Below are 56,831 nucleotides of genomic sequence, written 5' to 3'. Positions count from 1 at the left end.
GTATGGCGGCACCTGTGTCATCCGCGGGTGCGTTCCCAAAAAGCTGATGGTGTTTGCAAGTGAATACCGCGAAAGCTTTGCAGATGCGCGCAACTATGGTTGGGATGTGCAGGACGGCGCTTTTGATTGGCATCCGTTTCGAAAGCGGATGCACGCAGAATTGGACCGGCTGGAAGGCATTTATCGCAACTTGCTGAAAAATTCGGGTGTGACCAGCTTTGATGCGCGGGCGACATTGAAGGATCGCAACACAGTTGAGCTGAGCACAGGCGAAACAGTAACGGCCAAAACCATCTTGCTGGCCATGGGTGGGCGACCCGTCAAACCCGATTTGCCAAACGCGCATCTGGGCATCACCAGCAACGAGATTTTCTTGCTTGATGAATTGCCCAAGTCGATCCTGATCGTGGGCGGTGGCTATATCGCCTGTGAATTTGCGGGCATCCTGAATGGCCTTGGTGTTGAGGTCACGCAGTATTATCGCGGGGCCCAAATTCTACGCGGCTTCGATGACGAGGCCCGCGGCATGGTGGCCGAGCAAATGCGCGAAAAGGGCATCAACCTGCGTCTTGGCATCAACATCCACCAAATGTCGCTTGCGGCTGATCATGATCCGGACATGACGGGGCCTGTTGGTGACGACGGCACAACGCCGCTGTCCGAAGCCGGCAAGGGCGGCCCGATTTACGTGAAATCCACCCAAGGGGACGAGGCTGAATTTGATCAGGTAATGTTCGCGACAGGCCGTGTGCCCAACGCAGATAACATGGGGTTGGAAGAGATCGGCATTGAAATCGGCCGACGCGGAGAGATCGTTGTGGATGAGTATTCCAAAACGACTGTCGATAACATTTACGCGATCGGCGATGTGACAAACCGCGTACAGCTGACCCCCGTTGCGATCCGCGAAGGCATGGCCTTTGTCGAAACCGTGTTCAAGGACAATCCCACCCCTGTTGATCACGACCTTATCCCGTCGGCGATTTTCACCCAACCCGAGATGGGAACAGTTGGGCTGTCCGAAGAGGAAGCCCGCGATCAAGAGCCGATTGATGTCTATTGCACCAGCTTCCGGCCCATGCAGACGGCCTTTGCAGACAGGCCCGATCGCGTTTTGATGAAACTGGTTGTCAGTCAAAAGACCCGCGTAGTTCTGGGGTGTCACATTGTGGCGCCGCATGCGGGGGAAATGATTCAACTGGCAGGCATTGCGATCAAAATGGGGGCGACCAAAGAGCAGTTTGATCAGACCTGCGCGGTCCACCCGACAATGTCCGAAGAATTGGTGACAATGAAAACCCCTATGCGCTCGGCCTAAGGGGCGTGTTTCGGTCGACTTCGACTTGAAATCCGCAGAAAAGAGCGCAGTTTAAGCGTCAATATCCTCAGCAATCAGAGAGTAACCGAATACATGGCTGGAAATAACGGCGGCCCTTGGGGCGGCGGCGGTGGCAACCGCGGCAATGACGACCGAGGCAACAATGGCAACAACGGCGGCGGGCGTGGCCCGAACCGCCCGGGGCAGGGGCCTGATGGCCCCCAGATTCCTGAAATCGACGAGCTGATGAAGAAAGGCCAAGAACAGTTGCGCGTCCTGATGGGCGGCAAAGGTGGTGGCAACGGGTCCAACGGATCGGGCGGCGGCGCTGGCGGCGGTGGCCCGCTTTTGACACGTGGCACCGTTGGTATTGCGGCCGTGATCGCTGTTGTCGCTTGGGGGTTGTCGAGCTTTTACACGGTGCGTCCAGAACAACAGTCTGTTGAGCTTTTCCTGGGTGAATTTCACGACGTGGGCACAGAAGGTCTGAACTTTGCACCCTGGCCCTTCGTGACCGCAGAAGTGTTCAACGTCACCACCAACCGCACAGAAGACATCGGCGCTGGCCGGTCGGGCAGCGATGATGGCTTGATGCTGACAACGGATGAAAACATCGTCGACATTGATTTCCAAGTAGTGTGGAACATCAAAAACGCGCGCAACTTCCTGTTCGCCTTGCAGCAGCCACAAGAGACGGTTCGGTCCGTATCGGAAGCTGCGATGCGCGAGATTATCGCGCAATCCGAATTGGCACCGATCCTCAACCGTGACCGTGCAGCCATTGAAGCTGAAGTGCGCACACGAATTCAGAGCACGTTGGATGCGCGTGAAACAGGGATCAACATTATCCGTGTCAACTTTAACAAGGTTGACCCGCCAAGCCAACAAGTCGCCATTACGGATGAGGCGGGCAACACCCGTCAGGTTAGCGTCATTGACGCGTTCCGCGATGTGCAAGCGGCCGAACAGGAACGTGACCGTGTTGAACGCCAGGCTGACGCTTACGCAAACGCGCGTCTTGCGGATGCACGTGGTCAATCCGCACGGATCCTTGAAGAAGCAGAGGCCTACCGCGCGCAGCAAGTAAACGGCGCGATTGGTGAGGCCAGCCGTTTCAGCTCGGTTCTGGATGAGTATTTGCAGGCGCCCGAAGTGACACGCAAACGTCTCTATCTTGAAACAATGGAAAAGGTCTTGGGCGATGTTGATAAAATCATCCTCGAAGATCAGGCAGGTGGCGGCGGCCAAGGTGTTGTCCCCTATCTGCCCCTAAATGAATTGCGCCGTGGAGGAACAAACTAATGCGGAAATCAAGCTTCCTTCTGCCCGTGATTGTGTTGGCGATTGCCGCCGCGCTTTCATCCATCTTTATCGTCGACGAGCGTGAAAAAGCGCTTGTGCTGCGGTTTGGTCAGATCATTCAGGTGCGTGAAGAGCCCGGCTTGGGCTTTAAAGTGCCCGTTCTGGACGAAGTGGTGCGTTATGAGGACCGTATCCTGTCGCTCGAAACGCCTACGATTGAGGTGACACCAGCCGATGACCGCCGTCTCGAAGTTGACGCCTTTGTGCTTTATCGCATCACGGATGTGGTTCAGTTCCGTCAGGCGGTTTCGTTTGGTGGATTGCGCGAAGCCGAAGCGCAGCTGGCCAATATCCTTGACGGTCAGATCCGTGCAGTTCTGGGGAGCGAGGGTGTCACATCAAACACCATCCTGTCGCCCGAACGTGGGCGCCTTATGGAAGACATCCGCGTTCAGGCCGATGCCCGTGCCGCGGCACTTGGCCTTGATGTGGTCGAGGTCCGCTTGCGCCAGACAAACCTGCCTGCGCAGAACTTCGATGCGACCTTGCAGCGGATGATTGCAGAACGTGACCGTGAAGCGACAGACGAACGCGCCCGTGGCCGCGAGGCTGCCAGCCGTGTAACTGCGCTTGCCGACCGGACATTTGATGAAATCATCGCCGAAGCAACCCGTGACGCACGCATCATCGAAGGTGAGGCAGACGCCGAACGCAACCGCATCTTTGCCGAAGCTTACACACGCGACGCCGAATTCTTTGAATTCTACCGCTCGCTTGAGGCCTATGAGCAGGCGTTGCAGGGCCAAAACTCGACCATGGTGATGTCGCCCGATAGCGAGTTCTTCAACTATCTGAAGAGCGACCAAGGCGCGAACGCGCAGTAATGGCGGATCTCTCGCTGGTCCAGTTCGCGCTGGTCGGCTTTGGATTGGTATTGATTGTAGAGGGGCTGGTCTATGCACTGGCCCCTCATCTTGTTGAGGACCTGTTGCGCGCCCTGCGCGACTTGCCCCTTGAAGCACGGCGGCTGATTGGTCTGACAGCGATGGTCATCGGCGTCATTTTGCTGTGGATTGCTTTGTAGTTTCGAAAGATCCTGCGACACTTCTGCATCGCGCCTTTTCTTCGGCGCACCGTGTCCTATGTGGTCTTTCAAAGCAGCAGCAGGACAGCCCAATGATGACGCATCAACCAGATCTGGAACAATCAAACGCATTGCAAGCGCTTGTTGTAGCGTTGCTTGGCGTCATGATCCTGGGATGTGTGCTGGCCGTTGCAACGGCGACCGATGTGGACACGCGGGCCATTTTTCAAACCGGCGCGATTGAACCCTTGCTGCGTGCTGTAGCCTTTACGTCATAGGTTAAACGGCGCACGCCGTATTTGCGAAAAACCTTTCACACACGCGTGACTTGAGGCTGCGCCCCTTGGCGTAAGGACCATTCGGCCCTACCTTGTAACCACCAGCGGAAAGATGTGCGCCAATTTTGGTCTTTCGCACGCCGCTTTCAATTACGAGGAGTTTACGTTGAAACCCAACGCACAACGAAACCAGTCTCGCGCAATTGCTGTGGCACGGTCACAGAGCGCTTCTTCCAATTCTTTCTGGCTTGCGACTTTGATGGCAGTGCTTACGGCCCTTGCGGTGATCGTTATGACTGCAACGCCTTCCAAGGCGCGCCCGGACAGCTTTGCTGATCTGGCAGAGCAGATCAGCCCGTCGGTTGTAAACATTACCACGTCCACAGTTGTTGCAGGTCGCACAGGACCGCAAGGCATCGTGCCAGAAGGAAGCCCGTTTGAGGATTTCTTCCGCAACGCCCCCGGCAATGAAGGTCCGCGCCGGTCATCGGCCTTGGGATCGGGCTTCGTGATTTCCGAGGACGGGTTTATCGTCACCAACAACCACGTGATTGAAGGTGCCGATGAAATCCAGATCGAGTTTTTCCCCGGTGACGGTCAGCCAACAGAACTGCTGACAGCAACGATCGTGGGAACGGACCCGAACACTGATATCGCTTTGCTGAAAGTCGAAGCCGATGGTCCACTGAAATTCGTTAACTTCGGGGATAGCTCGGTTGCACGCGTGGGCGATTGGGTCATGGCGATGGGGAACCCGCTTGGTCAGGGCTTTTCGGTATCGGCGGGGATTATCTCGGCGCGCAATCGCGCTCTGCAGGGCACATATGACGACTACATCCAAACTGACGCGGCCATTAACCGTGGTAACTCGGGCGGACCGCTGTTCAATATGGACGGGGATGTTATTGGCGTGAACACTGCGATCTTGTCGCCAAACGGCGGGTCAATCGGTATCGGCTTTGCGATGTCATCTGCCGTCGTCACCCGCGTGATTGATCAATTGCAGGAATTTGGCGAAACACGCCGCGGTTGGCTTGGCGTGCGCATCCAAGATATCGAGCCTGACATGGTGGAAGGTATCGAAGGGCTTGAAAGCGTCAACGGTGCCTTGATCACCGACGTGCCTGACGGCCCTGCCAAAAACGCAGGTCTGTTGGCGGGTGATGTGATCCTGAGCTTTGATGGTTTTGATGTCGAAGACACACGTGGACTTGTCCGCCGCGTTGGTAACACAGATGTCGACAAGACAGTGCGCGTTGTGGTGCTGCGTCAAGGCAAGACCGAGACACTTGCGGTCACTCTGGGGCGTCGTGAAACAGCAGAAGCCACCGCCGTTCCTGCGGCCGCCACACCAGAAGAGCCACAAGAACTGGAAATGCTTGGCCTGTCGCTGTCGGAACTGACAGATGACATGCGCAGTGAATTGGGGATTGGCGAAGGCGTGAACGGCCTTGTCGTCACCAACATTGATCAATCATCAGAAGCTTATGAAAAAGGTCTGCGTTCAGGTGACGTGATTACCGAAGCCGGCCAACAGGCTTTGTCCAGCTTGTCGGACTTTGACGATCGCGTGGAAGAAGCCAAAGAAGCGGGCCGTACATCGCTTCTGCTTTTGATCCGCCGTGATGGTCAGCCCCGTTTCGTGGCGCTTTCGATCGAAGACTGATCTTTTACAGAGAGAACCCAAAGCGCCCCGCCTGAGTGTGGGGCGCTTTTTTTATGGCGCATCGTCGGTAGGGGCAGGATAGCTGCCATCGGCATCATGCACCTCATCACCTTCCAGCGCAGGCAGGAAAACAGCGATCAGCCGCATGGTTTCATGACAGAGCACGCGGTGTTTTTTGTGATCGTCAGGGCAGTAAAGCGTCCCCGGTCGCAGGGTGTGGGTGCGTCCCGTCTCAAGCTCTGTCACCTCGCCGTGTCCTTCCAAGATATAGCAGGCCTCAACGTGATGTTTGTAGTGAAGCACCAGTTCTGCACCGGCATGGATGGTTGTTTCATTGACGGAAAATCCCATGCCATCCGAACGCACCAAAAGCCGTAGGCTGTCCCATCCGTTCCCCTTGGCATCGCGGCGTGTGCCGACAAACTGGTCGCGGTCAACAACGTGCATGGGGCGGCTCCTTTGGAATTGAACGGGTCAGCTTGGTTTTGGCGCTCTGACAAGACCCAAACGCTGTGCGGCGGCAAGTGACAGAATTCCGCTGTCCAGACCTTCGGGGCGTTGATAGGCGCGGATGGCCGCACGTGTTCTGCCGTCCATCTGCGATGTAATGGGCCCTGAATAGTGCCCCCGTGCTTTTAGCGCACGCTGCAAGCTGGCGACAAACTGTGGCGTTAGATCCTTGGCGCAGGGCGTTTCGAACCACAGTTCCTTGCGCTCATCCACAATCCGCTGCAGCGTTTCTGTGCGGTACACCGCAGGAGAGCGCACGTTGCCCGCCACATCGACTTGCGCAGGTTGCACCAGCACTTGGTTGGTCACCGTTTCGATGGTTGCAGGGCTGACATCGCGGCCCCAACAGCTACCGTCTTGGGCCACAGGTGGACCGATCCCAACCTGACGTGTCACCTCAGGCTCGGTCGCGGGCACACATCCCGCCAATGCCGCGCATACGGCGATAAAAACTGTCATGTCACGCATCTGCTCACGTGCCTTAGGTGCGGGATCTTTGCCCCTTCTTGCTTGCAACCTACCGCAATAATCGGCCATGGAATAGCCCCCTGCATCAGACATCGGCGAACCATTGCGAAATAGTGACTGGTCAAACCCCATCTGCCCGCCTAAATCTTGGCGCAGACCAGAACAAAGGGACCAACGATGGCCAAAATTACATACATCGAATTCGGCGGAAAAGAACACGTGGTTGATGTGCCAAACGGATTGACCGTCATGGAAGGCGCACGCGACAACAATATCCCCGGCATCGAAGCCGATTGCGGTGGCGCTTGCGCATGTTCCACATGCCACGTCTATGTCGACGAAGCGTGGGCCGATAAGGTGCCTGCGATGGACAGCATGGAAGAAGACATGCTCGATTTTGCCTATGAGCCGAAGCCAGGTCAGTCACGTTTGACCTGTCAGCTGAAAGTCACCGATGATTTGGACGGCTTGATCGTTCGGATGCCAGAAAAGCAGATCTGATGCGCGGTTTGGTTGCGGTTTTGGGTCTGTCCTTGATTGCAGGGGCAGGCCATGCGCAAACCGTAACATCGGCCGCGTTCGCGGACGAAACCACCCGCTATGGTCATGCCATTCTGGGCGATGCCGTCGAATACGGCACGCTTGTCATCACCTCTCAGACACAGGCTGGCGCGACCATCACTCACCGTGTTGTTCTGCCCCAAGACCATGTGTTCGAAGACATCGCCCCCCGTTTGTGGGATGTCACAGGTGACGGTGCGCCCGAAGTTATGGTGATCGAAACGGATGTAAATGCGGGGGCTGCACTGGCCATTTACGGGCCGCGCGGCAAGATCGCAGAAACCCCGCACATCGGACAGCGCAATCGCTGGCTTTCGCCGATCGGTGCTGCCGATTTGGACCGCGATGGCCATATCGAGATCGCATATATCGACCGTCCCCATCTGGCCAAAGTTTTGCGCGTGTGGCGTTGGACGAATGATAAGCTGACCGAAGTTGCCAGCATTTCGGGGTTAACCACACATAAAATCGGCCAAGACTTCTTGCAGGGCGCGGTTTTGGACTGTGGTGGCCGAATGGCGGTCCTGACTGCAGATGCCAACTGGCAACGCAAGATAGCAACGACTTTTGATGGCGCAACACTCAAAAGCGAAGATATGGGCCCTTACACAGGTCCAGACAGCCTGAGCCGCTGCTAAGGGTTTACAAAGCCCGCCAGCCGATATCACGGCGGCAAAAACCCTCTGCCCAATCGATCTGATCAACCATATCATAGGCCGCTTTTTGCGCCGCTTCCAAATGGGGCCCACGGGCTGTCACGTTCAAAACCCGTCCACCTGTTACCACCAGATCGGTGCCCTTCATGGCCGTTCCTGCATGAAAACACATCTGGGTGCTGGTTTGGGGCAAGGCGTCTACACCTTTGATAACGGTCCCTTTTTCATAAGACCCGGGATAGCCATTGGCCGCCATCACAACCGTCATGGCATGGTCGTCGGCCCAGTTGACTTGCGCATCTGACAGCCGTTTTTCTGCGCAGGCTTGCATCAGGTCCAGTGCCTGTGCGCCCAAGCGCATCATCAAAACCTGACATTCCGGATCGCCAAAACGGACGTTGTATTCCACCAAACGGGGTGCTCCGTCTTTGATCATCAGCCCTGCATAAAGCACACCTTCATAGGGTGTGCCGCGACGGGCCATTTCGGCCACACAGGGTTTGATGATCTCTTCCATCGCCCGTGCTTCGACTTCGGCTGACAAAACAGGTGCTGGCGAATAGGCCCCCATGCCACCTGTATTGGGGCCGGTGTCGCCTTCGCCGACGCGCTTGTGGTCTTGCGCGGTGCCAATGGGCAGAACATCCGTGCCATCGCACAAAACAAACAAAGACCCTTCTTCGCCGTCCATGAATTCTTCTATGACAACTTCTGCACCGGCGCCGCCAAAGGCCCCGCCGAACATGTCATCCACGGCATCCAGCGCGTCTTTTTCGGTCATTGCGACGACAACGCCTTTGCCTGCCGCCAAGCCATCGGCTTTCACAACAATCGGCGCGCCTTCTTTGCGAATATAGGCCTTTGCAGCCTCAGCATCGGTAAAATGCCCATAGCCCGCTGTGGGCGCAGCGCAGGCATCACAGATGGCTTTGGTGAAATGCTTGGACGCTTCCAATTCGGCGGCGGCTTTGGATGGGCCAAAGACCAGAATACCCGCCGCGCGTAAATCATCTGCCACACCCGCGGCCAAAGGGGCCTCTGGCCCGATGATTACAAAATCAACGGCGTTTTCTTCTGCAAACACACAGACCGCGCCGCCATCGTTGATGTTGATGTCTGCACATTCGGCCAGTTCGGCCATGCCTGCATTGCCGGGGGCCACGATCAAACGGTCGCATTTGGGGTTTTGCTTGACCGCCCATGCCAGCGCGTGTTCACGCCCGCCACTGCCTAAAATCAGGATGTTCATGCGCGTGTCCTCTCGTGCTTGGCCTTTTGTTGCCAGCCTTCTAAAGTGGCGTCAGTCCAATCACAAGCGAGCAGGCCTATGGATTTGATCGACGAACCGCGTCAGGGCGAAAACGCCCCCGAATTCAGCGTGTCCGAGATTTCCGGCGCGGTAAAACGCACCATTGAGGGCGAGTTTGCCCATGTGCGTGTCAAAGGCGAGGTGGGTCGCGTGATGCATGCGCGGTCTGGACACCTGTATTTCGACATCAAAGACGACCGTGCCGTTTTAGGATGCACCACTTGGAAGGCGCAGGTAGCGAAATTGGCGGTCATCCCTGAAGAGGGGATGGAGATTGTGGCGACAGGCCGACTGACCACTTTTCCCGGTCAGTCAAAATATCAAATGAATGTGCAAGACGTGGCTGTGGCGGGCGAAGGCGCGCTGATGGCGATGCTGGAAAAGCGTAAAAAGAAACTGGCCGCCGAAGGGTTGTTTGATCCGGCCCGCAAGAAACCTCTGCCCTATTTGCCCGAAATCATCGGTGTGGTCACATCGCCAACCGGTGCTGTGATCCGCGACATTCTGCACCGGTTGCGCGACCGTTTTCCACGCAAGGTTCTGGTCTGGCCCGTTGCCGTGCAAGGCGCCAATAGCGCGGCAGAAGTCGCACGCGCGATTGAGGGCTTTAACGCCATGACACCGGGGGGCGCGTTGCCGCGACCCGATTTGCTGATCGTGGCGCGAGGCGGCGGCAGCATCGAAGACCTTTGGGGCTTTAATGAAGAGGTGGTGGCGCGGGCCGCGGCCGCCAGTGCCATCCCCTTGATCTCGGCGGTGGGGCACGAAACCGATACGACCTTGATTGATTTTGTCTCAGATCAACGCGCACCGACGCCCACGGCTGCTGCCGAACTGGCTGTTCCTGTGAGGCTAGAGCTTTTGGCATGGACGAGCGAGCAGGGGGGGCGGTTGAACCGCGCACTGGCCGCGGGCGTCGCACAGCGCCAGCAACGGCTGCGTGATCTGACCCGCGCCCTTCCACGCGTGGACCGTCTGACCGAGACCGCATCGCAACGGCTGGATCAGGCCAGCGCCCGGCTGGACGGGGGGCTCAACGCGTTTGTTGCGCAAAAACAGATCGTGTTGGGTCGCATCGCGGGCGGGCTTCGTCCGTCGGCGCTGCGCGGGCTGCTTGATCGCAACGGCCAGCGTCTGGGATCGGTCGAACACCGTTTGCCATCTGGCCTTGCACGCCAGACCGATCAGGCCCGAGCGCGGCTAGAGGCTGCAATCTCGCGGTTACGCGTTGATGCGATGACGCGTGAGATTGAAGCGCAACGCCAGAGTGTGTCCCAGTTGGCAACACGGCTTGACCGCTGTCAGCTGGTGCAAGCCGCAAACCGCAGGCAACGTCTGGCGGCGCTGGATAAACTGCATGAAACTTTGGGATATAAAGAAACGTTGAAACGTGGATACGCGGTCGTCCGTCAGGGCAAGGACGGGGATGTCATCACCAGTAAATCAGTTGCGCAAAACACCGCTGATCTTGCAATCGAATTTGCCGATGGTGTTTTGCCGCTCGGCGCCGCGACACGCAAAGCGCCCGCAAAGCCCAAGCAATCGCCACCTGAACAAGGCAGTTTGCTCTAAAGGTTTGCGTTAAACGCCCACATCTGGACCCAAACACATCAAACGGTCTGTGCTATTGGTGATTTCGTAAAGCGGGGATGTTTCTTCGTCACCGATTGTGGCGACCAAACCACCGCCTCGCGTTTCGAACGTCCAGCAGTGCGTTGTTGGATCATCTTCATAAACAAAGCAGATCTGCTCGTCTTGTTGATAGTACTCACCCTCAAGACAGCGCCCGTCCAGAAACGACCAGCGCACACGACGGTTTGGCAGATATTGCTCTGCGCCATAGGGGTCTTCGCCTTCAGCGCCGTAGAACAGGGTTTTTCCCAAAACATAGGCTTCAAATTCCTCCACGCTCAGGGTTTGTGCGCTTGCGGCATGGGGCAGCATCAGGCAACCCGCGAGAATAATCAGCTGTTTCATACTGCCTTTGTGCCAAATAACGAATGCTGTTGCCAGCCTGTCGGCGAAGTACGGCGCTACTCCGCCGCGATTTTTGATGTTTGATGTGTTTGTGCCGACCACGCGCGCGCGCGGTCGTCCATGACCTTGCGCCAGAATGCAGGATAGAGGGCAAGGCATGCCATGACAGGAAGGCTGCGTGGCAAAATCGGGGCCTCGGTCTGGGATGGCATATGAAGTTCGCTATACGGTTTTGCAGGATGCGCGTGGTGGTCTGAATGTCGTGGTGCATTGAGCATGAGCGCGCTGGAAAACCAGTGTGGCGCGTTCCACGAATGATGCGCGGCGATCGGTTCAAGCTTGCCCGAGGGCAGGTAGGCCCGCGTCAAACCGTAATGCTGGACATAGTCAGACAGCATCAACTGGACCTGCGCGTTCAAAGCAAACGCGATCATGATCAACGGCCCCGTTGCCCCGCCAATCACGGCCGAAACACCAAGCAATACAGCTGCGCCAATGATGTAGTCATAATACGGATTTCGATATGTCTTGCGCGGGGGACTGGCCATTTTGGTGATGGCTTGCTCCAATCGCCAGCCTTTTACGAAACTCTGGCGCCATGCCCGCCAGAAAAACACGTAAAACGATTCGCCCAAACGCGCGGTATTCGGGTCTTCTTTTGTGCCGACAAACCGATGATGCAGATGTCTGTGCGCGCTTGTGTGATGGCCGAAAAGGAGGCTGATATAAATCCATTTGCCCAAGCTGAACAAAGGACGTTTGGAACGGTGGATTAACTCATGTGCGTTAGAATTTGACACCTGACCGAAAAACAATCCGAACGCGACAAAGACCTCAATCTTTTCGAGTGTCGATAACCCGGTCGCACCAGATATTGCGGCAATCCCTAAACCGAGCAGCATAAAATGTGCCAATCCTAGGATCACAGACAGCAGGTCGTGATGGGGGAATTCCGCGCCCTTTGGCGCATCGGTCGCGGCAAAATCGATGAATTCATCCATCACGAAGGTCACCAGCGTCATGTAAGCGGCGGCGCCCAATATCCAAAGCCCGCCCCAAAGCGCACCTGCCGCCAAAAGCGCGACAATGGTTAATGTCACTGCGGAAAACAGGACCATAGGTGAAGGGGCGCGGCGCGGTAGCATCTGAACCTTTCGTTTTTTCGACGACGATATTAGCACATGTCCGCCATTGGCCTGCGGTGAATTTGTGCTTTTATAGCGCGATAAGGCTTAACAAACTGTTTCCGATACGCACGGTTTGCGATGTAACGGCTCGGACAAAGAGCCGTGATGCGCCTCGGAATGTCGTTTTTACACCTAGGGCCGCCAGCGTGTTTGGCTAAACTGACACAAAGCCAAATCAGGGAAGCGCGACATGGCATTTGATCACGAAGACCAAAGCAAAGGTGTTTGGAAATCGGGCAAAGGAAAAGGCAGACGGCATACAAAAGGACGTCAGCTTGATGATGTTGCTTTGGCCGAGGTACGCGAACTGTTAGGCGATCAAGCGCGGGATCGAGACCTGCTCATCGAATTTCTGCACCTGATCCAAGACAGGTTTGGGCATCTTTCTGCAGCCCATTTGCGCGCATTGGCAGAAGAAATGCGGCTTTCGATGGCCGAAGTTTACGAAGTTGCAACCTTTTACGCGCATTTTGATGTGGTGAAGGAGGGAGAAACCCCGCCGCCCGCACTGACCATTCGGGTGTGTGATAGCCTATCGTGCGAGTTGGCTGGAGCGCAGCAGCTGAAAGCCGCACTGGAAGACGGTTTGGACGCATCACAGGTGCGGGTGTTGCGCGCACCCTGCATGGGGCGGTGCGATACGGCCCCGACATTGGAACTGGGGCATAATCACATCGATCACGCGACAGTCGAGAAAGTGAAGGACGCGATTGCAGGCAACCAGATCCATGCGACCGTGCCGGAATATGAAACTTTTGATCGCTACCGCGACGGTGGCGGGTATGAAATACTGGCCAAGCTGCGAAAGGCGGGTGATTGGGAAAAGGTTCAAGAGGATATTCTGTCTAGCGGTCTGCGCGGTTTGGGTGGCGCTGGTTTCCCATCTGGCAAGAAATGGAGCTTTGTGCGCGCCAATGCAGGCCCCCGCTATTTGGCGGTGAATGGTGACGAAGGAGAGCCCGGCACATTCAAAGACCGATACCACCTTGAACGAACGCCGCATTTGTTTTTGGAAGGTATGCTGATTGCCGCATGGGCGGTCGAGGCGGAAAAAACCTATATCTATATGCGCGATGAATATCCTGCTGTATTGAAAATTCTTGCCATGGAAATCGCAGCTTTGGAACATGCAGGTATTGTTGACCAAGGGTTCATCGAACTGCGCCGCGGCGCGGGTGCATATATCTGCGGTGAAGAATCCGCGATGATCGAAAGCATAGAAGGCAAGCGGGGCATGCCGCGCCACCGCCCTCCCTATGTTGCGCAAGTGGGTCTTTTTGGCCAACCTACGTTGGTCCATAATGTCGAAACACTTCATTGGGTTGCGAGGATCTGCCGCGAGGGTCCTGAAATTCTGTCCAGTGTACAGAAAAACGGACGCATCGGCCTGCGCAGCTATTCCGTTTCAGGCCGCGTGGCCAAGCCGGGGGTGTATCTGCTGCCATCGGGCTCCACCATCCGCGATATTATCGCGGCGGCGGGCGGAATGGCGCAAGGCCATGACTTTAAAGCCTATCAACCCGGTGGCCCTTCATCGGGTCTTTTGCCAGCTTCGATTGATGATGTGCCTTTGGATTTTGATACGCTTCAACCGCATGACACTTTCATCGGTTCTGCTGCTGTTGTTGTGTTGTCGGACAAAGATCGCGCGCGCGATGCGGCGTTGAACATGCTGCGGTTTTTCGAGGACGAAAGCTGTGGTCAATGCACGCCGTGCCGCGTGGGCTGTGAAAAAGCGGTTAAGTTGATGCAGGCCGACACGTGGGATCAGGAATTGTTGGAAGATGTGAGCCAAGCGATGGTAGACGCATCAATCTGCGGTCTGGGACAGGCGGCACCCAACCCCATACGCCTGACGATCAAGCACTTTGCGGACGAGATATGATCGCAGCGGCTTGGTTAAGGCCACAGGCTAATTGCGATACACGCGGCAGGTGCAGCCAGCGCGCGCCAGTTTTCGGCAAAGCGCATCAGCGCCACTGCGACTGTTGCGGCTGATACGCGCCATGTAGTAGCCTTTGCGCCCGTTGCCGCCTGCGCGTTTGTACACCAAATCCAGTTGTTCCGATGCGACCGTGCTGCGGCAGCGCGCTGTTTTGCGTTTGTAACTGGCGCGCGCCACGGATTTGTTGGGCCCGAAGGCCAGCTGAACACCCCAAGGGCGAAGGGAGGGTTTCGGCGGGGCCAGCTTGGTGTAGGCACGCCCCTTGGCCATGTCCAAGCACGCGGGCAAAAACGCTTTGTCCTTTGACAGTCTCAGGTCGATCGTTTTGGGCTGGCCATCGCGCCAGGCTTCGGCAGGCAACCCTGTGATGATTGGCACATAGTTTACGGTTTCGGGCGCAAGGCCTTTGCCGTCCAAAAACCCTTCTGCACGTGCCTCGCCGCCATTGTATCCGATCGCGGCCATCCCTTCGTTGCCGTATTTGGCCACCATTTCAGCAAGATACTGCGCGGAATGATCCAAGGCATCGGCAGGATTGTAGGGGTTTTGCAAACCGCGCAAATGCGCCGTCGAGGGGATGAATTGCGCAATGCCACGTGCGTTGGCGTGGCTCAGAGCGTTAGGATTAAAGCGGCTTTCCTGCCAAATCAGACGCGCGAAAAAATCACGGTTCAACCCATGGCGTTGCGCCAGATGATCGATCGCAGAGCAGGTATCATATGCAAAATGCGCATTACGGATACAAATTTTGTGCCCCCATTTTTGGGTAGTGCAGGCACGATCTGGCGGTTCCGCCAGAAGCGGGGAGGACAAAAAAAACATCAAGGCAACAAACCAGCGCATCTTTCTTGGGTGCTGCAAGGTGGCGGACAAGTCAATCACGCATCTTTCAAACCCTGTGCCAAAAGGTTAGATGATGGATCAAGACATGTCGGAGAACCTCTTTGTCCTTTTTCAAAAAACTAAAAACCAAGCTGTTCAAGTCATCCTCAAAACTTGAGGAAGGATTGGATGCAATCGTTGAAGACGGCGGAGAAGTGGACGAAGGCGGCGAGCCGCCCTTGCAAGAGCAAACCGCTGTGCAAGATGCTCTTCCAGAGCCAGAGCCAGAGCCAGAGCCAGAGCCAGAGCCAGAGCCAGAGCCAGAGCCAGAGCCAGAGCCAGAGCCAGAGCCAGAGCCAGAGCCAGAGCCGATTGTTGCGGATGTGGTGGATGAGATCGTCGAGTTTGGCGAGGCGGAAGATGTGGTCCAAGCGGTTCAGGATGCGGTTGACGCTGATATAAATGTCGCGCAGCCGCTTCCCGAACCCGAACCCGAACCCGAACCCGAACCCGAACCCGAACCCGAACCCGAACCCGAACCCGAACCCGAACCCGAACCCGAACCCGAACCCGAACCCGCCGTGCAAGAGGCTCCGAAGGTCGGACTTTTGGGGCGCATGTTCGGTCGCGGTTCTGCGTCGGGTGAAGACAAGCCAACCGAGCCAGCCAAGACAGTCGTGCGCCGCGTCCTTGACGACGACATGCTTGAGCAGCTTGAAGAGCTTCTGATCGCCTCGGATATGGGGGTCGATACAGCGTTGCGGGTCACTGCGAACATGGCCGAAGGACGATTTGGCAAAAAGCTGTCGACCGCCGAAATCAAATCCATCCTGTCACAAGAGGTGGCACGCATTATGGAGCCCGTGGCCAAACCCATGCCGATTTATGCTAAAACACCGCAAGTGGTGCTGGTTGTGGGCGTCAACGGATCGGGCAAAACCACAACGATCGGCAAGCTTGCGCTGCAGTTTCAAAACGCGGGCAAGAAGGTCGTGATTGCCGCAGGCGATACCTTCCGCGCGGCCGCGGTTGAGCAGTTGCAGGTCTGGGGGGACCGGGCGGGCGTTCCGGTTCTGACCGCGCCCGAAGGGTCTGATCCGGCCTCATTGGCCTTTGATGCGATGACCAAAGCCGAGGCCGATGGCGCGGATCTTTTGATGATAGATACAGCAGGCCGTCTGCAAAACCGTGCGGATCTGATGGAAGAGCTGTCAAAAATTGTGCGTGTCATTCGCAAGAAAGACCCCGACGCGCCGCATAATACCCTTTTGGTGCTGGATGCGACCACGGGCCAAAACGCACTTAGTCAGGTCGAGACTTTCCAAAAACTGGCAGATGTGTCTGGCCTTGTGATGACAAAACTTGATGGCACGGCCAAGGGCGGTGTTCTGGTTGCTTTGGCCGATAAATTCGGGCTGCCCATTCACGCCATTGGCGTGGGTGAACAGATCGATGATTTGGCGCCATTTGATCCCGAAGACTTTGCGCAGGCGCTGACTGGGTCCAATGGCTAGCACCTCGTCACCAAAGCGGGGTGCGGCGCAGGTATGAGCGAGTGGCTCATCTCTTTGGAGGGCACGGCAGAGGGTCACCGTGTTGCGCTCATTCTGGCGATCAGTGCTGCGTTTCTGCATGCGGTTTTCGGGGCGTTGCAAAAAGGACGGCATGATCCGTGGCTGTCGCGCGGCGCGATTGATGCCAGTTACGGGTTGATGGCCGCGCCTTTCGCATTGTTCGTGGTGCCTTGGCCCGAGCCGCATATGTGGCTGATCTTTGCAGGCGTCTTGTTGATCCACACACCTTACAAATTCTTGCAGGCCTGGGCCTATACCAAAGGGGCCTATACGGTGGTCTACCCTGTGGTCCGCGGCACGGGGCCGCTTTTTGCTGTGATCGGCGCCTATCTGATTTTTGATGAGGTCTTTACCCTAACCCAATGGGCTGGCGTGGCTGTTTTGTTGATGGGGATTTTCGGGCTTGCCGCCTATAACCTTTGGAAGATCGAGGTGGATCGCGACACGCTTGTCCCCGCGTTGGGACTGGCTGTTTTCACAGGGTTCTTTGTGGCACTTTACACGACCTATGACGCCTTTGGCATTCGCGCCACGGCCGACCCTTTCACGTTTCTGGCATGGTTTTTCATGATTGACGGCATCGTCATGCCTGTCTTTGCCACGTGGCACTATCTTCGTCTGGTTGATAAACCTGTTTTGCCGCCCCTTGCGTTGCGCGGTGTCATCGGCGGGATCATTGCTTTTGCCAGTTTCGGTTCGATCATGTTGGCCACACGGCTCGACAAAGTGGGCGAAGCGGCTGTGCTGCGCGAAACCTCGACCGTTTTTGCAGCTTTCATTGGCTGGCTGGTGTTGAAAGAAACGGTTGGCCCGCGGCGCATTGCGCTTATGGCCCTGATTGCGTTAGGGGCAGTCATCGTCGAGGTGGGAGGTTAGGCCATGGCAGAAAAACAGATCAATCCCGTGTTGAAACAGGTTCTGGAACTGGGACCGACCTTGGCGTTCTTTCTGATCTATCTTCGGATCAAAGACGACACCTTCACGATCGCAGGCACAGACTACACGGGCTTTATCGTTGCGGCGTTGGTCTTTATCCCCATTCTGCTGATCGCAATGGGCGTTCTATGGGCGTTGACGGGAAAACTGTCGCGGATGCAGGTCTTTACCGCGTTTATGGTAATCTTCTTTGGCGGGCTGACTGCCTGGTTCAACGACGAGACGTTTTTCAAAATGAAGACAACTATTGTCTACGGTGTTTTTGCTGTCATCCTTGGGATTGGCCTGCTTCAAGGGCGCAGCTATCTGGCCTACGTCTTGTCAGACGCGTTGCCAATGGCGGATGAAGGATGGATGATCCTGACCAAACGTCTGACGCTTGCGTTTGCGGTCCTTGCCATCGCCAATGAGGTTGTCTGGCGCACCATGTCGACAGACGCATGGGTCAAGATTGAAACCTTCGCATTCCCCGCAGCCTTATTTGTTTTCCTTTGGGTGCAGATCATCGCGCTCCAGAAATATATGGAGACAGAGGAGAAGTAAGCTGGATTGCGATCCACCTTACGTTTTGGGTTTCGGCGGTTCCTTCCTGAGATCAGCAAGAACGGCCCGACCGCGCTGAACGGCAGGGCGCGCCGCCATCAGATCAAGCCAGCGTGCCATATTGGGCTTGTCGTCTAAGGTCTGTTGCTGGCCTTCCCAAAGCGACGCCCATCCCCAAATCGCCATGTCTGCGATGGAATAAAAGTCACCCGCGACAAATTCGTTTTCCGCAAGCTGCCGATCCAGAACACCGTAAAGCCGCGCAGTCTCGGATCTGTAACGGTCTTTTGCGTAAGGAATATCTTGGGGCGGATCCATCACTGGGGCGTATTTCAAAAAGTGATGGGCCTGTCCTGCCATGGGCCCGAGCCCGCCCATTTGCCACATCAACCACTGATCCACGGCAATGCGCTGTCGTTCTGTGCCCCCGCAAAACTGCCCTGTTTTACGTGCCAGATATTGCAAGATCGCGCCGCTTTCAAAAATGCTGACAGGCGCGCCATCTGGCCCGTCGGGATCGGTAATGGCAGGCATGCGGTTGTTTGGTGAAATCGCAAGAAACGCGGGTTTGTGTTGGTCACCTGCACCGATATCAACTTTGTGGACGGTGTAGGGCAGCCCCATTTCCTCAAGTGCGACAGTGATCTTCCAGCCGTTTGGCGTGGGCCAAAAGTACAGATCGATAGGATTGGTCATTGCGCACTCCGTTGGCATTTTGCGCCAGTCTGACGCGCTTGACCCTGATGGGCAACGGGCGTATTGCAAGGATGTGGCGATTTGTTACCGGATTGCGGGCCACGTTAAACATGCCGCTAAAGAGGGGAGGGTCGCTTTGCAGCCCCGCCTTGACCGGTGGGGCTTTATTTTTGGGTTTTGACCCGACAAGGACGATACACAGATGACCGATCACCACCCCCGCACGAAAGCCGTTCATGCAGGCACGCGCCGTAGCCAATATGGCGAATTGTCAGAGGCGATTTTTCTGACGCAGGGTTTCGCCTATTCCACTGCCGAAGATGCCGAAGCGCGTTTCATCAAAGCGGGCGAGGATGAATTTATCTACGCCCGCTATGGCAACCCGACCGTGCGGATGTTCGAAGAGCGCATCTCTGCAATCGAAGGGGCAGAGGACGGGTTTGCCACCGCCAGTGGCATGGCGGCTGTCAATGGAGCGCTTGTTTCGATCCTCAAAGCAGGGGACCACGTTGTTGCCAGTCGCGCTTTGTTCGGCTCATGCCTTTATATTCTTGAGGAAATCCTACCGCGCTACGGGGTCGAGGTCACTTTGGTGGATGGCACCGATCTGGCCGCCTGGAGGGCCGCAATCCGCCCCGACACATCCGTGGTTTTCTTTGAAACGATCAGCAATCCCACGCTGGAAGTGATTAATGTAAAGGCCGTTTGCGATCTGGCCCATGCGGTTGATGCCATTGTCGTGGCCGACAATGTGTTTGCCACCCCAGTCTATTCCAAAGCAATCGAACAAGGCGTTGATGTGGTCATCTATTCGGCCACCAAACATATCGACGGGCAGGGCCGCGTTTTGGGTGGCGTGATCCTTGGCACAAAGGACTTCATCCGCAAAACGGTAGAACCTTATCTGAAACATACGGGCGGTGCGATGTCGCCCTTTACGGCGTGGACATTGCTTAAAGGGCTGGAAACGCTTGATCTGCGTGTGCGCGCGCAGACACAGACGGCGATGAAGCTGGCCAAAGCCCTTGAAGGGCATGAAAAACTGGCAAAAGTGATCTACCCCGCGCTGGAAAGCCACCCGCAGCACAAGGTCTGTATGGATCAAATGGGCGCTGGCGGCACCATTTTGGCCATTGATGTCAGCGGCGGGCGTGATGCGTCGTTCAAAATGCTAAATGCGTTGGAAATATTTAGTATTTCCAATAACTTGGGTGATGCAAAGTCGATTGCGACACCGCCCGCATTCACCACCCATCAACGGCTCCCCCAAGACCAGAAGGATGTGCTTGGCATTACCGATGGCTTGATCAGGCTCAGCATCGGGTTAGAGGATGCCGACGACCTTCTGGCTGATCTGTCGGGTGCACTTAACGCCATTTAAGTGTGATCCAATGTCGGCTCCCTGCCGTATATGTCGTATATTAAGTGGTAAAACTTGGCAGAGCGCCTATATGTGATCTGTTCGCGTTGCCCGACGACCGATGAAGGGAGGGACTTTAGATGAACATTCATTCCACCGATCTTAGCCGTGAGCCTAGCCGCCGCGAGGCTGAAGAGGCACTTGCCGTCTTGCGCCAATGGGCGGGGCAGGCAACAGAAGTTGAGGTTGCGGACCTTGATCCCTTGGTCGCCCGTCTGATCCCGGGCCGCGAGGTCAGCAATTACCCCGCTTTGGCCCGCGCCTACCCAGAGGATTTCGAGGTGGACGCAGGATATAAGGCGTCCATGCCGGACCTGCAAAACGGTCCCTCCAGCCTGATCCGCGGCGCAAAGCAGCAGATCCAACATGTTGGCATCAGCAACTTCCGCCTACCGATCCGCTTTCACACACGTGACAACGGCGATCTGACGCTGGAAACATCGATCACCGGCACAGTCAGTCTTGAGGCGGAAAAGAAGGGCATCAACATGTCGCGCATCATGCGCACCTTCTACAAACACGCCGAAGAGACGTTCAGCTTTGACGTGATTGAACGTGCATTGGATGCCTATAAAACCGATCTTGAGAGCTTTGACGCCCGTATCCAAATGCGCTTCAGCTTCCCGATGAAGGTGGACAGCCTGCGTTCGGGGCTTTCGGGCTATCAGTATTATGACATCGCGCTTGAGCTGGTCGAACAGAACGGCGTGCGCAAAAAGATCATCCACTTGGATTATGTCTATTCGTCCACATGCCCGTGTTCTTTGGAGCTGTCAGAGCACGCGCGCCAATTCCGTGGCCAGCTTGCCACGCCGCACTCGCAGCGTTCAGTCGCGCGTCTGTCTTTGGTGATTGACCCGCAAGCGCCCAAAATGTGGTTCGAGGATTTGGTTGATCTGGCCCGCGCCGCTGTGCCAACCGAAACCCAAGTGATGGTGAAACGCGAGGACGAACAAGCCTTTGCAGAGCTGAACGCGGCCAACCCGATTTTTGTGGAAGATGCAGCACGTTCGTTCTGTGAACAATTGCAGCTTGATCCGCGTGTTGGCGATTTCCGTGTGATCGCCAGTCATCAGGAAAGCCTGCATAGCCATGATGCGGTCTCGGTGCTGACAGAAGGGGATACCTTCGCGTCTGACAGTCTTGATCCCAAGCTCTTCAACACTCTGTTCCACGTCGGGTAGAGATGTAGATATGCTCTGAACAAAAGGCGTGCCTTGGGGCGCGCCTTTTTTTGTGTCACATCTGCATGTATGCAACATCCCACCCCCCCATCTTGGCGCGAACTGTGGCAGGTCTTTGGTAAGATCGGTCTTTTATCGTTTGGCGGTCCCGCGGCGCAAATCGCGTTGATGCACCGCGAGATTGTGGAGCGCAAAGGCTGGCTATCGGAAACTGCGTTTCTAAACGGGCTTGGATTTTGCACACTCCTCCCGGGACCAGAAGCCATGCAGCTGGCAACCTACACAGGCTGGAAGCTCAAAGGCACGTGGGCGGGCTTGCTGGCAGGGTGTCTGTTTGTATTGCCTGGGGCGATTGTCGTTCTTTTTCTGAGCCTTCTCTACGTTTCGTTCGGATCGGTCCCGCTGGTGCAGTCCCTGTTTTTGGGCATCAAAGCGGCGGTTCTGGCGATTGTTGTGCAAGCGTTGATCAAAATTTCACGCAAAGCGTTGACAGCAACAAGCGCGTGGGTTCTTGCGGGACTGTCCTTTGCGGCGCTGTTCTTTTTCGGCGTGCCCTTTCCTTTGATTGTGGGCGTGGCCGCGATCTATGGCGCAACCCTGCGCATGGGATCAGCGTCGCCGCATGTGGCATCAACCACCGCTGTGGCATGGAGAACAACTCTGCGCACAACTGCTATTTGGCTCTTTCTTTGGTGGGCGCCACTTTTGCTGATCATCGGTGTCATGCCCGACGGTATTTTGTCGGACATGGCTCTGTTTTTCTCAAACCTTGCGGTCGTCAGCTTTGGGGGCGCCTATGCGCTTCTGGCCTACATGGGGCAGGTCGCCGTTGAAACGCAGGGCTGGCTTGACGCGTCACAAATGATCGACGGTTTGGGGCTTGCCGAAACAACGCCCGGCCCGTTGATCCTTGTGACGCAATTCGTAGGCTTCATGGGTGGGTTCAACTCAGGCGGGGTCGCGATGGCCTTGGCCGCGGTTGGCGTCACGCTTTGGGCCACGTTTGTCCCGTGTTTTTTATGGATATTTGCAGGTGCGCCGTATGTGGACGCCATCAGTGCCAATCCGCGCTTGCGCGGTGCGCTGTCAGGGATCACCGCCGCGGTGGTTGGTGTGATTGCAAACCTTGCCCTATGGTTTGCCCTGCATGTGGTGTTTGCAGGTCTTGAGCAAAAAAGCCTTGGCCCGTTGCGCCTGTGGTCGGCCGATTGGACCAGTGCATCCCCCCAAGTCTTGGCGCTGATTGCCATGTCTGCGCTTTTGCTCTTTGTGTTCAAGCAGGGGATTGGCGTGACTTTGGTCATCTGTGCGGTGGCGGCCTTGGGGATGCAAAACCTTCTGCTCGCTTGACACCGCAGGTGGCGCAGGCCAAGCCTTACCCCATGTTTGACATGCGCCCAGTGGGATATGTAATCGGCCTTTTGGTGGCCGCCTTGGGGGCGATGATGATCATCCCGATGGCGGCGGATTTCATGCAGGGTGATCCCCACTGGATGATCTTTCTGGAAGCGGCAATCATTACCGTTTTCACGGGCGGGCTTGTTTCATTGGCCTGTTCAAACAGCGGCGGCAAAGGCCTCACGATCCAACAGACCTTTATCCTGACCACAGGTGTTTGGGTGGCGCTGCCGATCTTTGGTGCGTTGCCGTTCATGCTTGGCGCGACAGAGGCCAGTTTCACAGACGCGTTTTTCGAAGCGATGTCAGGTTTGACCACAACAGGGGCAACCGTGTTTTCAGGCCTCGACGGGTTGCCGCAAGGGATAAATCTGTGGCGTGCGATCCTGCAGTGGCTTGGCGGCGTGGGGATTATCGTCGTGGCGATGGTATTCTTGCCGGAATTGAAGGTCGGGGGCATGCAGATTTTCCGCTCCGAAGGCTTTGACACTTTCGGTAAAATCCTGCCGCGCGCAACCGAGATTTCGCGAAGTATCTCAACCATCTACATCGGGATCACAGCGGCTGCGATTGTGGCCTATCTTGCCTCTGGTTTGCGCACCTATGATGCGGTGATCCACGCCATGACAACGGTTTCAACCGGGGGCTTTTCCAATCATGACGCCTCTTTCGGGGCGCTGCCACCTGCTGCGGAATATGTGGCCGTCATCTTTATGTTGGCCGCGGCCCTGCCATTTGTGCGCTATGTGCAGATCGTGGCGGGCGACAACAGCGCCTTGCTGCGCGACAGCCAAGTGCGCTCGTTTCTAATGACGCTATGTGTGATTGCGGCCGCGATGGTCGTTTGGCTTTGGGTGCGCGATGGCCTGTCAGAACAGGCGTTTCGCCAAGCCATTTTCAACACCACATCAATTCTGACGGGCACGGGCTATGCCAGCACCGATTATATGGAATGGGGCAGTTTTGCGATTTCGCTGTTTTTTCTGATGGGCCTTATTGGCGGATGTGCGGGGTCGACCACCTGTTCGATCAAGATATTCCGCTTTCAGCTGCTCTTTGCCTCGGTGCGCGCGCAGATCAACCAGATCCATTCGCCTCACGGTGTTTTCACCCCGCGCTATGAAGGGCGCAGTATCAGCGAAGAGGTCGTCAATTCTGTGATGGCATTTTTCATGCTGTTCATCGTGACACTTGGGATCATCGCAGTTCTTTTGGGGATGACGGGGCTGGATTTTGTGACTTCCGTTTCAGGCGCCGCCGCGACACTTGCAAATATTGGGCCGGGTTTGGGCGATGTGATTGGACCGGCTGGAAACTACGCAACCGTGAATGATACGGCCAAATGGGTGATGACCTTCGCGATGTTGATCGGACGGCTGGAATTGGTGGTGGTCTTTGTGCTTTTGACCATCCGTTTTTGGAGAGAGTAGGCATGGCCAAACGTCCGCTTGGTGCGCAAATTTCACATATGCTGGCCGCGCGCGGGGTCGATACGATTTTCGGAATTCCCGGTGTGCATAATCAGGAAATGTATCGCGGGATTAACGAAGCAGGCATAACGCATGTTTTGGCCCGTCATGAGCAAGGCGCGGGTTTTATGGCCGATGGGTATGCGCGGGCAACAGGCCGGGTCGGGGTTGCCTATGTCATTACGGGGCCGGGTCTGTGCAACATCATGACCCCGATGGGGCAGGCCTATTCAGATAGCGTTCCGATGCTGGTGATCTCCAGTTGCTTGGACGAAACCGCAGCAACCAAAGGTCAGTTGCACCAGATGAAGGATCAGGAAGGTGCGGCCAGCACGGTTTGTGACTGGTCGGTTACAGCAAGACATGCGGATGCCGCCTACGCATTGATTGACCGCGCATTCGCCGAGTTTGAAGCAGGACGCGCGCGGCCCAAACATATCACGGTGCCGATCTCGGTTTTGCAGGCTGATGCGCCGTCACCACCAGCCCCGAATGCGCATGTAGCGCACAGCGTGCATACGGTGCGCGATAGTGTGATCCATGACCTTGCCAACCAAATCAAAGCAGCCGCCAAGCCGCTGTTCGTTTTTGGTGGGGGCTGTATTCCTGCGAAAAACGGTATTCGCCTTGAAGACCCTGTGCGCGCGCTTTTGCGACGCAGCGGTGCGGCTGCCTTCACCACTTACGCCGGTCGCGGGCTGTTGGCTTGTGATGATCCTATGGCATTTGGCGCATATCTGGCCCGACCAAGCAGCGCAGAGGTTTTTGCCAAAGCCGATCTTGTTGTGGTGTTTGGATCAGAGCTTTCGGAGTGCGATTTATGGCGCCCCGATTTGGGCCATGATTGCCCGCTTGTGCGCGTGGATATTGATCCCGGGGTGCTTGCGCAAAAAATAGGCACAACAACACAGCTGCAGGCCGATGCCACGCAGGTGGTGATGGCGCTTGGTGCTGCCCTGCCACAGATAACGCCGCCCAAATGGGCCGCGGGCGAGATCGCTCAAACGCGGCAACGGTGGCGCAGCGAGGTGGATGCGGAACGCAGTGGCATTGTGCCGATCTGCGATGCGCTACGGGCAGCTGTGCCCAAAGATACGATGATTTATTCCGATATGACCCAATTTGCCTATGTCGCCAAAGAGGTGTGGGACATGGAGCAGTCAGGTCACTGGCATCACCCCACGGGTTTTGGCACACTTGGCTATGCCACACCTGCCGCAATCGGCGGTTCTGTGGCGCGTGGGGGCAAACCCACCTTGACGATCATCGGTGACTACGGGTTTCAATACACAGTGCAAGAACTGGGAACAGCCGTTGAACTTGGCCTGAACCTGCCGATCATCCTTTGGGACAATGACAAGCTGCAAGAGATCGAAGACAGCATGACCCGGGCGCAAATCGCCCCGCATGCCGTGCAGGCGCATAACCCCGATTTTTGCAAATTGGCACAGGCGTATGGTGCAAACGCAGCCAAACCCACATCGCTTTTGGCTTTAGTGGATGCAGTTCAAACGGCCTTCGAGGCCGACAAACCCACGTTGATCCACGTGACGCCAGCCATCCTAGACGATTAGTCCCAACACTGAACCAGCACAGTAAATGCGCGTGTCCGCAGCGTGAGGTCTTCGGCCAAGATGCGCGTGCCAGAGGGTTGGGTCTGGGTTGTTACACCAGCCTTGTCCAATGCGGTCTGCAGGCTGGCGCTGTCCAGCGTGAATTGCACTTCGGGCGGGAAGGCCTGTGCCCCGATGACAGGCGGTGGGATCAACATGCCAAGCACAGCCCCGTCACGCCCCACAACGGGGCCTCCGACATCGCCTTCGGCGCTGGTCAGATCCAGACGGTCCAACTCTTCTTCGCCTTGCAAGCCCCGTAAATCCGCAAGCCTGCCAAACGTCAGCGTCGGCGCGCGCAAAACACCGCCATAGGGATAGCCTGCGACCGCAATTTCGCTGCCCAGTTGAGCAGGCTCAACCGCGAAGCGGGCAAAGCTGTCGGGGGCCAATGTGTCTTTGGGGCGCAGCACCGCAATGCCCGCATCCAGATCAAGGTTCAGAACTTCGGCATCATGCAAGCCGTCAATCGTCAAGCGCGTACATTGCGCCACGGTCTCTGCATGGGTGACGACAGTGCCCGCGCCATCCACAAAAAATCCTGATCTGCTGCGTTTGGGTTTGCGCAGTTCAAGACCGGACAACAAATCCACGGCCTGTTCAGACGGGTCGCCTGCGGATGGATCAAGCGTGCCGGGAATAGGGGTAAAGCCTGCTTGCATGCGCTCAAGCACGCGGGCGCGGCGGTCTTCATCGCCGTTGGGCCACAACAGCATGTAGCCTTTGATCTCGTCATTGCGGGTCTGCGCAAAGGTGTAGCTGACAAAATCCGCGCTACGCCCCTCGATTTCAAAGCGGTCCCCACGGAGGCTGCGCGGCCCTTCAAGGGGCACAACCTCAAGCGTTTGCAGAATGTCATAAAGCCCCGCCAACGCATCACGCCCACCCGCTTGGCTGATCATCAGCACGCGGGCCTGTTCAATCGCGCCCGTCGGCTCAAACCGCACAAACGGCGGGGTGTAGCGGTCAAAGGTCACAATCGAAAGGGGCAGGTCCATTTCCAGCCCTGCATCGGGTTCGCGCAAGACAGCAAAGCCCAAACCTTCAAAGACAGCGTTCCAGTCTGCCAGCGCCTCGGCGCGTTGGGCGCTCGTTAAAATGCCCGTATCGGGGTAGCCCTTGCGCGTTTGCCAGGCGGCCATCGCCCCGCGCGTGCCACGGCCATAAACGCCATCAATTGCGGCTTCATATTTTCCGGCCCATGCCAGCGCGCGCTGAAGGTCTTTCTTTTGTTCAACACTCATTTGTTGTTCCGAGCGTAACGCCTCTGCGCGGGTTTCGTCGGGGACGTAGACAGGCGCGGCGGGTTCTTCTGGCTCCGGCTCAGGTTCTGGCTGCGCCTGTGCCGTTTGCGGCACGTCGGTTTGCGCATCTTCTACAGGAGCAGGGGGCAAGGCCGCGCCGACGGGCCAGAATTGGCTGCGCAAACGGTTGGGAAACTGCACAAAACTGTCGCTTGGGATACGGCGATCACGGCGCAACTGGCGCAAGACCGTGCGGGCCTCGCTGGCGTCGTAGGGGCCCAAGACAATCCCGTACCACCCCGACCCCAGATCAAACCCTGCAATATTGGTGAAATCCTGCGCGTAATCCCGGATCCGGTCTTGCGCCTGTGTCAGCGATGGCTGCGCTTCGATTTGCAGCCAAACGGTTTCCTGGGCCTGGGCCTGTGCCGGTGTCGCCGTGGTAAGAGGCGCAAATGCGACGCCAAACCAGATAAATATGGCACAAATCAACTGACGCATCGTCTTTTCCATTGTCTCGAAATCACCCCAACCAATTTGGCGCGACAATGCACCGTTCCGCCTTTGGCTGCAAGGTGCTGCAGCTGCATCCTGATGCGAAAAGCAGCTTTGGTTGACCCGCTTTGCGCCACGGCTTAAAGGTCGCTCAAACCGCATTGAGGCCCGTTTCATGAGCACGCAAACCGATACGCCCCGCAGCTTCCAAGAGATCATCCTGCGCTTGCAGTCCTATTGGGCCTCCAAGGGCTGTGCGATTTTGCAGCCCTATGACATGGAAGTGGGCGCTGGCACGTTTCACCCTGCCACAACCCTGCGTGCGCTTGGCAGCACGCCGTGGGCGGCGGCCTATGTGCAACCATCACGCCGTCCGACCGATGGCCGCTACGGTGAAAACCCCAACCGTTTGCAACACTATTACCAGTATCAAGTGCTGATCAAACCGTCGCCGCCCGATCTGCAAGAGCTGTATCTGGGCAGTCTGGCCGCCATAGGTATCGATATGGCGCTGCATGACATCCGCTTTGTGGAAGACGACTGGGAAAGCCCAACGCTTGGCGCTTGGGGTCTGGGTTGGGAGGTCTGGTGCGACGGAATGGAAGTGTCGCAGTTTACCTATTTCCAGCAGGTCGGTGGCCACGATTGCGCTCCTGTATCGGGCGAGTTGACCTACGGCTTGGAACGTCTGGCGATGTATGTGCTTGGCATCGATCACGTGATGGATATGCCCTTCAATGATCCGTCTGCACCGATCCCGCTGACATACCGCGATATTTTCAAGCAGACCGAAGAAGAATATGCGCGTTGGAACTTTGATGTGGCCAATACCGATATGCTGCTCAAACACTTTGAAGATGCGGAGGCCGAGTGCGAAAGCATCCTGTCCCAAGATCATATGGATCCAAAAACAGGCAAACGCATCATCATGGCGCATCCCGCTTATGACCAATGTATCAAGGCCAGCCATCTGTTTAACCTGCTGGACGCGCGCGGCGTGATTTCTGTAACCGAACGCCAAGCCTATATCGGGCGCGTGCGGGCACTAGCCAAAAAATGCGCCGATGCTTTTGTGCAAACCGAAGCAGGTGGGCACGCCGCATGAACCCCGCAAAAATCGCAATCGGAGGCATTGTCGTGTCTGCACTCGCCGCTGGTATCGCCCTTTATTATTTGCAGGTCTACGCCTTCTACGACGAAGTCAGCAGCGACGCCGAAGACGTGCGCTTGACGACCTATGCGACCCAAGCCCCCGAGCCGATCCCCTTTGATAACTTCCAGGGGATCGATGCCAACAGCTCGCCGCTACGGTACCGCGCGTGTTTCACAACGCCACTGTCCGATGCCCTACTGACCGAAACCTACGTCAGCATAGAAAACGCCGAGCCGCGCACGGCCCCAAGCTGGTTCGACTGTTTTGATGCCGAAGCCATTGGCGCGGCGCTCGAAGACGGGCAGGCGTTTGCCTATATGGGGACCGAAAATATCACCTATGGGATCGACCGAATTGTCGCGATTTTTCCAGACGGGCGCGGCTATGCGTGGCATCAGATCAACGCTTGCGGCGAAGTGGTCTTTGATGGTCGCCGCCCGCCTGAAAACTGCCCCCCTGCACCCGAAAGTCTGCAATAATGCCTGATCTTCTGATTGAACTTTTCTCCGAAGAAATTCCCGCTCGTATGCAAGCGCGTGCTGCGGCCGATCTTCAAAAGCTGGTCACAAACGGGCTGGTCGAAGCGGGCCTGACCTATGCTGGCGCGCGCGCCTTTCACACGCCGCGCCGCTTGACACTCGCGGTGTCTGACCTGACCGCGCAAAGCAAAGCAACGGTTGAGGAACGCAAGGGCCCGGCCACGGATGCACCCGAAAAAGCGCTGCAAGGATTTTTGCGCGCGACAGGGCTGAGCAAAGATGATCTGGAGGTGCGCGACGCAGGCAAGAAACAGGCCTATTTCGCAGTGATCCGCAAAGACGGACGCAAGGCAGCTGACATCATTGCGGACGTTCTTGACCAAACGGTCCGTAACTTCCCTTGGCCCAAGTCGATGCGGTGGGGCAACGGCAGTCTGAAATGGGTCCGCCCGCTTCATTCGATCCTGTGCATCCTCACCACCGAAGAGGGCGCAGAGGTTGTGCCTGCCACCATCGAAGGGTTCGAAACAACGAACCACACGCGCGGCCACCGTTTTCATGCCCCTGACGAATTTTCTGTAACGTCTTTCGAGGATTACGAGGCAAAGCTAAAGCGCGCAAAGGTGGTTTTGAACGCCGAAGAGCGTGCCGATGCCATCTGGTCAGAGGCCACCTCCCAAGCCTTCGCCAATGGTCTTGAAGTTGTCGAGGACAAAGGTCTGCTGGCAGAAGTATCGGGTTTGGTCGAATGGCCCGTTGTTTTGATGGGCACCATTGACGCAGAATTCCTGAGCCTTCCTGCTGAGGTGTTGCAAACCTCAATGAAGGAACATCAAAAGTTTTTTAGCGTCAGGGATGCGAAATCGGGACAAATTGTTCGATTTGTGACTGTGGCAAATGTCGAAACTGCGGACAATGGCGCAACCATTCTGGCAGGGAACCAAAAGGTTCTGTCTGCACGTCTGGCCGATGCCAAATTCTTTTGGGAGAACGATCTTCGCGAGGCCAAAGCAGGCATGACGGCTTGGACCGACGCGCTGTCGAATGTGACGTTCCACAACAAGCTTGGGTCGCAAGCCGATCGCATCACACGCATCGAGGCATTGGCCCGCGAACTCGCACCCGTGACAGGGGCGGATGCCGAAGAAGCCGTCCACGCCGCCCGCGTTGCCAAAGCTGATTTGTCGTCCGAAATGGTCTATGAATTCCCCGAACTTCAAGGGCTTATGGGCCGTTATTACAGTGAACAAGCCGGTCTTTCATCCGCCATCGCCGCAGCCTGCCAAGAGCATTACTCGCCCCTCGGCCCAAGCGACGATGTGCCCAATGCACCTGTGTCTGTGACGGTGGCGCTGGCCGATAAGCTGGACACGCTCACGGGGTTTTGGGCGATTGATGAGAAGCCGACAGGCTCCAAAGATCCGTTTGCGCTGCGCCGCGCGGCTTTGGGGGTTATCAGGCTGATCCTCGAAAACAATCTGACGGTTTCGCTGACCGATGTTTTTGCATCCGCCGATGGACGCGCTGACGCTGCAAACCTGCTGTCCTTCTTCCATGACCGTCTCAAAACCTACCTGCGCGATCAGGGCATTCGCCATGACATCATCGACGCGTGCATTGCGATGGAGGGCAATGATGATCTGAACCTTCTGGTCAAACGGGCGCGTGCGCTGGCAGAAACACTGGCCACTGACGATGGCGAAAACCTGATCCAAGGGTTCAAACGCGCCAACAACATCCTGAGCCAGGCCGAGCAAAAAGATGGTGTCGAATACTCTTTTGGCGCAGATGTCAAATTCGCGGAAAGCGACAGTGAAAAAGCCCTTTTCGCAGCCCTTGATCGCGCTGACGAAGTGATCAAACCTGCGATGGCGACGCAGGATTTTGGCACCGCGATGGCTGCGATGGCCAAGCTGCGCGGTCCGATTGATGCGTTTTTCACGGATGTTAAGATCAATGCGGACAGCGAAATAATCCGTCGAAACCGTCTGAATTTGCTAAACCGTATTCGGGCAACCTGTGGGGCGGTGGCTGATCTGACCAAGATCGAAGGCTAGCGCTTACGCCGCGTCCCAAGGTGTCGCATGCCCTATGTGTCACCTTGTGACGAATCGAAAACATCCTATGCTGCGCGCAACACAAGGAAGCGCCGCAGTGCAGCACCATAGCAATATCAAAGACTTCACCGTGATCACGCCCTCCGCACCAATGGCGGCCAATACGCATGGGGGACGTGCCAAATGTTTGCAGCGTTTGGTGCGTCTGGAGATGCCTGTCCCCAAAACAGTGGCGCTGCCGTTTGAAGCCGTCAAAGGGATTGCGGATGGCGAAATGCCCGATTTGCGCGCCATTCTGGCGGAATTTCCCGAAAACGCGTTGCTGTCCGTGCGTCCGTCAAGCCAGGACCCTGATTGGGGCGGCCCGGGCGCTGTGCTGAACATCGGTATTAACGATGCCCGCTATCTACAACTGAGCGAGGAGATTGGCCCCGACGCCAGCAGCTTGATGTATCTGCGTTTTGTTCAGTCCTACGCGGTTCATGTGGCGCGGCTGGACCCTGACGAATTTATGCAGGCCACGGATTATCCCAAAGCCGCGCTTGCCGATGCGCTGGCATCCTATTTCGATGAGATGGACGAGGACTTCCCGCAAGCGCCTGCGCAGCAATTGGGAGAGGTTCTCCGCTCGATGGCGCGGGCGTGGGAGGGCACAACCGCACGATTGTTGCGCCAGGCAAAAGGCGCGCCTGCGGATGCTGGCTTGGGCCTTGTGGTGCAGGAGATGACCCTTGGCGTCGGTCAAGGCATCTGTGGGTCGGGCGTTATTCAGGGTGTCGATGCAACATCAGGCGAGCGGCGGATTATCGGGCGCTATCTTGGTCAAAGCCAAGGCCGCGATGCGCTGGATGCAGACCGTGCGATCTATCTGACAAAAGACCCGCGCGGCCCCAGTTTGGAAGAACGCCACCCCGAAATATACGCGCAGCTTTTGGCGCATCTTGACGTCTCGCGCCGCCGCCTGCGTGAGGAAATGGAGCATGAATTTACCGTTCAGAACGGGCAGCTTTTTATTCTGGATGGCTTGCGCGTCCAAAGATCCAGCCGCGCATCTGTGAAGGTTGCGGTTGATTTGGCCAAGGATGGTGTGATCAGCAAGGAAGAGGCGCTTTTGCGTGTGCCCCCTAATATGTTGAGCGAGTTGCTACACCGTCAGGTCAGCGACAAGGCCACGCGGGATGTGGTTGCAACCGGCATTGCCGCCTCGCCTGGTGCGGCGGCGGGTCAAATCACCTTTTCATCGAACGAAGCCCAGGCCCTTGCCGCGCAGAACGAACCCTGCATTCTTGTGCGCCGTGAAACAGCGCCCGAGGACATTCGCGGCATGAATGTTGCCAAAGGTGTGCTGACAGAACGTGGCGGCATGACCAGCCATGCCGCCGTGATTGGCCGTGGCCTTGGGTTGCCATGCATCGTGGGGGCAACGGGCATCACGATTTCCATGCGCAAGAAAACCCTGACAACCTCGGATGGACGCGCGTTTCGCGCGGGCGATGTCATCACCATTGATGGATCGTCAGGGCAGGTGCTTGCCGGCGAACCACCACTGATCGAAGCGGCGTTGGACGGCGCGTTTCAGACACTTTTGTCATGGGCTGATGAGGTACGTGATATCGGTGTGCGGGCCAATGCCGACACACCTGTTGATGCGCAAACGGCTCGTAACTTCGCAGCCGAAGGCATCGGGCTTTGCCGCACAGAACATATGTTTTTCGTAGGGGACAGGCTTACGGTCATGCGCGAGATGATCTTTGCCGACACGCCTGAAGATCGGCGCGCAGCACTTGATCGGTTGTTGCCCATGCAGCGCGATGACTTTGGGCAGTTGTTTGAAATCATGGCAGGTATGCCCGTGTGTATCCGCCTGTTTGACCCACCGCTGCACGAGATTTTGCCAAATGACCGAGAAGGACTGCGCGATCTGGCCGAAGCGCTGGACCTGCCGATGTCTGACGTAACCCGCCGTGTTGAGGAGTTGTCAGAATTCAACCCGATGCTTGGGATGCGCGGCGTGCGCCTCGGCATCACTGTGCCCGAGATTTATGAAATGCAGGCACAGGCGATTTTTGAGGCCACAGCCAAGGCGGCGGCCAAGGGCGTGACGATCGTGCCTGAAATCATGATCCCGCTTGTCAGCGCCAAGCGCGAGGTCGAATTGGTCAAAGCGCGAGTGGACGGGGTGGCCGCCGCTGTGGCCGTGCGCTCTGGCCAGACCTTTGACTACCGTCTTGGCGTTATGGTTGAGACCCCGCGTGCTGCTTTGCGTGCTGGTGATATTGCGCAGCACGCGGCGTTCTTGTCCTTTGGGACCAACGACCTGACCCAGATGACCTATGGGCTGTCCCGCGATGATGCGGGGCGCTTTATGTCGGCCTACGTCAGTCAGCACGTCTATGACGAGGATCCCTTCCAATTCCTTGATCTTGATGGGGTGGGAGAGCTTTTGCAGATCGGTGCCGAACGGGGCCGCGCGGCGCATGAAGGGATCACCTTGGCCATCTGCGGTGAACATGGTGCATCAGAACTTGCGATCCAGTTTTGTCGGGACAGGGGATTCGATTACGTGTCCTGCTCGCCTTTCCGCGTTCCCGTCGCGCGCTTAAGCGCGGCGCAGATTGCGATTCGTGGCAACAAACCGCCGATGACACCCGCCGCCTGACGCCACATGTAGCGCACAGCACACGCAATGCCCCAAGAAACCGCGTCCCAGTGGCGCGGTTCGGGGGCTACGCTGGATTTTCTGGACAAGATAGACTATCTGCCCCCTCGCAACAGGTGTTGGGCCTGTCGCGAACAAACTGGGGGTCCATTATGGGTCGCATTATTTTTGCTTTTGTGGCGCTGTTCGGCGCGACACAAATGATGTCTGCTGCCGACGTCACGTCTGCCAACGTGTCCGCGCAGCTGGTGTCCTTGCTGGAAACAGATCGTAAAGCCTTGCGCAGTGTCGATCCTGACCGTCTGGACCGTCTGACGGCCGCGCCGAAAACATCGCTTTTGCCAAAAACACGGCCCGGCAATTTCAAGGCCATCAAATATGATCGCGCTTGGTTGGCCAAACAGCCCAAAGCATCGGGTGATGCGCAGTGGCGTTGTCTGGCCGAAGCCCTCTATTTCGAAGCGCGCGGTGAAAGCGTCAAAGGCCAGTTTGCGGTTGCCGAAGTTATCATGAACCGTGTGAAATCGCGCAATTATCCCAACTCCATCTGCGGGGTGATCAACCAAGGCACCGGCAAGAAATTTGCCTGTCAGTTCACCTACACATGTGATGGCAAGAAAGAGATCATCAGCGAACCCAAGGCTTTCGCCCGCGTGGGCAAAGTTGCTCGGATGACCATCGACGGCGGTCTACCAAAACTGACCAATGGTGCAACACACTACCACACCAAAGCCGTGAACCCGCGTTGGGCCCGCGTCTACCCACGCACGGCCACCATTGGCTTTCACATCTTCTACCGTCAGCAATATAGCTAAATCGCAACCGCGGGGATGTCGTGTTTGTGGCGTATGACGCCGCGCTTTCCCCTGTTAACTGCGTTTATGCTAGGATAATCCAGCATCATGACCAGTGATATCCACCTTGCTTTCGCCCATCCGTCCGAGCGTGCCGCAGCCACTCAAAGCGGTGATCCGCTGGATCGGATTTCCGTGCGCGATCATGTGATCGAAGTCGAAATCGGGGCCTTTCAGGCCGAACGTGGCACAACGCAGCGCGTGCGTTTCGATGTGGTTGTTGAAGTGCGCCCTCTGGAAGGTCCCATCCTAGACGATGTTGATCGCATCTTGTCTTATGACAAGGTCACCGAAGCGATTGCCACCGAACTGGCCGCCGAACGCCTCAATCTACTGGAGACTTTGGCCGAGCGTGTGGCAGACCGTATTTTGTTGGAACCCCAAGCCATGCGCACCTTTGTGCGCATTGAAAAACTGGATCGCGGTCCATTTGCACTGGGCGTGGAAATTGTGCGTTCGCGGCCCTTGCACGTGGTCGAAGACGTGGAAACCGCCGTTCATCCGCGTGTGGTGTTTTTGTCAAACGCGGCGGTCCACTCTGATCATCTGCCGCGTTGGATTGATCAATTGGCCGCCGACGAAACACCTGTCATTCTGTGTGTTGGCCCATCGCAGACGCCTGCACCCCAAACACAGGTGCAAGCCGCGCAGCGCCGCATTGATCTTTTGGCAATAGAACAAAACGCATGGGTTTTGGCAGGGCGCGACAAACGATGCGTCGTCGTCGGCACAATGACCGAGCTTGATTGGTCCATGAAAAACGGCCAGATCGCGGTTTGGGCGCCGTCTAAAATCGTGCTGGACGCCGTTGATGGCCCCTCCGCGCAACCATCGGATACGATGGCCCTTGTTGCTTGGTTTGCAGGGCATATCGACGCCAGTGGATTGCTGTGCATTGGGACCCAACCGGGACAAGCTATGGAATTCCATACCGTGTATCACGATGGCCAATCTGCCACTCTCTAACAGATGACGCAGTATTACAGGCCCATTCCCCAAACCGATATTGCCCGCCCCCGTGGTGCGCTGACCCTTGCGGGTGGGTGGTGCTGGTTTACCCATGTCGAGGTGTTGGAACGCGGACGTGCACCTGAAATTATATCTGCAAATGACGCCCCCCCCACGGTGCTGGATCCTCTGACATCCCCTCGCACCGCCATCGCGGGGCTGGATACGGCGCGTCCGAACTTGATGGGTATTTTGAACGTCACACCCGACAGTTTTTCTGACGGCGGGTTGTTCAATGCACCCGACGCGGCCCAAGCCCAAGCCTTGGCCATGGCGACACAAGGCGCAGATATCCTTGATATCGGCGGCGAAAGCACACGGCCCGGCGCAGATTTCGTCCCCGCCGATGAAGAGATTTCGCGCACCGCCCCTGTGATAAAAGCAATCCGTGCGCAGTCCAAAACACCCATCAGCATTGATACCCGCAAAGCCGATGTTGCGCAGGCCGCACTGGATGCGGGTGCCGATCTGATCAACGATGTGGCGGCCTTCACCTTCGATCCCGATCTGGCCACCGTCGCGGCGAATTCCGGCACGCCTGTGTGTATCATGCACGCCCAAGGCGACCCTGCGACGATGCAAAACGCACCACAATATGACGATGTGCTGTTGGATGTTTACGACTTTTTGGCCGAACGCATTGCGGTGGCGGTGGCTGCGGGCATTGACCGCCATCAGATTGTGATCGACCCAGGTATAGGCTTTGGCAAAACGCTGGACCATAACCTTGCGCTTTTGCACCGTCTGAGCCTTTTGCACGCGCTTGGCTGCCCAATCCTTCTCGGGGCATCGCGCAAAAGGTTCATTGGCACGATTGGCGACGCCCCTGATGCGCAGGATCGTTTGGGCGGATCTATTGCGGTGGCGTTGGACGGGCGCCGGCAAGGGGTTCAGATTACGCGCGTTCATGATATCAAACACACAAAACAAGCCTTCCTTTTGGCAGACACGCTTTGAAAGCAGGGACATAAATGGCACCGAAACTCTTTGGCACCGATGGCGTGCGTGGCACGGCAAACCAATATCCGATGACCGTGGAAATGGCGCTCAAACTGGGTGCGGCGGCGGGGCGTTATTTTCGCCGCGATCAGCAGCGCCACCGCGTTGTGATTGGCAAGGATACGCGTCTATCCGGGTATATGTTTGAAAACGCGTTGACGGCAGGGTTTACCAGCACGGGTATGGATGTCTTTTTGCTTGGGCCCGTGCCAACGCCTGCGGTTGGAATGCTGACAAAATCCATGCGCGCCGATGTCGGCGTGATGATCAGCGCCAGCCACAACCCGCATCATGACAACGGTATCAAGCTTTTTGGTCCCGATGGCTTCAAGCTGTCTGATGAGGCCGAAGCCGAAATTGAACGTCTGGTGCATGAGGGGACATCGCCTGCACAGGCCGAAAACATCGGGCGTGCCAAACGTATTGATGACGGGCGGTTTCGCTATGGCGAACGCGTGAAAGCCTCGCTTTCGGGGATTTCGTTGCAAGGTCTGAAAGTCGTCGTGGATTGCGCCAATGGTGCGGCCCACCGCGCCGCCCCTGAAATCCTGTGGGAACTGGGGGCCACGGTGATGGCGATGGGCGTTGCGCCCAACGGTCAAAACATCAACGAAGGATGTGGCTCAACCAATACCGCCGCTGCACAAGAAGCTGTGGTTGCCCATGGCGCGGATGTTGGCATTTGTCTGGACGGTGATGCCGACCGCGTGATGATCATTGATGAAACAGGTAAGGTGGCCGACGGCGATCAGTTGATGGCCCTTATGGCAAGCGCATGGGCCGCTGACGGGCGGCTGCAAGGCGGCACGCTGGTGGCGACGGTGATGTCAAACCTGGGTCTGGAACGCTTCATGCAAAGCAAAGGCCTGCATCTGGAACGCACCAAGGTTGGGGACCGCCATGTGGTTGAAGCAATGCGGCGCAGTGGATGGAACTTGGGTGGCGAACAGTCTGGCCATATCGTCATGACCGATTACGCCACAACGGGCGATGGTCTTTTGGCAGGGCTGCAGTTTTTGGGTGAAATGGTGCGTGGCGATAAACGTGCATCCGAGTTGACCCACAGCTTTGAAACAGTCCCGCAGCTTTTAAAAAACGTGCGTTTCACCGCTGGCAAAGACCCGATGGAGGCCGCGAATGTGACAGCTGCCATCGCACAGGCCGAAGCGGATTTGACCGGCAAAGGGCGCTTGCTGATCCGCAAGTCAGGGACCGAGCCTTTGGTCCGTGTTATGGCCGAATGCGAGGACGAGGCGCTTTTGCAGCAGGTGGTCGATGGGATCGTGGCCGAGGTTGAAGCGGCGGTTTAACCCCGCACAAACAGCTTTTTGAGGCTCAACCACTGGCTGATGGCCAATCCTGTCAGGATCAGGGCCAAGGCTGCAAAGAAACGCCACGGCAGATCCTCTGACAAGATCCATGCGCCGAACAGCATGGACCAAAGCGGCACTTGGTAGTTGACCAAGGTCATAAAAACCGATCCTGCCGTGCGGATGGTTGCAACGCGCAACAGGTTTGCAAAGGCGGTCGGCACAAAGCCGAGAAACAAGATCGCCCACGCCGCGCGGGTGCCTGTCCACTCGGGGATACCTTCAAAATACAGCATCGCGGGGATCAGGCAGACCGAGCCAACGACAAGGGTCAGGGCGGCCATTACCACGCTGTCAATCGGCGGGCAGGTGCGTGTCATCACGCTGGAGACCGCATAAGACAGCGCCGCGGCGACACAGGCGATCTGCCCCAAAGGTTCCCACCCGGTGCCAATACGCAAAACGCCCGGGCCGATCAGAACCAAGGCGCCTGTAAAGCCCAGACACACACCAACCAGCTTGCGGCCGCTCATCTTTTCATCGCTGAAAAAATGCGCCAGCGGTAAGACGAACAGGGGCAGGGCGGCCATCGAAATACCGGCAAAAGCAGATGGCACATATTGCTGGCCCCAAGACAAAAGCGCGAAAGGCAGCGCGGTGTTCAGCGCACCAATGACGATCAGGAATTTGATCAGTCGCGGTGACCAGTCGGGCCACTGACGCCCCATCGCTTTCATCAAGCTTAAGAGTGCAATCGCCCCAAGCGTTGTGCGCGCGCAGGCTACCGTCAGTGGCCCGTAGCCTTCCAGCGCAATGGAAACCACCATGAAGGTGCCGCCCCAGATCACGCCAAGCGCGAGGATCGACAGCCAGTTGTTCAATGTGGGTTGGGTGTCCATGTAAGTCCTTCATAAACCTTAACAAAACGTAAAAGGGCGTCCCCGCGGGGACGCCCGATCATGCGACGGTGAAAACAGCCTTAGTTCTTTTCTTTGTCAACCATCTTACCAGCCGAAATCCATGGCATCATGCCACGCAGTTTCGCGCCTGTTTCTTCGATCATGTGCTCGTCGTTTGCACGGCGGGCCGCTTTGATCGTTGGCTGACCAACCGCATTTTCCAGCATGAAGTCGCGCACGAATTTACCTTGTTGAATGTCTGTCAGGACATCCTTCATGCGAGCTTTGGTCTCGTCGTAGTTCAGGATGCGTGGGCCGGTGACATACTGACCATATTCCGCTGTGTTGGAGATCGAGTAGTCCATGTTGGCAATGCCGCCTTCATAGATCAGGTCGACGATCAGTTTTACTTCGTGCAGACATTCAAAGTAAGCCATCTCAGGCGCGTAGCCTGCTTCAACCAGTGTTTCAAAACCGCAACGGATCAGCTCTACCAGGCCACCGCAAAGAACGGCCTGTTCGCCAAAGAGGTCGGTTTCACACTCTTCGCGGAAGTTGGTTTCGATGATGCCCGAACGGCCGCCACCGATGGCCGAACAATAGGACAGACCGATTTCAAGCGCTTTGCCTGATGCATCTGTATCAACCGCCACAAGGCAAGGCACGCCGCCGCCTTTGACATATTCGCCGCGCACGGTGTGGCCTGGTCCCTTCGGGGCCATCATGATGACGTCAACGCCTTCTTTTGGCTCGATCAGACCGAAGTGGACGTTCAGACCGTGGGCAAAGGCAATCGCGGCACCGGGCTTGATGTTGTCGTGGACGTATTTTTTGTATGTTTCGGCCTGCAATTCATCGGGCATGGTGAACATGATAACGTCACACCAGGCGGCGGCTTCTGCGATGCCCATTACCTTCAGGCCTTCGCCTTCGGCTTTTTTGGCGGAAGGCGAACCTTCGCGCAGGGCGACCACAAGGTTCTTTGCACCACTGTCGCGCAGGTTCAGCGCGTGGGCGTGGCCTTGGCTGCCGTAGCCCAGAATGGCCACTTTCTTGTCCTTGATAAGGTTAACGTCGCAGTCCTGATCATAGTAAACGCGCATGGGATGTCTCCTTTTGGGGCGTGGTGAATCTCTGATGTGTGTTTAGGGGGTGAGCGATAGAAATATGAGGTCAAGATCGTTGTTAATTCTAGAAATATAGTCATTTCTATTTGCCATATAGTGATATATAGTGAAAATCATGCTTGATGATGATGATCGCCGTATTCTGCGCAGGCTACAGCAAAATCCAAGCCTGTCGATGGCAGAGCTTGCCGATCAGGTGTCGTTGAGCGCGGCCAAGACAACCCGACGTTTGGAAAAGCTGCAAGCCAGTGGCATCTATCGCGGCCAGGAAGCCGTGATTGATTGGGCGGCCCTCGGGTTTGCGGTTGCTGTATCTTTGCGTGTCACATTGGACAAAACCCAAGCGCGCGCCTTTGATGAATTTATCGCCGCAGCCCGCAAGGTGCCTGAGGTGATCGAGGTGCAAACCTTTTTAGGGCAGGTCGATGTGCGCCTATCGCTCGTTGCACGCGACATGCCGCATTATCACGCGCTGTATCGCGACCGCATTCTGACCTTGCCCCATATTTCTGATATCGAAGCGTTGATGTTGGTCAGCACGGTCAAAGACAGCCAGGTCTTGCCCGTATGACATGGGACGCAATCGATATGGCGATCCTCAAGGCGCTGCATGCGGATGCCGCACAATCCGCAGGGCGGGTGGGGCGCAAACTTGGCCTAAGCCAACCCGCGACGTGGCGGCGTATTCAAAAGTTGCAAGCGGCTGGTGTCATCAAGGGGCGGCGCCTTAAACTGGATGCCGAGAAACTGGGCTTTGGTGTTACGGTTTTTCTGGGCGTCAAACTTGCCACAAAAGGGCGTGTCAGCCTTGAGGATTTTGAACGCGCTGTGACCGCGATCCCAGAGGTGCAAACCGTTGAGCATGTGCTTGGCCTTTACGACTATCGCTTGCGCGTTGTGGCGCGCGATCTGTCGGATTTTGAACGTATTTTGCGGCGTCGCATTATGACCTTGCCCGGGGCAGGACAGGTCGAGGCCAATGTGCTTTTGTCGGAAGAACGGTTGGACGGCCCGCTTGGTATACCAAAATAGACTTTGCAATGTGCCCAAGGCTCTCCTAACGATTGGGGACGTTTTTGGAAGGACCCTCTCATGGCCGCACTTTTGCACGATATCGACCCCGACGGATTGCTTGAATATTCGGTCGTTTTTACAGACCGTTCGCTGAACCATATGTCGGCCGTTTTTGGCGATGTGATGCGCGATATCGGCGGTATGCTTAAAGAGGTCTATCACGCCGACCATGTGGCCATTATTCCTGGCGGCGGGACCTATGCGATGGAAGCTGTCGCGCGTCAGTTCGGCAATGATGCCCATGCGCTGGTCGTGCGCAACGGCTGGTTTTCGTATCGGTGGAGCCAGATTTTTGAAGCGGGCCTGTTTACGCGCGACACAACAGTGATCAAGGCGCGCATGCAGGGCAATGAGACGCAATCGCCGTTTGCGCCAGCGCCGATCGATGAGGTGACAGCGCAGATTAGAGACGCAAAACCAGATGTGGTTTTTGCACCGCACGTCGAAACCAGCGCCGGCGTGATCCTTCCAGATGACTATATCGCAGCACTTGCAACGGCCGCCCATGAGGTTGGCGCGATTATGGTTCTTGATTGCATTGCGTCGGGCTGTGCGTGGGTGGATATGGCCAAAACGGGCGTGGATGTGTTGATCAGTGCCCCGCAAAAAGGATGGTCCTCGACGCCATCGGCTGGCTTGGTGATGCTATCGCAACGCGCCGTCGACCGTATGGAGCAGACCCAATCCAGCAGTTTCGCAATCGATCTGAAAAAGTGGCACGGCATCATGCGGACCTATGAAGATGGCGGTCATGCCTATCATGCGACTATGCCCACGGATGCGTTGCGCGCGTTTCGCGATACCATGCTTGAAACCAAGGACTTCGGCTTTGACAAGCTCGAAGCCGCCCAATGGGCGTTGGGCGCGGCAGTCCGAAAAATGATGGCTGAAAAAGGTATGAAATCTGTTGCGGCAGAAGGGTTCGGTGCGCCCGGGGTGGTTGTATCCTACACCGATGACCCTGATGTGCAGTCGGGGGCCAAGTTCAAATCGCTTGGCATGCAGATCGCTGCAGGTGTGCCGCTGCAATGTGATGAACCAGAAGCATTTCGCACATTCCGTATCGGCTTGTTCGGATTGGACAAGCTCTATGACGTGCCCGCAGCGGTTGCGCGGCTTCAAAAGGTGGTGGACGAGGTTCTTTAGTCGCGGCTACCCACGCGCACCAAGACCAAGCTGCATCAACGTCTTGCGCACAGGTGCCATTGAATACAGGGCAGACACGCCCGCAGCACGCAGATCACGCAGGGGTTGTTCGCCCATCATGGACGCACGGTTCAACAGGTTCACGCCTGCCACGCGTGCATGCACCTCGGCTTTGCGTTTGCGTTCATAAGCTGCAAGCATTTTCGGACTGCCAAGGCTGTCAGGCGCTGCCTGCGCCAGATCCAACAGGGCCCGCATATCACCAATGGACATGTTCAGGCCTTGCGCACCGATGGGGGGGACCACATGCGCGGCCTCTGCGATCAGGGCGGTGCGTTCGCCGTAAAAGCTATCGCTGATCTGGCTGATAATCGGCCAGATGGTGCGCCGACTGGCAAGCGTGAGGGGCCCAAAGAGATGGCATGACCGCTCCGAAATCGCCTCGTTAAAGGCGGTTGCATCCAGTTCATAAAGGCGCCTGGCTTCGGGGCCGCGCTCCATCCAGACAATCGCACTGGACGGTTTACCATTGTAGTCGGGCAACGGAACCAAGGTGAAGGGCCCGCCAGAGCGGTGAATTTCTGTGCTGACACCATCGTGCGGGATGGGGTGCGTGACCGCGAACGCCAGCGCCTTCTGCCCGTAACGTGTGGTTTTTGCGCCAATACCAAGCGCGCGGCGCACAGGGCTGTTTCGTCCGTCAGCGGCAATGATCATGCGCGCCGAAACCAATGTCCCATCGCTCAGGCTGACGCGGGCTTCGGTTTGTCGGGTCAGAACGCTTGCGGTGCCCACACCTGGCCGAAAATCGACGTTTGGCAGTTCTTTCAAACGCGCGACCATTTCGCGACGCAACAGCCAGTTGGGCAGGTTCCACCCGAACGGGCGCTCCGAGATATCGGAGGCATCAAAATCGCGCGTCAATCGCGGTTCGTTAACGACGCCGCCCGCATCGACAATGCGCATTGTCTGCAAAGGGCTAGCGTGCGCATCCAGTTTGGACCAGATGCCCGCATCTTCCAGAAAGTCCCGGGACGGTTGCAGAAATGCTGTGGATCGCAAATCGCTGCCATCCGCGTCGCGTTCTGTGATGGGCGGGGTGGGGTCTACGCAGATGACGTTGAACCCCGCCGTGCCAAAGGCCGCGGCGGCCGTCATACCCGCAACACCGCCGCCTGAAATCAGAATATCAGTCTGTGTCTTTTCCATACGCAAGATGTAGGTCGCGCTGCCGCTATCGGAAAGGGCCAAGACCACAACCGCGACACTTCTTCCGTGTTATTTGCCAACCGTGATCAGCATCAGACACAAGAAGCACACAGGCACAGCTGCCACCGCTGGCACATAAAGTCCCGGCAGGCCAAAAATGGCGATCGCAGCGATCCAAAGTGCTGCGCCAATTGCAAGGGCTGCGTAAAGCAGGCCGAGTTTTGCGCTTTTTTCCACACCAAGCGTGGCGTCGAGTTCAATGGTTTGGTCCTGTTCGTTCAACTGGTCAAAGGGCATGATCTGTTCCTGTTCGCGATTACCCCCGATAGATAGGATGTGCCGCCTGATCCAACAGGTTCATTTCGCCGCAGGCTCGCCGATTTTTAGATCACATTTGACAAAAAAGAAGCAAGGTCATCGGTGTGATGGTGAACATGTGGCGCCGCCGACTGTTGCGGGGCCACGTGAACCGTGCGCAAGCCCAAAGCATGCGGCACCGCAAGGTTGCGGATATCGTCCTCAAACATCGCGGCGCGGGTGGGATCAAGCCCGTCTTGGGCAAAGACTTTCGCAAAGGCCTGTGCTTCGGGCTTGGGCCGATATCCTGCGTGTTCCACCCCGTAGATTTCATCAAATACGCCAGTCAATCCACGCGCCTGAGTGACGGCTTGGGCGTAGGGGCGTGTGCCATTTGTATAAATGATCTTGCGCCCCGGCAGTGAACAGATCGCATCAGCCAATTCAGGACTTGGGGGGATGATCGAAAAATCGATGTCATGCACGTCATGCAAGAAATCTTCGGGCGGCATATCGTGGCGGTCCATCAGGCCTGCAAGCGTTGTCCCATGACTGGCCCAATATTCAGCGCGAAGGGCTTTGGCGGTGCCCAGATCAACAGACAATGCCTTGCAAATAAAGGCCTCCATCCGTTTTTCAATCTGTTCAAACAGCGCCACTTCGGGGGGATAGAGCGTGTGATCAAGGTCGAACACCCATGTGGTGACATGCGAAAAAGTCTGTTTCATGCCCGCAAGGTAGCGGCCCAGATATGGCCGTCAATCGGTAGGGTGCTTGCGGATTTGCAGGCTGTCGGGCTAGGCTAAGCGAAACCATCTATGGAACGGTCCCAAATGCTTAAAGTCGCCCAAAAAGACGCTTACGATATGATCCTCGAAGCGATTGATATCGGAGTTTACAAACCCGGTGACCGTTTGGTGGAAAGCGAATTGGCCGAACGGTTTGGCGTGTCGCGCACACCGATCCGTGAAGCATTGCAGCGGCTGGAAACCCAAAGCCTTTTGACACGCGATGGCCGTAGCCTGATTGTGGCGTCCCTTGATCACAATCAACTGGCCGAGCTTTATGTGGTGCGGGCCGAGCTGGAGGGACTTGCCGCACGGCTTGCTGCGCGTCATGCCACGCCAGAAGAGGTGCAGGTGTTGCGCGAGATGCTTGAGGCAGATCGCAGCCTGATCGGTGATCCATCCGCAATGTCGCGCGCGAACAGACGGTTTCACAAACAGGTTCATCTGGCATCGCACAACCGCTTTCTGGTGCAACAGCTTGATTTGGTGCATCGCTCAATGGCGCTTTTGGCGACGACGTCGCTTGCCATTGAAGGCCGCGATGTCAAAACGCTTGATGAGCATGAGGTGATCGTGGCTGCCATTGAAAATGGTGACGGGGATGGCGCGTATCATGCGTTGCGCGAGCATATATCAGTTGCCTTTCAGGCGCGGCTGAAATCGGATGCTGAGGCCGTGCAGGCGCTGTAACTTTGTCTTGCAAGCCCCTGCCGTGGCTCGTTTTATCCCAATAGAACGGACAGCGCACGATTTCCCAAAGGGCTTTGTAAACGGCCAATGTGCCGAACCAAAAGTAGACGTGCATAGCGGGTATCCATAGCCATAGTGATCGGAACCCCCTGCGGTTTACCGCGATTGCGTTACTGGTGATGGCAATAAGTTCTGCTGCGATAAACATGCCCGCAAGCCCCCATAAAAAAGGCGGTGACAGGCTGTCACCGAAAACGGCCGCGCTGGAAATCGGGATCAGCCATAACGCCCAAAGAAGCGGGGCGAGGATGAATTGCGACAGGGTGCCCAGAAACAGGATTTGGAACCCCAGAAATTGCCAGGCACCAAGTTCGCGCCACAGCTTGCGGGGCGCGCGCATGTGAACACCGTAGGTCACCGCATATCCTTTGAGCCACCGTGACCGCTGTTTGACCCACGGCCAAACGCGGCAGTTGGCTTCTTCGTGCGTCACAGTTTCTATGATATCTGTGCGGTATCCGCGGCGGGCCAACCGCATGCCCAGATCGGCATCTTCGGTCACGTTATGGGCATCCCATCCCCCCAAGGCCTCAAGTGCTTGGCGACGGAAAAACAAAGTTGTGCCACCTAAGGGCACAGCAAACCCAAGTTTTCGCAGGCCGGGCAGGACCACACGAAACCATGTGGCATATTCAATGGTGAAGCAACGGGCCAGCCAGTTTTGGCGGCTGTTATAGAAGTCCAGAACCCCTTGCAGACAGGCCACATCGGGGGGTAATTGCGCAAATCGGTTTACAACCTGGTCGATCTGATCATGGGCAGGCGCATCTTCCGCATCATAGATACCAACGATGGAGCCGCGGCAAAAATCCAGCGCGTAGTTCATCGCGCGGGGTTTGGTCTTGAGGCTGCCTTGGGGGACAACGATGGTGCGCATCCAAGTCGGCAGTCGGGTTCGGCCTAGGGTCGCGCGCGTGATTTGATCGTCATTTTCGACCACCAGACAAATGTCCAGCAAATGTTTGGGGTAGGTGAGTTGCGACAGACGTGCGATAAGATGGGCCGCAATCTCGCGTTCGCGCAAAAGCGGAACAAGAACCGAAACGACAGGTGTGCGAACCTGGGCCACATCTTGCGCAGGCGGTTGCGGCCTGCGATACATTGCAATTGCCCCAAGCCGCAAAGCCGTGGTTGCCGCCAGTGACAAGATGGCCCAAGCGGTCAGCGCAGGAAGCACAATCCAAGGTGCAACATACAACAGCACACACATCGCAAACAAAAGGCACAGCGCCCCCGCCCGCAGTCGCGGGACGTTCCATTGCCTACAACTATCCCGTGTCGCAACCCGCGTTTCGGCCATCTGGGCAAGTTGGGCCGCGTGGTCCTGTGCGAGGGCTGCATGTATATCATCGTCGCTCGCCAGCCCCATAAGAACGGGGTGGTGGCTTTGCGGGATCATGGCCTTGATGCGAGAGAACTGCGATGGGCGCGAGGTGACAATCAAAACACCGCTGCCGATCCGCTGGATTGGCACGACAGACTGGGTCAGGCAGTTGCGCAATCCGATCAGGTCGGCCAAATCCACAGATCGTTCCGTTTGGGAGAGGTCTACGATCTGCGCCTGATGGAATTGGCTTTGCGCGGTCAGCAAATCCTGTGGGCGGATCAAATGCGCCGAGATCAGGGCCTGTTCGAAAGACGCATCGCCCGAACGCGCCATGCGCCGTGCCCGCGCCAGATCATTCGGGTGCAGATCAAAATCGTCGATTAAAAGACTGTCCAGACAGATTGGATGGTCTTTGACGCGGCCCCGTTTGGGAAACACCGCACGTGGCCCGACCAAGGAAAATGGTAAATTGCTCATTCTGACGGACCACCATAGCCGTTAAACCCCGCGACTTTGATGGCACGGGAGTGTTTAACAATCGGTTAACCGTCTTGCTGTGAGCGTTTAGGCTGTGGCTTTGGCCTTCATCGCCTCGGCAAACCGCTTGAACAGGTAATAGCTGTCTTGCGGGCCGGGGCTGGCCTCTGGGTGGTATTGCACCGAAAACACGGGGCGGTCGGCCATTCGGATGCCGCAGTTTGATCCATCAAAAAGCGATACATGTGTTTCAACCACGCCCGCGGGCAGCGTTTGGCTATCAACGGTGAACCCGTGGTTCATGGATGTGATTTCCACCTTGCCAGTATCTTTGTCCTTCACGGGATGGTTGGCACCGTGGTGACCGTGGTTCATCTTGACGGTCTGCGCCCCAAGCGCCAGCGCCAGCATCTGGTGTCCAAGGCAAATGCCGAAGACGGGGATGTCGGTTTGATCCAGCACACCTTTGATCATCGGCACGGCGTATTCGCCTGTTGCAGCCGGATCGCCTGGGCCGTTGGACAAAAAGACGCCATCGGGATTCAGGGCCAGCACATCTTCTGTGGTCGCGCTGGCCGGAAGGACGGTAACGTCGCAGCCAGCCGAGGCCAGACAGCGCAGGATGTTGCGTTTGGCACCATAGTCGATGGCCACAACCTTGTGGCCTTTTTCGGTGCGTTTGGGAAAACCATCGGGCCATGCCCACCGCATTTCATCCCATTGATAGGATTGTGCGCAGGTCACGTTTTTGGCAAGGTCCAAGCCTTCCAACCCTTTGAAAGCGCGGGCTTTGGCAACAAGCGCTTCGATATCAAATTGGCCGTCCTCGCGGTATTCCATTGCGACATGGGGCGCGCCTTGCTGGCGGATCGCGCGGGTCAGCCTGCGCGTGTCAACGCCGCCCATGCCCATGCGTCCGCGTTTGGCAAGCCAGCTGCCCAATTCATCTGTCGCACGCCAGTTTGACGATGCTGTTGGATCCCATTTAACCACCATACCTTCGGCGACAGGATCCGCCGTTTCGTCATCTTCGGGATTCACGCCCGTGTTGCCGATATGCGGGAAGGTGAAGGTCACAACCTGACCCGCATAGGACGGATCGGTCATGATTTCCTGATAGCCCGTCATCGCGGTATTAAAGCAAAGTTCCGCTTGGGTCAGGCCTTCGGCGCCAAACCCGCGCCCGTAAAACAAGGTGCCATCTGCAAGGGCAAGGCAGGCTGTGGGATGAGACGTTTGCTTTTGTGCCATGCGCTTGGGTCCTGTCTGCTGCCAAATCTGCGTGAACATAAGTGGGGCGCGGCGTGGGGTCAAGCGCCAGAAATATTATAAAACCCCATAAAAACAAGGCCTTGTGAATCGCGACTTTGCTTGATTTGCATGCTTGCCAAATCTATATTCACTCATTCAATTGCTTGGATCAAAAACGGCAAGAAGGCAGCTTCCTTAATGGATATGAAAACGCGCATCGGCTCAGCTTTGAAAGAAGCGATGAAGGCCAAAGACAAAGATCGTTTGTCGACATTGCGTCTGGTCAATGCGGCGATCAAAGACCGCGAGATCGCAGAGCGGGCCACCAGCGAAGAGTTTGAAATCTCGGACGCGGATATCGTGGCGATCCTTGGCAAGATGGTTAAGCAGCGCAAGGAAAGCGCACGTGCCTACGAAGAAGGCGGTCGTCTGGAGCTGGCCGAAAAAGAGCACAGCGAGATTGCGATCATCGAAGACTATCTGCCCAAACAGCTGGACGACGATGAAACAGCCAAAGCGGTTGACGCGGCGGTGACCGAAGTGGGCGCAGACAGCATTCGCGATATGGGCAAGGTGATGGCAGCGCTGAAGTCGAAATATACAGGTCAGATGGATTTCGGGCGCGTAGGCCCGATGGTGAAAGACCGTCTGAGCGCTTAGCGCTGAGGCGTCTGATCAATAAGGATGCCCTCGCCTTGTAGGGCATCAGGCCTTTGATACAACCTGTCTACAGTGTCGCGCGGATCAACGATTGCAGTTCGCCGTAAAGCGCCTTGCGTTCGTCGGGCGATAGAAACGCACCAATCTCTACTTCGCGCCGGTCTTCGGGCGATAGGCCACCTTTCAAGGTCACATAGTTCTCAACGGGTCCGCCTGTTTCGTGCAGGTGGACGCTCACCCAATAGGTGTTTGCGTCCCATGTTTGATCGCCCTTGCGCGGGTTCTGTCGGCGCAAATGGCAAGTCTCTGGCGTAATGATCAGGTCTTCACGCAGATTGCCGTCGCGTTGGTTGCGGCGCAGCGCAAACCAAATGCCCCAAAGTGCGATGGCGAAGAAGGGCAACAACCCCCACAACACCGGGCTGCCAAGAATGGCGATGAGGGGGAGGGCGATAAGGCCCGCTGTGATGCCGATGAAAACAACAAACCCATTGGGCGTCATCGATTGATGCGGCCAAAGCGTCACGGTCGTCGGATCATTGCTGGTTGTCTGATACGGCATGGTCGTCATTAACCTGCGGATAACGATTGCAAAAGAAAGTCTCTATCCAATTAAAAAAGCCCCCGCGTGTTAAGGCGGGGGCTTTTCTGTTTCAGATCAGCGGTGCCTTAGTGGCTGTGCTGTTTGTCCCAATCTTCCTGCTTTGGAAGAATTTCAAACGTGTGCTCTGGGGGGGGCGATGGAAGTGTCCACTCCAGTGTATCTGCATATTCGTTCCAAGGGTTGGCTTCTGTCACACGACGCCCTGCCATCAGTGTCGAAGCAATGACACCGATGAAGAACAGGAACGATGCGAAGGACAGGAATGCACCCATCGACGAGACGTAGTTCCAGTAAGCGAATGCTTCGGGATAGTCGATGTAGCGACGTGGCATGCCCTGACGACCCAGGAAGTGCTGTGGGAAGAATGTCAGGTTTGCACCGACGAACATCGCCCAGAAGTGCAGCTTACCAGCCCATTCAGGATACATGCGGCCCGACATCTTGGGCAGGTAGAAGTAGATACCTGCAAAGATACAGAACACTGCACCCAAAGACATCACGTAGTGGAAGTGCGCAACGACGTAGTATGTGTCGTGATATGCGCGGTCCACGCCCGCTTGCGACAGCACGATGCCCGTAACGCCACCAACTGTGAACAGGAACAGGAAGCCGAAGGCCCAAAGCATGGGTGTTTTGAACTCGACCGAGCCGCCCCACATGGTTGCGATCCACGAGAATATCTTAACGCCCGTGGGCACCGCAATAACCATCGTCGCCATCATGAAGTAGGATTGCTGCGTCAGCGACATACCTACTGTATACATGTGGTGCGCCCAGACAACGAAGCCCAGAACACCAATAGCAACCATCGCGTAGACCATTGGCAGGTAGCCAAAGATCGGCTTGCGCGAGAATGTTGCGATGATGTGGCTGATGATGCCGAAGCCCGGAAGGATGATGATATATACCTCGGGGTGGCCAAAGAACCACAGGATGTGCTGGTAAAGCACAGGGTCCCCACCGCCATCAGGCTGGAAGAAGCTGGTGCCGAAGTTACGGTCTGTCAGCAGCATTGTGATCGCGCCAGCCAGCACTGGAAGCGCCAGAAGGATCAACCATGCAGTTACAAAGATCGACCAAGCAAAGAGTGGAACCTTGTGCAGCGTCATACCAGGGGCACGCATGTTCAGGAAGGTTGTGATGATGTTAATGGCACCAAGGATCGAGGATGCGCCTGAAACGTGCACCGCGAAGATCGCAAGGTCCATCGACATGCCTGCTTCCGATGTGGAAAGCGGAGCGTACATAACCCAACCGACGCCCGAGCCAAGCTGGCCGTTACCACCTGGTGCCAGCATCGACGCCACACCAAGTGCCGTACCTGCAACGAACAACCAGTAGGACAAGTTATTCAGACGCGGGAACGCCATGTCAGGCGCGCCAATCTGTAGGGGCATGAAGTAGTTACCAAAGCCCCCGAACAGGGCAGGGATCACCACAAAGAACATCATCAAGATGCCGTGGTAGGTGATCAGAACGTTCCAGAGGTGCCCGTTTGGCGTACACGTGGCTTCCGAGGCGACAAAGCGCGCGCCTTCCAGGCACATGTACTGCACGCCTGGCTCCATAAGCTCCAGACGCATGTAAACTGTGAATGCAACCGAGATGAAACCGACAATACCTGCGGTAAACAGGTACATAATGCCGATGTCTTTGTGATTTGTGGACATAAACCAGCGGGTAAACCAGCCTCGGTTATCCTCGTGGTCTGCGTCGTGGCCGTGAATGGCGGCGTCTGCCATATCCGGTGCCTCCGTATTGTTGGTTCCCAAGTATACTTACCCGACGAAGCGACTCGAACGGGGTATTCCCCGCATGTTCTATTGGAACAGTCTTAAACGAGCAATGCGCGTTCACGATTTTAAGTGGGTAAAAATGGCGCAGTTTGATCTAAATCATTGTTTGGGATGAGGCGCTTACAAACCGTGTTAAATTGCAGCGCATTCCCCAAAATTGCCTTCATTTGACCTGCAAATACGCGAAGTCTTATGTCCATTCTCCCTCTAAATTCCGCCCTTTCGTTTTCTTAACAGGATCAGAGCGTATACTATGCCAACGACCGTTTCGTTGCCCCTTGCCAACCGCCAACTGCGTTTCACCGCGTTGGAAACGGCTGCGCGGCCTTGGATTTTTGTGATCCTTGTGGCGCTGTGGGTGGCTGCCACGTGGCAATGGCTTTGGGCGGACTACGCGGACATGGCGGTCAATATCAAATGGCGCGTGGGGGAGTGGTTAATCAATTCTGAAAGCGGGCGGGTGCGCCGTGGGCTGATGGGGGACGGGCTGATCTGGCTTGCCGATACCACCGGCCTCTCGTTGGCCTTTGTTGTGCTGGCCATCAAATCCAGCATTCTGGCGCTTTACGCTGGCTTGACGGCGCTTTTGGTTTTCAAAAACGGGTTTTCGGATCGTTTGGCAGCAATGGCGCTGCTTCCCCTCGGACTTGTGTTTGTGGAGGGCGTCTACAAAGAAATGCTGGTCTATGTCGCCCTGGCGATGCTGATTGTGTGGCGGGGGCGGTTGTTGGGTCTTGTTGCGGCATGGTTTGCCTATGCGGTTGCCTTGGCAGGGCACGAAGGCCTGGCCTTGCTGCTTCCTGCCATTTTGATACTTTTGTGGTGGACGCACGAAGGGTGGGTTCGTAGCGCGGCGATGCTGGCGTTTTCTGTCATCGCTTTGGCATCGGGGCTCTACGCGGTTGTCTTTACCAATCTGTCCGATATCTCGGCAATGTGCGCCGCTGTAACCGATCGCGGATTTCCTGCGCGCGTGTGTGACGGGGCAATGTGGTACACCAAGGTCGATGAAACCAGCGCAGCCATGTTGCTGAATGCGGTCTACAATCAGCCACGTTTCTATGCGTTCCTTGCGGCGGGGGGCGCCCAGTGGGTGGTAATTTATATGGTTTGGCGCGGTGCCGGTCCAACGGTCCGCCAGCGTCTGATGATTGCGGCTGCGGTCTTGGCGATTCTGCCTTTGTTCTACCTCGCGTTTGACTACGGGCGTTGGATGTCGATGCAGGTGATGGTCGCCTTTTTTGCGCTTGCGCTTTTGCGCACGGATAGGGACGCGCCGCCACTGCCTGCTGTGATATTCTGGCCGTCCGTCACTTTGGGCGCCTTTGTTCAGGTGCCCGTCTTTTTGTAAGTGCGCCTACCGCTGCGGTGGGAAATGCGTCTCGAATGTCTGTTTGAGCGCGACGTCAAGATCATCCATCGTAACTGGCAAACCCAGATCAACAAGCGAGGTCACGCCGTGTCCCGAGATGCCGCAGGGCACGATGCCGTCAAAGTGGTCTAACTCCGGTTCGACATTGATCGAAATGCCATGAAAGCTGATCCACCTGCGCAGGCGGATGCCGATCGCAGCGATTTTATCTTCGCGTGGGCTGCCATCGGGAAGGGGGGGCTTTTGGGGTCTTTGGACCCATACGCCGACACGCCCTTCACGGATTTCGCCTTTGATGTTGAATTGATCTAGCGTGTCGATGACCCATCCCTCAAGACTTTGGACAAAGGCGCGCACATCGCGCCCGCGCTTGCCCACATCCAGCATGGTGTAGATCACCCGTTGTCCCGGACCGTGGTAGGTATATTGCCCGCCGCGTTTGGTCTCAAAGACAGGAAAGCGGTCAGGTTGCGTCAGGTCCGACGGTTTGGAAGAAGTGCCAGCGGTGTACATTGGCGGGTGTTCCAAAAGCCAGATCGCTTCATCTGCGGTGCCTGCATGAATGGCTCCAACACGGTCTTCCATAATGCGACAGGCGTCCTCGTAAGGCACCAAATCACGTGAAGTAATCCATTCAACCATCAGATTTTCCTGAAAAAAGCCCTGCTGCTGCTACGGCCTGGAGGTATCTGCGACTGACCGGAATCACACGATCATTCGACAGGGTGATTTCCGCGCGGTCTTTTAGCTTGTGCACCATTCGCACATGATCCGTTGCAATCCAGTGCGAACGATGCACCTGAAGGCCCGCCGTGTCGCCGACCTCCCGCACAGCGTCTGACAAACGCAGCAATATCATCTCTTCGCCTTTGGTCGTGCAAATACGGATGTAGTGATCTTCTGACGAAATGCTGATCAGGTCCCCCCGCTTATCATAGGGTAAACGCGCATGGATCGCAGGCGGCGCACCTATCTGGCTATCCGTCTGGTGATAGGCGACCTGCATAATCGCCGAGACAATCGCCGAGATGGCAAAAACATTTGCCGCGATGAACACAGTTGCCATCGCATTGGGCACCAGCCCCAGAAACCCGTAGTTCAGCAGCAACACCACGATAAAGACACCCACCGCCGTTACAGGGGCGGCAATCGCCGTGCGCACCCATGGTCCGGACGCATTGGCATATCGATCGGCCAGATTGTTTCCCAGATACCCGATTGTATAGCCAAGCACCGTCAACAGGCCCCAGTAAAAGAACCGTGGCAAGGCGCGCAGCATCTCGTCTGTGTCAAAAGGGGCCAGCAAGGTCAGGATTATCGCAATACCCGCAAACGCCAAAAGCCTTACGGGATTGGCAAAATGGCGGCGCATTTCACGAAGCGCGGGTTGCGACAGGGTGTGTTTCACGAAGGCAGAGCCTCTATTCACGAAAGGCGCGTGGCGCGCAGGAAAATGCTGGTTTCTACATATGTCATCGCAGCGTGACAGTGCAATGCGACCCATAGCTTAGGAGACATCATCATGACAATCACCCCTTTTCTGGATGCCTCATTGGCGTTGCAACTTCATATGATCGCAGCCGTTCCGGCCGTTATAGTTGGTCCGTTCGTGCTGTTTCGGCGCCGGGTTGATATGTGGCACAAGCGCCTTGGATATGTGTGGCTGACCGCGATGGTCGTTCTGGCCATTGCAGGGCTTTTTATCCCAAGCGAATTTGCAATGGTGGGTATGTTCGGGCCGCTTCATGCCTTTAGCGTGATTACGCTGTATTCTGTCGCTGCAGGCCTGCGGTATGCGATCATAGGGAATATTGCGGCACATGGAGCCACGTTGCGCGGGTTGTGGATTGGGGGGATCGGTGCTGCGGGATTGATGCAGTTTTTGCCCGGGCGCACCATTCATATGATGGTGTTCGGGCGCGAGTCAGATGCAGGCTATCTGCTGATTGGCACTGGTGCAGTTGCACTGGTTTACCTGCTCTGGACGCACCGCCCACGCACCAAGGTGCAAGGCCCGCGTCCAGTTTCACGCACCGCCTGACATTTTGGGCTTGTGAAGGCAGCGGGCTTTGGTTTAGGACGCTGCCACCAAGCTAGGATTTGCGGTCGTGGCGGAATTGGTAGACGCGCAGCGTTGAGGTCGCTGTGAGGTAACACTCGTGGGGGTTCGAGTCCCCCCGACCGCACCAGTCTTTCCCTCTTTATGGCAGTTAGCCGTCCAGCAAACCTTCGGCATCCAGCACCTTGCGCGCTGCGCGGAAACACTCCAACGCTTGCGGCAGCCCACAGTAAATCGCAATGACATGAATGATGGCGCGGATCTCTTCAGGCGACACACCGTTGTTCAACGCCCCTTTGCAATGAAGTTCCCATTCGGTCATTTTGCCCAATGCGCCAATCATCGACAGGTTCATCATGGACCGCGTCTTGACGTCAATCACGTCGTCGCCCCACCCAAAGCCCCAACACCATGCTGTCATTGCTTCCTGAAAGGGCCGTGTGAAGCCATCGGCGTTGTCCAGTGATGCCTCAACGTATTGCGCGCCCAAAGTGGCTTTGCGCTGCGCCAGACCTTTCAAAAACAGATCCTCGTCAAAAATGCTCATGGGGGTGTCTCCTCTGGTTTCAGGCTCAGCTCAGGATCAGCAACCAAACCCATATGGACAAGATATTCAGCGCAGTGCCGATCAGCACCGATGATGCCGCAACCCGCTTGGCACGGCCATACATATTCGCAAACAGATAGGCGTTGATACCCGGCGCAGAGGCAGCCGTGATCAAAGCGGATCGCAGATCAGATTGGCTCAGATCCACCCAACTCCCAAGCGTCCAAACGATGATGGGGTGCAAAAGCAACGAAAGGCTGACCACATAGACAATCGTCAGCGCATCGCCTTCGGGCTTGTAACGATAGAGCACCCCCCCAAGGCCGAACAACGCAGCGGGCAGTGCAGCACGGATCATCAGATCAAGGGCGTCTTGGGCGACAGAAGGGATGGGCAAACCTGTCAGGTTCACGAAAAACCCAAGGCTAATGCCAATGATGAGCGGGTTTGAAAACGTGGATTTCACAATCGTGCCACCCACTTGATGCCAAGGTGCACCATGGGCGCGGGCCATCTCCATCGTGATGATCCCAAGCCCAAGACCGAAAGGCGAATGAATGGCGATGATGGCATAGTTGCCCGCGAGGCTTTCGCTGCCGAAAGCGCGTTCCGTGATGGGCAGGCCCAACAATACCGAGTTGGAGAAAAGCGCAATAAAGCCGATGGCCACCGCATCCTCCCAATCGCGTTTGAACAAAACGCGTGCGCCCAAGACACCAAGAATGAAGCACGTCAAAGCGCCTGAATAAAAGCTGAACAAAATCGGCCATTGGAAGGATTGGCCCAAATCGAGGTTGGCAATGGCGGAAAACAACAGGCAAGGAATGGCGAAGGTCTGCGCGAACTTCATCAGACCGTCGACATAGTCTTGCGAAAACCAACCTTTCCAACTTGCGCCATATCCAAAGGCAACCAGAAGGAAAACTGGCAGGATCACATCTAAAAGCGCCTGCATTTACAGGGTCTTACAGATCATAAGTGATCTGCATTCCATCAAAAGCGGGGGTGATGTGATCGGGTGTTTCTGCCTCAAGCGTGGCATAATCCAGATCAAGATGCATGTTCGTGAGCACCGCGCGTTTGGGCGCCAGCTTTTTGATCACCGCAAGTGCGGCGTCCAAATGGAAATGGGTGGGATGTGGGTCGCGGCGCAACGCGTCGATGATAAAGCAATCAAGGTCATGCAAGGCGGCAAAGACGTTGTCGTCCATTTTAGACACATCAGGCAGATAGGCCACATCGCCGATCCGAAACCCAAGTGCATCAATCGTGCC

54 protein-coding genes, 1 tRNA gene, 1 pseudogene and 1 riboswitch (2 of these 57 running past the window's edge) are annotated in these 56,831 nt (G+C 56.5%); of the genes and pseudogenes, 34 read left to right on the top strand and 22 right to left on the bottom strand.

Going from position 1 to position 56,831, the window contains the following annotated elements; all coding sequences use genetic code 11:
* The 6 genes from gorA to L1065_RS03565 form a co-directional block, all read left to right on the top strand.
* Positions 1-1,318, top strand: partial view of a glutathione-disulfide reductase gene (gene gorA / locus L1065_RS03590; RefSeq protein ID WP_237094068.1) — the 3' portion only. Its footprint begins 113 nt before the window's first position; 1,318 of the gene's 1,431 nt are visible here — the last part of the coding sequence; the start codon falls outside the window, past its left edge; its stop codon occupies positions 1,316-1,318.
* A gap of 93 nt (positions 1,319-1,411) precedes the next feature.
* Positions 1,412-2,620, top strand: coding sequence for an FtsH protease activity modulator HflK (gene hflK / locus L1065_RS03585; RefSeq protein WP_237094067.1), 1,209 nt, complete (start codon positions 1,412-1,414; stop codon positions 2,618-2,620).
* Positions 2,620-3,504 (top strand): protease modulator HflC, encoded by an 885-nt coding sequence (gene hflC / locus L1065_RS03580; RefSeq protein ID WP_237094066.1) that lies wholly within the window; start codon positions 2,620-2,622, stop codon positions 3,502-3,504. Before hflK ends, hflC begins: the two co-directional genes overlap by 1 nt.
* Complete coding sequence (locus L1065_RS03575) at positions 3,504-3,704, top strand: DUF2065 domain-containing protein (RefSeq protein WP_237094065.1); 201 nt, start codon at positions 3,504-3,506, stop codon at positions 3,702-3,704. The genes hflC and L1065_RS03575 overlap by 1 nt, the downstream gene beginning before the upstream one ends.
* Before the next feature lie 95 nt (positions 3,705-3,799).
* A complete protein-coding gene (locus tag L1065_RS03570) occupies positions 3,800-3,982 on the top strand; it encodes a hypothetical protein (protein ID WP_237094064.1) in 183 nt (60 codons plus the stop codon).
* Between the two features lie 259 nt (positions 3,983-4,241).
* Positions 4,242-5,648 (top strand): Do family serine endopeptidase, encoded by a 1,407-nt coding sequence (locus tag L1065_RS03565; RefSeq protein WP_237094063.1) that lies wholly within the window; start codon positions 4,242-4,244, stop codon positions 5,646-5,648.
* Positions 5,649-5,699: 51 nt separating this feature from the next.
* On the opposite strand, the gene L1065_RS03560 is transcribed toward L1065_RS03565, so the two are convergent.
* The gene (locus L1065_RS03560; protein WP_237094062.1) at positions 5,700-6,095 is read right to left on the bottom strand and encodes an ectoine synthase; all 396 of its coding nucleotides are present in this window, start codon (positions 6,093-6,095) and stop codon (positions 5,700-5,702) included.
* A gap of 27 nt (positions 6,096-6,122) precedes the next feature.
* On the bottom strand, positions 6,123-6,617 hold the full coding sequence (locus L1065_RS03555) for a peptidoglycan-binding domain-containing protein (protein ID WP_237094061.1): 495 nt from the start codon (positions 6,615-6,617) through the stop codon (positions 6,123-6,125).
* Between the two features lie 186 nt (positions 6,618-6,803).
* On the opposite strand from L1065_RS03555, the gene L1065_RS03550 reads away from it, so the two are divergent.
* Positions 6,804-7,127 (top strand): 2Fe-2S iron-sulfur cluster-binding protein, encoded by a 324-nt coding sequence (locus tag L1065_RS03550; RefSeq protein WP_237094060.1) that lies wholly within the window; start codon positions 6,804-6,806, stop codon positions 7,125-7,127.
* Entirely contained in the window at positions 7,127-7,825 is a 699-nt protein-coding gene (locus L1065_RS03545; protein ID WP_237094059.1) for a VCBS repeat-containing protein, read from the top strand. The genes L1065_RS03550 and L1065_RS03545 overlap by 1 nt, the downstream gene beginning before the upstream one ends.
* A gap of 4 nt (positions 7,826-7,829) precedes the next feature.
* Here the strand turns inward: L1065_RS03545 and purD are convergent, their stop codons facing one another.
* On the bottom strand, positions 7,830-9,092 hold the full coding sequence (gene purD, locus L1065_RS03540) for a phosphoribosylamine--glycine ligase (RefSeq protein ID WP_237094058.1): 1,263 nt from the start codon (positions 9,090-9,092) through the stop codon (positions 7,830-7,832).
* Positions 9,093-9,170: 78 nt separating this feature from the next.
* On the opposite strand from purD, the gene xseA reads away from it, so the two are divergent.
* Positions 9,171-10,724: an exodeoxyribonuclease VII large subunit gene (gene xseA, locus L1065_RS03535; RefSeq protein ID WP_237094057.1), complete on the top strand. Its 1,554-nt coding sequence runs from the start codon at positions 9,171-9,173 to the stop codon at positions 10,722-10,724.
* 9 nt (positions 10,725-10,733) lie between these two features.
* Here xseA and L1065_RS03530 read toward each other — a convergent pair whose 3' ends face one another.
* Both L1065_RS03530 and L1065_RS03525 read right to left on the bottom strand, forming a co-directional pair.
* Positions 10,734-11,129: a hypothetical protein gene (locus tag L1065_RS03530; protein ID WP_237094056.1), complete on the bottom strand. Its 396-nt coding sequence runs from the start codon at positions 11,127-11,129 to the stop codon at positions 10,734-10,736.
* 56 nt (positions 11,130-11,185) lie between these two features.
* Positions 11,186-12,229: an alkane 1-monooxygenase gene (locus L1065_RS03525; protein ID WP_370641132.1), complete on the bottom strand. Its 1,044-nt coding sequence runs from the start codon at positions 12,227-12,229 to the stop codon at positions 11,186-11,188.
* Between the two features lie 277 nt (positions 12,230-12,506).
* Between L1065_RS03525 and L1065_RS03520 the strand changes: the two genes are divergently transcribed.
* Entirely contained in the window at positions 12,507-14,201 is a 1,695-nt protein-coding gene (locus L1065_RS03520; RefSeq protein ID WP_237094054.1) for an NAD(P)H-dependent oxidoreductase subunit E, read from the top strand.
* Between the two features lie 27 nt (positions 14,202-14,228).
* Here L1065_RS03520 and L1065_RS03515 read toward each other — a convergent pair whose 3' ends face one another.
* A complete protein-coding gene (locus L1065_RS03515) occupies positions 14,229-15,104 on the bottom strand; it encodes a lytic transglycosylase domain-containing protein (RefSeq protein ID WP_237094053.1) in 876 nt (291 codons plus the stop codon).
* 101 nt (positions 15,105-15,205) lie between these two features.
* On the opposite strand from L1065_RS03515, the gene ftsY reads away from it, so the two are divergent.
* Genes ftsY through L1065_RS03500 form a run of 3 tightly spaced genes read left to right on the top strand, consistent with a single transcriptional unit; the run spans position 15,206 to position 18,136 of the window.
* The gene (ftsY, locus tag L1065_RS03510; RefSeq protein WP_237094052.1) at positions 15,206-16,597 is read left to right on the top strand and encodes a signal recognition particle-docking protein FtsY; all 1,392 of its coding nucleotides are present in this window, start codon (positions 15,206-15,208) and stop codon (positions 16,595-16,597) included.
* Positions 16,598-16,630: 33 nt separating this feature from the next.
* Complete coding sequence (locus tag L1065_RS03505; RefSeq protein ID WP_237094051.1) at positions 16,631-17,533, top strand: DMT family transporter; 903 nt, start codon at positions 16,631-16,633, stop codon at positions 17,531-17,533.
* 3 nt (positions 17,534-17,536) lie between these two features.
* Entirely contained in the window at positions 17,537-18,136 is a 600-nt protein-coding gene (locus L1065_RS03500; RefSeq protein WP_237094050.1) for an inner membrane-spanning protein YciB, read from the top strand.
* A gap of 18 nt (positions 18,137-18,154) precedes the next feature.
* Here L1065_RS03500 and L1065_RS03495 read toward each other — a convergent pair whose 3' ends face one another.
* Entirely contained in the window at positions 18,155-18,832 is a 678-nt protein-coding gene (locus tag L1065_RS03495; protein ID WP_237094049.1) for a glutathione S-transferase N-terminal domain-containing protein, read from the bottom strand.
* A gap of 63 nt (positions 18,833-18,895) precedes the next feature.
* Positions 18,896-18,973: riboswitch (SAM riboswitch) on the top strand.
* Positions 18,974-19,034: 61 nt separating this feature from the next.
* On the opposite strand from L1065_RS03495, the gene metZ reads away from it, so the two are divergent.
* From metZ to L1065_RS03470, 5 genes are all read left to right on the top strand, one after another.
* Positions 19,035-20,213 carry an O-succinylhomoserine sulfhydrylase gene (gene metZ, locus L1065_RS03490; RefSeq protein WP_237094048.1) on the top strand — a complete coding sequence of 393 codons (1,179 nt, stop codon included), beginning with the start codon at positions 19,035-19,037 and terminating at the stop codon, positions 20,211-20,213.
* 119 nt (positions 20,214-20,332) lie between these two features.
* A complete protein-coding gene (gene folE2 / locus L1065_RS03485; protein WP_237094047.1) occupies positions 20,333-21,436 on the top strand; it encodes a GTP cyclohydrolase FolE2 in 1,104 nt (367 codons plus the stop codon).
* A gap of 69 nt (positions 21,437-21,505) precedes the next feature.
* The gene (gene chrA, locus L1065_RS03480) at positions 21,506-22,786 is read left to right on the top strand and encodes a chromate efflux transporter (RefSeq protein ID WP_237094046.1); all 1,281 of its coding nucleotides are present in this window, start codon (positions 21,506-21,508) and stop codon (positions 22,784-22,786) included.
* A gap of 32 nt (positions 22,787-22,818) precedes the next feature.
* Positions 22,819-24,264, top strand: coding sequence for a TrkH family potassium uptake protein (locus L1065_RS03475; RefSeq protein ID WP_237094045.1), 1,446 nt, complete (start codon positions 22,819-22,821; stop codon positions 24,262-24,264).
* A 38-nt stretch (positions 24,265-24,302) separates the two neighbouring features.
* Positions 24,303-25,877 (top strand): thiamine pyrophosphate-binding protein, encoded by a 1,575-nt coding sequence (locus L1065_RS03470; protein ID WP_237094535.1) that lies wholly within the window; start codon positions 24,303-24,305, stop codon positions 25,875-25,877.
* On the opposite strand, the gene L1065_RS03465 is transcribed toward L1065_RS03470, so the two are convergent.
* Positions 25,874-27,709 (bottom strand): trypsin-like peptidase domain-containing protein, encoded by a 1,836-nt coding sequence (locus L1065_RS03465; RefSeq protein ID WP_237094044.1) that lies wholly within the window; start codon positions 27,707-27,709, stop codon positions 25,874-25,876. The genes L1065_RS03470 and L1065_RS03465 overlap by 4 nt on opposite strands.
* A 121-nt stretch (positions 27,710-27,830) precedes the next feature.
* On the opposite strand from L1065_RS03465, the gene L1065_RS03460 reads away from it, so the two are divergent.
* From L1065_RS03460 to glmM, 8 genes are all read left to right on the top strand, one after another.
* Positions 27,831-28,760, top strand: a complete 930-nt coding sequence (locus L1065_RS03460) for a glycine--tRNA ligase subunit alpha (RefSeq protein ID WP_237094043.1) — start codon at positions 27,831-27,833, stop codon at positions 28,758-28,760.
* Positions 28,757-29,287 (top strand): DUF6446 family protein, encoded by a 531-nt coding sequence (locus L1065_RS03455; protein ID WP_237094042.1) that lies wholly within the window; start codon positions 28,757-28,759, stop codon positions 29,285-29,287. Before L1065_RS03460 ends, L1065_RS03455 begins: the two co-directional genes overlap by 4 nt.
* The gene (gene glyS, locus L1065_RS03450) at positions 29,287-31,344 is read left to right on the top strand and encodes a glycine--tRNA ligase subunit beta (protein WP_237094041.1); all 2,058 of its coding nucleotides are present in this window, start codon (positions 29,287-29,289) and stop codon (positions 31,342-31,344) included. Before L1065_RS03455 ends, glyS begins: the two co-directional genes overlap by 1 nt.
* Before the next feature lie 67 nt (positions 31,345-31,411).
* Entirely contained in the window at positions 31,412-34,003 is a 2,592-nt protein-coding gene (locus L1065_RS03445) for a putative PEP-binding protein (RefSeq protein WP_370641131.1), read from the top strand.
* Between the two features lie 152 nt (positions 34,004-34,155).
* Positions 34,156-34,818: a cell wall hydrolase gene (locus tag L1065_RS03440; protein ID WP_370641130.1), complete on the top strand. Its 663-nt coding sequence runs from the start codon at positions 34,156-34,158 to the stop codon at positions 34,816-34,818.
* Positions 34,819-34,905: 87 nt separating this feature from the next.
* A complete protein-coding gene (locus L1065_RS03435; RefSeq protein WP_237094040.1) occupies positions 34,906-35,823 on the top strand; it encodes a dihydroneopterin aldolase in 918 nt (305 codons plus the stop codon).
* Between the two features lie 3 nt (positions 35,824-35,826).
* Positions 35,827-36,822, top strand: coding sequence for a dihydropteroate synthase (folP, locus tag L1065_RS03430; RefSeq protein ID WP_237094039.1), 996 nt, complete (start codon positions 35,827-35,829; stop codon positions 36,820-36,822).
* A 14-nt stretch (positions 36,823-36,836) separates the two neighbouring features.
* Positions 36,837-38,174: a phosphoglucosamine mutase gene (glmM, locus tag L1065_RS03425; protein ID WP_237094038.1), complete on the top strand. Its 1,338-nt coding sequence runs from the start codon at positions 36,837-36,839 to the stop codon at positions 38,172-38,174.
* Here glmM and L1065_RS03420 read toward each other — a convergent pair.
* Both L1065_RS03420 and ilvC read right to left on the bottom strand, forming a co-directional pair.
* Positions 38,171-39,073 (bottom strand): DMT family transporter, encoded by a 903-nt coding sequence (locus tag L1065_RS03420; RefSeq protein ID WP_237094037.1) that lies wholly within the window; start codon positions 39,071-39,073, stop codon positions 38,171-38,173. The two genes, glmM and L1065_RS03420, sit on opposite strands and share 4 nt — an antisense overlap.
* An 80-nt stretch (positions 39,074-39,153) precedes the next feature.
* Positions 39,154-40,176, bottom strand: coding sequence for a ketol-acid reductoisomerase (gene ilvC, locus L1065_RS03415; RefSeq protein WP_237094036.1), 1,023 nt, complete (start codon positions 40,174-40,176; stop codon positions 39,154-39,156).
* A gap of 139 nt (positions 40,177-40,315) precedes the next feature.
* On the opposite strand from ilvC, the gene L1065_RS03410 reads away from it, so the two are divergent.
* Genes L1065_RS03410 through L1065_RS03400 form a run of 3 tightly spaced genes read left to right on the top strand, consistent with a single transcriptional unit; the run spans position 40,316 to position 42,420 of the window.
* Entirely contained in the window at positions 40,316-40,771 is a 456-nt protein-coding gene (locus L1065_RS03410; protein ID WP_237094035.1) for an Lrp/AsnC family transcriptional regulator, read from the top strand.
* A complete protein-coding gene (locus L1065_RS03405) occupies positions 40,768-41,232 on the top strand; it encodes an Lrp/AsnC family transcriptional regulator (RefSeq protein ID WP_237094034.1) in 465 nt (154 codons plus the stop codon). The genes L1065_RS03410 and L1065_RS03405 overlap by 4 nt, the downstream gene beginning before the upstream one ends.
* Positions 41,233-41,292: 60 nt before the next feature.
* Positions 41,293-42,420: an aminotransferase class V-fold PLP-dependent enzyme gene (locus L1065_RS03400; protein WP_237094033.1), complete on the top strand. Its 1,128-nt coding sequence runs from the start codon at positions 41,293-41,295 to the stop codon at positions 42,418-42,420.
* 6 nt (positions 42,421-42,426) lie between these two features.
* On the opposite strand, the gene L1065_RS03395 is transcribed toward L1065_RS03400, so the two are convergent.
* The 3 genes from L1065_RS03395 to L1065_RS03385 form a co-directional block, all read right to left on the bottom strand.
* Entirely contained in the window at positions 42,427-43,629 is a 1,203-nt protein-coding gene (locus L1065_RS03395; protein ID WP_237094532.1) for a UbiH/UbiF family hydroxylase, read from the bottom strand.
* A gap of 69 nt (positions 43,630-43,698) precedes the next feature.
* Positions 43,699-43,926: a hypothetical protein gene (locus tag L1065_RS03390; RefSeq protein WP_237094032.1), complete on the bottom strand. Its 228-nt coding sequence runs from the start codon at positions 43,924-43,926 to the stop codon at positions 43,699-43,701.
* 86 nt (positions 43,927-44,012) lie between these two features.
* Positions 44,013-44,654, bottom strand: a complete 642-nt coding sequence (locus tag L1065_RS03385) for a pyrimidine 5'-nucleotidase (RefSeq protein WP_237094031.1) — start codon at positions 44,652-44,654, stop codon at positions 44,013-44,015.
* Positions 44,655-44,744: 90 nt separating this feature from the next.
* Between L1065_RS03385 and L1065_RS03380 the strand changes: the two genes are divergently transcribed.
* Positions 44,745-45,404 carry a GntR family transcriptional regulator gene (locus L1065_RS03380; protein ID WP_237094030.1) on the top strand — a complete coding sequence of 220 codons (660 nt, stop codon included), beginning with the start codon at positions 44,745-44,747 and terminating at the stop codon, positions 45,402-45,404.
* A gap of 274 nt (positions 45,405-45,678) precedes the next feature.
* On the opposite strand, the pseudogene L1065_RS03375 reads toward L1065_RS03380, so the two are convergent.
* Both L1065_RS03375 and carA read right to left on the bottom strand, forming a co-directional pair.
* Positions 45,679-47,124 (bottom strand): annotated as a pseudogene (locus tag L1065_RS03375) (glycosyltransferase family 2 protein); the annotation flags it as partial.
* 231 nt (positions 47,125-47,355) lie between these two features.
* Entirely contained in the window at positions 47,356-48,519 is a 1,164-nt protein-coding gene (gene carA / locus L1065_RS03370) for a glutamine-hydrolyzing carbamoyl-phosphate synthase small subunit (RefSeq protein ID WP_237094029.1), read from the bottom strand.
* 198 nt (positions 48,520-48,717) lie between these two features.
* Between carA and L1065_RS03365 the strand changes: the two genes are divergently transcribed.
* A complete protein-coding gene (locus L1065_RS03365) occupies positions 48,718-49,179 on the top strand; it encodes a GatB/YqeY domain-containing protein (protein WP_237094028.1) in 462 nt (153 codons plus the stop codon).
* Between the two features lie 67 nt (positions 49,180-49,246).
* Here L1065_RS03365 and L1065_RS03360 read toward each other — a convergent pair whose 3' ends face one another.
* Both L1065_RS03360 and ctaD read right to left on the bottom strand, forming a co-directional pair.
* Positions 49,247-49,741 carry a DUF2244 domain-containing protein gene (locus L1065_RS03360; protein ID WP_237094027.1) on the bottom strand — a complete coding sequence of 165 codons (495 nt, stop codon included), beginning with the start codon at positions 49,739-49,741 and terminating at the stop codon, positions 49,247-49,249.
* A 107-nt stretch (positions 49,742-49,848) separates the two neighbouring features.
* Positions 49,849-51,525 (bottom strand): cytochrome c oxidase subunit I, encoded by a 1,677-nt coding sequence (gene ctaD / locus L1065_RS03355; protein WP_237094026.1) that lies wholly within the window; start codon positions 51,523-51,525, stop codon positions 49,849-49,851.
* 307 nt (positions 51,526-51,832) lie between these two features.
* Between ctaD and L1065_RS03350 the strand changes: the two genes are divergently transcribed.
* On the top strand, positions 51,833-52,930 hold the full coding sequence (locus tag L1065_RS03350) for a hypothetical protein (RefSeq protein WP_237094025.1): 1,098 nt from the start codon (positions 51,833-51,835) through the stop codon (positions 52,928-52,930).
* A gap of 6 nt (positions 52,931-52,936) precedes the next feature.
* Here L1065_RS03350 and lipB read toward each other — a convergent pair whose 3' ends face one another.
* Both lipB and L1065_RS15905 read right to left on the bottom strand, forming a co-directional pair.
* Complete coding sequence (gene lipB, locus L1065_RS03345; RefSeq protein ID WP_237094024.1) at positions 52,937-53,593, bottom strand: lipoyl(octanoyl) transferase LipB; 657 nt, start codon at positions 53,591-53,593, stop codon at positions 52,937-52,939.
* On the bottom strand, positions 53,586-54,359 hold the full coding sequence (locus L1065_RS15905; RefSeq protein ID WP_237094023.1) for a LytTR family transcriptional regulator DNA-binding domain-containing protein: 774 nt from the start codon (positions 54,357-54,359) through the stop codon (positions 53,586-53,588). The genes lipB and L1065_RS15905 overlap by 8 nt, the downstream gene beginning before the upstream one ends.
* Before the next feature lie 114 nt (positions 54,360-54,473).
* Between L1065_RS15905 and L1065_RS03335 the strand changes: the two genes are divergently transcribed.
* On the top strand, positions 54,474-54,992 hold the full coding sequence (locus tag L1065_RS03335) for a DUF2306 domain-containing protein (RefSeq protein WP_237094022.1): 519 nt from the start codon (positions 54,474-54,476) through the stop codon (positions 54,990-54,992).
* A gap of 61 nt (positions 54,993-55,053) precedes the next feature.
* Positions 55,054-55,140 (top strand) — tRNA-Leu (locus L1065_RS03330).
* A 21-nt stretch (positions 55,141-55,161) separates the two neighbouring features.
* Here the strand turns inward: L1065_RS03330 and L1065_RS03325 are convergent.
* The 3 genes in view from L1065_RS03325 to L1065_RS03315 are tightly spaced (at most 25 nt apart) and all read right to left on the bottom strand, a layout consistent with a single transcriptional unit that may run on beyond the window.
* Positions 55,162-55,557 (bottom strand): carboxymuconolactone decarboxylase family protein, encoded by a 396-nt coding sequence (locus tag L1065_RS03325; protein ID WP_237094021.1) that lies wholly within the window; start codon positions 55,555-55,557, stop codon positions 55,162-55,164.
* 25 nt (positions 55,558-55,582) lie between these two features.
* A complete protein-coding gene (locus tag L1065_RS03320) occupies positions 55,583-56,512 on the bottom strand; it encodes an AEC family transporter (RefSeq protein ID WP_237094020.1) in 930 nt (309 codons plus the stop codon).
* Positions 56,513-56,522: 10 nt separating this feature from the next.
* A protein-coding gene (locus L1065_RS03315) for an MBL fold metallo-hydrolase (RefSeq protein WP_237094019.1) crosses the window boundary here: on the bottom strand, positions 56,523-56,831 show its final stretch. Its footprint extends 495 nt past the window's final position; only the last 309 of its 804 coding nucleotides appear in the window; the start codon falls outside the window, past its right edge — the gene reads right to left on this strand; its stop codon occupies positions 56,523-56,525.

It is taken from the genome of Nereida sp. MMG025 (assembly GCF_021654165.1).
GTDB lineage: Bacteria > Pseudomonadota > Alphaproteobacteria > Rhodobacterales > Rhodobacteraceae > Nereida.
The sequence above is the reverse complement of the archived record's forward strand: the minus strand, read 5'-3'. Positions and strand labels throughout refer to the sequence as shown.

Coding starts and splice junctions, on each gene's coding strand:
- hflK (WP_237094067.1), top strand. CDS start 1,412: ATGGCTGGAAATAACGGCGGCCCTTGGGGCGGCGGCGGTGGCAACCGC.
- hflC (WP_237094066.1), top strand. CDS start 2,620: ATGCGGAAATCAAGCTTCCTTCTGCCCGTGATTGTGTTGGCGATTGCC.
- L1065_RS03575 (WP_237094065.1), top strand. CDS start 3,504: ATGGCGGATCTCTCGCTGGTCCAGTTCGCGCTGGTCGGCTTTGGATTG.
- L1065_RS03570 (WP_237094064.1), top strand. CDS start 3,800: ATGACGCATCAACCAGATCTGGAACAATCAAACGCATTGCAAGCGCTT.
- L1065_RS03565 (WP_237094063.1), top strand. CDS start 4,242: ATGGCAGTGCTTACGGCCCTTGCGGTGATCGTTATGACTGCAACGCCT.
- L1065_RS03560 (WP_237094062.1), bottom strand. CDS start 6,095: ATGCACGTTGTTGACCGCGACCAGTTTGTCGGCACACGCCGCGATGCC.
- L1065_RS03555 (WP_237094061.1), bottom strand. CDS start 6,617: ATGACAGTTTTTATCGCCGTATGCGCGGCATTGGCGGGATGTGTGCCC.
- L1065_RS03550 (WP_237094060.1), top strand. CDS start 6,804: ATGGCCAAAATTACATACATCGAATTCGGCGGAAAAGAACACGTGGTT.
- L1065_RS03545 (WP_237094059.1), top strand. CDS start 7,127: ATGCGCGGTTTGGTTGCGGTTTTGGGTCTGTCCTTGATTGCAGGGGCA.
- purD (WP_237094058.1), bottom strand. CDS start 9,092: ATGAACATCCTGATTTTAGGCAGTGGCGGGCGTGAACACGCGCTGGCA.
- xseA (WP_237094057.1), top strand. CDS start 9,171: ATGGATTTGATCGACGAACCGCGTCAGGGCGAAAACGCCCCCGAATTC.
- L1065_RS03530 (WP_237094056.1), bottom strand. CDS start 11,129: ATGAAACAGCTGATTATTCTCGCGGGTTGCCTGATGCTGCCCCATGCC.
- L1065_RS03520 (WP_237094054.1), top strand. CDS start 12,507: ATGGCATTTGATCACGAAGACCAAAGCAAAGGTGTTTGGAAATCGGGC.
- L1065_RS03515 (WP_237094053.1), bottom strand. CDS start 15,104: ATGCGCTGGTTTGTTGCCTTGATGTTTTTTTTGTCCTCCCCGCTTCTG.
- L1065_RS03505 (WP_237094051.1), top strand. CDS start 16,631: ATGAGCGAGTGGCTCATCTCTTTGGAGGGCACGGCAGAGGGTCACCGT.
- L1065_RS03500 (WP_237094050.1), top strand. CDS start 17,537: ATGGCAGAAAAACAGATCAATCCCGTGTTGAAACAGGTTCTGGAACTG.
- L1065_RS03495 (WP_237094049.1), bottom strand. CDS start 18,832: ATGACCAATCCTATCGATCTGTACTTTTGGCCCACGCCAAACGGCTGG.
- metZ (WP_237094048.1), top strand. CDS start 19,035: ATGACCGATCACCACCCCCGCACGAAAGCCGTTCATGCAGGCACGCGC.
- folE2 (WP_237094047.1), top strand. CDS start 20,333: ATGAACATTCATTCCACCGATCTTAGCCGTGAGCCTAGCCGCCGCGAG.
- chrA (WP_237094046.1), top strand. CDS start 21,506: ATGCAACATCCCACCCCCCCATCTTGGCGCGAACTGTGGCAGGTCTTT.
- L1065_RS03475 (WP_237094045.1), top strand. CDS start 22,819: ATGTTTGACATGCGCCCAGTGGGATATGTAATCGGCCTTTTGGTGGCC.
- L1065_RS03470 (WP_237094535.1), top strand. CDS start 24,303: ATGCTGGCCGCGCGCGGGGTCGATACGATTTTCGGAATTCCCGGTGTG.
- L1065_RS03460 (WP_237094043.1), top strand. CDS start 27,831: ATGAGCACGCAAACCGATACGCCCCGCAGCTTCCAAGAGATCATCCTG.
- L1065_RS03455 (WP_237094042.1), top strand. CDS start 28,757: ATGAACCCCGCAAAAATCGCAATCGGAGGCATTGTCGTGTCTGCACTC.
- glyS (WP_237094041.1), top strand. CDS start 29,287: ATGCCTGATCTTCTGATTGAACTTTTCTCCGAAGAAATTCCCGCTCGT.
- L1065_RS03445 (WP_370641131.1), top strand. CDS start 31,412: ATGCTGCGCGCAACACAAGGAAGCGCCGCAGTGCAGCACCATAGCAAT.
- L1065_RS03440 (WP_370641130.1), top strand. CDS start 34,156: ATGGGTCGCATTATTTTTGCTTTTGTGGCGCTGTTCGGCGCGACACAA.
- L1065_RS03435 (WP_237094040.1), top strand. CDS start 34,906: ATGACCAGTGATATCCACCTTGCTTTCGCCCATCCGTCCGAGCGTGCC.
- folP (WP_237094039.1), top strand. CDS start 35,827: ATGACGCAGTATTACAGGCCCATTCCCCAAACCGATATTGCCCGCCCC.
- glmM (WP_237094038.1), top strand. CDS start 36,837: ATGGCACCGAAACTCTTTGGCACCGATGGCGTGCGTGGCACGGCAAAC.
- L1065_RS03420 (WP_237094037.1), bottom strand. CDS start 39,073: ATGGACACCCAACCCACATTGAACAACTGGCTGTCGATCCTCGCGCTT.
- ilvC (WP_237094036.1), bottom strand. CDS start 40,176: ATGCGCGTTTACTATGATCAGGACTGCGACGTTAACCTTATCAAGGAC.
- L1065_RS03410 (WP_237094035.1), top strand. CDS start 40,316: ATGCTTGATGATGATGATCGCCGTATTCTGCGCAGGCTACAGCAAAAT.
- L1065_RS03405 (WP_237094034.1), top strand. CDS start 40,768: ATGACATGGGACGCAATCGATATGGCGATCCTCAAGGCGCTGCATGCG.
- L1065_RS03400 (WP_237094033.1), top strand. CDS start 41,293: ATGGCCGCACTTTTGCACGATATCGACCCCGACGGATTGCTTGAATAT.
- L1065_RS03395 (WP_237094532.1), bottom strand. CDS start 43,629: ATGGAAAAGACACAGACTGATATTCTGATTTCAGGCGGCGGTGTTGCG.
- L1065_RS03390 (WP_237094032.1), bottom strand. CDS start 43,926: ATGCCCTTTGACCAGTTGAACGAACAGGACCAAACCATTGAACTCGAC.
- L1065_RS03385 (WP_237094031.1), bottom strand. CDS start 44,654: ATGAAACAGACTTTTTCGCATGTCACCACATGGGTGTTCGACCTTGAT.
- L1065_RS03380 (WP_237094030.1), top strand. CDS start 44,745: ATGGAACGGTCCCAAATGCTTAAAGTCGCCCAAAAAGACGCTTACGAT.
- carA (WP_237094029.1), bottom strand. CDS start 48,519: ATGGCACAAAAGCAAACGTCTCATCCCACAGCCTGCCTTGCCCTTGCA.
- L1065_RS03365 (WP_237094028.1), top strand. CDS start 48,718: ATGGATATGAAAACGCGCATCGGCTCAGCTTTGAAAGAAGCGATGAAG.
- L1065_RS03360 (WP_237094027.1), bottom strand. CDS start 49,741: ATGCCGTATCAGACAACCAGCAATGATCCGACGACCGTGACGCTTTGG.
- ctaD (WP_237094026.1), bottom strand. CDS start 51,525: ATGGCAGACGCCGCCATTCACGGCCACGACGCAGACCACGAGGATAAC.
- L1065_RS03350 (WP_237094025.1), top strand. CDS start 51,833: ATGCCAACGACCGTTTCGTTGCCCCTTGCCAACCGCCAACTGCGTTTC.
- lipB (WP_237094024.1), bottom strand. CDS start 53,593: ATGGTTGAATGGATTACTTCACGTGATTTGGTGCCTTACGAGGACGCC.
- L1065_RS03335 (WP_237094022.1), top strand. CDS start 54,474: ATGACAATCACCCCTTTTCTGGATGCCTCATTGGCGTTGCAACTTCAT.
- L1065_RS03325 (WP_237094021.1), bottom strand. CDS start 55,557: ATGAGCATTTTTGACGAGGATCTGTTTTTGAAAGGTCTGGCGCAGCGC.
- L1065_RS03320 (WP_237094020.1), bottom strand. CDS start 56,512: ATGCAGGCGCTTTTAGATGTGATCCTGCCAGTTTTCCTTCTGGTTGCC.